Genomic DNA, 56,872 nt, shown 5'->3' on the forward strand with positions numbered 1-56,872 from the left:
CGGTCAAGGACTGGTCGGCATACGAGATCGCCGAACAGGTCGGACGCGGGGTCGCCGAGTTGTGGCCCAGCGCAGACCGACAGCGATACAACGCCCCCAAAATTCTGCTTGAACGCGGTCTGGTCACGGCGAGCACGGTAACGAAAGGCACTCAGCGCTCGCGCACGGTCTACTCCATCACCGACGAAGGTCGCACAGCGCTGAGTGACTGGCTCGCCACCCAGGCCACACCCCCCGCCTTGCAGTTCGAAGGCATGATCCGCGTGATCTTCGCCAACCAAGGCACGATCGCCGACCTGCGGACCAACCTGACCACCATGCGCGAACAGGCAACTCGGTCTCGAAGTCTGTTCGTCTCACACGCACAACGGATTTCGGCCCCCGAAGCCGGCACACTCCCCCAGCAGAATCATCTGATGGCACTGGCCAACCGGTTCATGATCGGCCACTTCAACCACATCGCAGAATGGGCCGACTGGGCGCTGGAAGAAACTGCTGACTGGCCCGACACAGTGCAACCGGCAACAACCCACCGAAAGCGCACCGTCTCCACCCTCGCTCACTCGATAGACGATGGAAGTAGCTAGATTCCCCTCGAAAGCCATCGGACGCCGGTCCGACACCTTCTCGAAACCAGTTCGATCAGCGATCTGGAAGAGAACAGTCCGACGGACGCGGACCGCGGACGAACGATCAGAGAAGCGGGACCCGCAAAGTCCGGTGACGAACGAGGATTCCAAGTGCACGGCCGGGAAAGATGTCGACAGCCGGCGGAGGCAGCACTGAACGACATTGAATCTGGAGTAATTTCTCCTCGGAGTGGTTGGTTCACGGGTAGACGGCGATCTCGATGAGGCTTCCGTCGGGTTCGCGACAATAGTGCGAGACCATCTCGCCGAGGGCACCCAGTTTGGTCACGGGCCCGTCGAGCACCTCGACCCCACAGTTCTCCAGGTGCTCACGGACAGTTCCGGGTGACGCAAGAGTGATGAAGCACAAATCCTCGGAACCTGCCGTCTCGACGACGCCGGTGGTCCAGGCCGGGTCTTGCTCCGCCGATCCGAGAGGCCTCGGATTGATCTTCTGATCTCCGAACTTCAGTGCAGTGGGTGCCGTGGGGCCGAATATCTCGATCGTCATTCCGAGTACCTTCGCGTACCACTGGGCGGTGGCGTCGACGTCACCCCGCCACCGATTGAAACGCGAAACGGCACCGAATCGCCGGTCAAGCGACTAGCGTCGAATCGTATGACTGCACTCAACGCTTTTGCACGTACCGGTGCCGCGGTCTTTGCGGCCCTTGCGATCTCCGGCGTGATGATGCCGGGTACCGCGGCAGCGGCGCCGAGCACGGTTCCGTTCCAGGTCGACCCTTACGTCCCGCTCGTCGACTTGCCCACTCCCCACCTTGCAGCGATCGTCGGCGAAGAACCGGGCGTCGCCGTGCTGCACGTGCAACGCGCACCCGGAGACGGAAACCCCCACTCCGCGGTCGTCCACTGGCTCAGTCTCGGCACCGGAGCGTACGGATCCGCATCATTTCCGACACTGGATGCACAACCCGTCACCATTCGTCCGGGCTCGGGTCAGGTCGTCGCATACGTCGATCCCCAGGCGATCGGAACACCGGGCCTCGGAACCTTCTTCGTGCCCTGACACCTGCGTATCCTCCAGACAGTGGTCCCTGCTCTGACAGGGCCTGTCACGTCGACAGCATCCGGGTCGCGATCCGCAATGCCGAGTCTTCCGCGGCATCCAATGCCCGTGATTGCTCTGACGTGATGTTGTCACACAGCCAATCCCAGTGCATCGTCACCAAGGCGCCCTGGACGGGCGTCGGTGCGAGTGAGCGGCCGTCAACGCTCCATCGCACTCGCTGCGTCACCGGCGTGCCGCGTACGAGTTGCTCACCGTCGAACTCGAGCGGGGACGAAACCACCAACGCGTGCTCCTCACTCACGTCCTCGACCACTCCCCATCTGATCCGGCAGTTCTGGAGGACGGACAGTGGGACCGCACCGCGCTTCCGAAGAAGCTTGACCCACGGATACACCAGAAATACGTGAAAACTGTGGTGCGCGAGCGCGCGGTCCCGATCCCCGAGGGCAGGGAGAAACCCGGTGTTCTCGCGTTCACCGAATGCTGCCCTCAAGTGCTGCAACAACGCCCCCGAATCAAGCGAGTCGAGGAGATCACCTCCTACCCAATAGGCTTCGATCACTCGTGGATCGAGAGGATCGTCGATGCCCGCACTTGCGGCCAATGCCTCGAGGTACGGCCACGCACCGTCGAATTGACGAGCGCGATCACGGTCGCCGCTGCCCGAGTTGCCGCTGGCCAGACGAAGCAGCACTGAAGGATCGTCGGGTCCGCAGTAACCCAACTCGTTCGGCGGATACGCGTAGCGGGCAAACAATGCCGGCCCGTTCATACCGACGGCAGTCATCAGCAGATCCGCGGAAGTTGTTCACCTGCCGGCAAATCCACTACCCGATTGCCTCCCAATGCTGTACGCGCCACCACCATTCCGCGATGTTCGGCCACGCACTCCCCGATCACGGCAGCTCCCGCACTCAGCGGATTACCGCGCATCGCTTCCAGAATTCGGTCGGAGTCTTCTCGCGGAACGAAGGCGATCAGTTTACCCTCGTTGGCGACGTACAAAGGATCCAAACCGAGTAGCCCACAGGCGTCGCGCACGTCAGCGGGAATCGGCAGATCTCGTTCCACCAGCGCAACACCGATGTTCGACGCTTGAGCGATCTCGTTGAGGGTGGCGGCAACTCCGCCCCGGGTAGGGTCGCGCAAGACATGGATGTCGACGCCGGTGGCAATCATGTCGGCGACCACGCCGTTGAGCGACGCGCAATCACTGCGCACCTCGGTCCCGAATTCGAGACCTTCGCGACAACTCATCACGGCCACCCCGTGAACACCGATGTCGCCGCTGACGATCACGACGTCACCCACTTGTGCGCGAGTGGGGTTGATGTCCACCCCGTCGGCGACAATCCCGATTCCCGCGGTGTTGATGAAGACTCCGTCGCCGTGACCGGCATCGACAACTTTGGTGTCACCCGTCACCAGTCGAACGCCGGCAACGTGCGCAGCCCGCCCGAGCGCCTTCGCGATCCCCGCGATGTCGGTCAACGCGGTCCCTTCTTCGAGGATGAATGCCGTCGACATCACCAAGGGTTGTGCTCCCGCCATCGCCAGGTCGTTCACCGTTCCGTTGACCGCAAGATCGCCGATCGTTCCACCGGGAAACACCATGGGTTTCACGACGTACGAGTCCGTTGAGAAGGCGAGCCGCACCCCGCCGATGTCGAATACAGCCGAGTCGCCGAGCTCGGCATCGGCAGCGCTTCCGAACGAGGGCAGGAACAGATGCTCGATGAGCTCGGCGGACATCGCTCCCCCACCGCCGTGTCCCATGACGATGTTCGGCGAATCACGCAGCGGCAGTGGGCACACCCATGCCGACAGGTCCACGACAGCGGTCTCCTCAGCCGGCATGACCCGCCTCCTGCAGTTCCAGGCGTCGGTACAGGTAGTACGCAGCGCACGCCCCCTCGGACGACACCATCGTGGCACCGAGTGGATTCCGCGGAGTACATTCCTTCCCGAAGGCACTGCACTCGTGTGGCTTGATCAAGCCTTGCAATACTTCACCGGACCGGCAGACACTCGACTCGTCGGTGTGGATATCGGTCACCGAAAAACGTTCTTCCGCATCAAAATACGCATACTTCGGCGCCAGCTGCCACCCACTGTCCGGGATCGATCCGATGCCGCGCCACGTCCGGTCCGACACCGCGAACACATCCTCGAGCATCGCTTTCGCTGCGGTGTTGCCCTCCGCCGTGACAGCACGGGCGTAGGCATTTTCGACCTCGTGTCGACCCGATTCCAACTGCAGCACAGTCTTTCTGATGCCCTCCAGGAGATCCAGCGGCTCGAATCCGGTGACGACGATCGGGACCCTGTACTTCTCGGCGAGGGCCGGGTACTCCGACGTTCCCATCACACTGCACACATGCCCGGCCGCCAGAAATGCCTGCACGCGGCACTCTGGCGAGTCCATTATCGCGGCCATTGCCGGCGGGACCAGAACGTGCGAGACGAGCAGCGAGAAGTTCTTGATACCCAGGCGATTGGCCTGGTAAACGGTCATGGCGTTGGCTGGCGCTGTGGTCTCGAATCCGATCCCGAAGAACACCACTTGCCGGTCCGGATTCTCCTTGGCAATAGTCAGTGCATCCAACGGTGAGTACACCACGCGAACGTCGCCGCCGGCGCTCTTGATCCGGAACAGATCCGACGAACTCCCCGGAACTCGCAACATGTCCCCGAATGAACAGAAAATGACATCGGGCTTTGCCGCGATTTCGAGAGCTTTGTCGATGATCTCGAGCGGCGTGACGCAGACCGGGCAACCAGGTCCGTGAATCATCTCGATCTGCTCTGGGAGTAGTTGATCGATGCCGTGCCTGATGATCGAATGTGTCTGACCACCACACACTTCCATGATCGCCCATCGGCGCGTGGCCAGCGCGCGGATCTGATCCAGCAGTTTGCCGGCCAGTTCCGGATCGGAGAACTCGTCCAGATACTTCATGATTCCGTCTCCTTCGGTTCGATCCCGGCGGCCCGGGCAGCCCTGGCGAACCCGTCACCGAATTCCTCTTCGAGTACGCCGAGGTGTTCGAATTCCGCCAGCGTGCTGCGTGCGGATTCCTCGTCGAGTCGTTGGATCGCGAATCCGACGTGCACCACGACGTACTCGCCGACTCGGGCGCCTGGAATGTATTCGAGGCACACTTCTTTTCGGACGCCTCCGAAGTTCACCACCGACATCGTCGTTCCGTCGCGTTCCTCCAAGGACTCGATACGTCCTGGTACGGCTAGGCACATGGCACAACTCCTGACCTCATGACGAACTCCCGACCAGCACTTGGCCGTAGGCGAGACCACCGTCGTTCGGTGGTAACTGCAGTCCTGTCAACGGCGTGAATCCGGCTTCTCCGAGCAGGGCACACGCCCGGACGAGCAGGAGAGGGTTCTGAAACACACCTCCGGTGAGAACTACCTCGTCCACTCCCGCCAGTTCCCGGCCACGGATTGCCCACTCGAGTACGAGGTGCGCGACGGATTCGTGGAAGCGCGCGCCGATCACGTCGGCGGGCACCTTCGCTCGGAGATCACGGACAACGGCCCGAATGACCGACCGCGGATCAGCTGTCCAGGAATCGTCGTCCGACTGCACCCAGTCGAAGGTGTACCGCGACGGGGCGCAGTCGACTCCCCTCGAAATGCCCTCCAGTTCGATGGCGGCCTGCGCTTCGTAGTCGACGCTCTGACGAACCCCGGTCAGCGAGGAGACTGCGTCGAACAACCGCCCCATGCTGGAGGTGTCCACACACCCGAAACCGGTTTCCAACTGGTGAAGTAGGACCGACTGCTCTCGTGGCGGACAGGCTGCCACCGGCGCGAGGTCGGTTTCCCAGTCCAACCCGGCATGCCAGAGGTGGGCGAGCGCCATTCGGTACGGTCGTTCCACTCCGGCATCGCCCCCGGGCAGCGGTACGTATCCCAGATGCGCGAGACGGCGATAACCCTTGTACGTCGCCAGCAGCAATTCCCCTCCCCACACTGCGCCGTCCGCCCCGTAGCCGGTGCCGTCGAACGCTATTCCGAGAACCGGTTCGCTCCCGTCCCGGCCGTTCTCCCCCATCACGGAAGCCACATGTGCGTGGTGATGCCCGACGACGCGCACCGGTCGGTCGCCACTACGACTGCGAGCCCACGAGGACGAGCGATACCGAGGATGCTCGTCACAGGCAATCTGGTGCGGCGCTACTCCGGTGATCGACTCGAAGTGACTCTCCGAGGCAGCAAAACTGTCGATGACAGCGAGGCCGCCCATGTCTCCGATGTGCTGACTCGGCCAGACATACGCACCCTCGGCAAGACAGAAGGTGTTCTTCAGATCGGCCCCGACCGCCAAGGTGGGCGGTAGATCGAACGGCGCCGCAACGGGCAGCGGTGCATATCCGCGCGAGCGACGAAGCAACTGTCGTCCGCTGCCGACTATTCGCATCACCGAGTCGTCACACGGCATCAAGATCGGACGGTTGTGGGTCAACACCCCGTCGGCCAGGTCACCCACCCGTTCGAGATCGTCGTCGGAGTACAGAATTGGCTCGCCACCGATGTTCGCCGACGTCATCACCAACGCCGCGGGGCCCGCAGCGTCTCCCGCCAACCCGAGAAGAAGATGCTGAATCGGGTTGTAGGCCAGCATGATTCCGATGTCCGGAATGCCTGGGGCAATCGAAGGAGACAGCGTGTATCCAGACGCTTTGGCAACCAGCACTATGGGACGCTCGCGCGAGGACATGGCATCGGCCTCGGCATCCCCGACCACACCCAGCGCTCTGGCTTCTCTCACATCGCGCACCATCACCGCCAACGGCTTGCTCGGTCGATGCTTGCGTTCACGCAAATCGTGAACCACGCGATCATCACGCGCATCGCAGGCCAAGTTGAATCCTCCAATTCCCTTGACAGCAAGAATCTTCCCGCCTCGTAGCAGCGATCGGGCTCGTAGCAGTGCACCCTCGCCGGTCACCGCGGGCGCGTCGCCTTCCACGAACGAAAGCGTTGGACCGCACTCCGGGCAGGCAATCGGTTGCGCGTGAAACCGGCGGTCGGAGGGATCCACGTACTCCGCCGCACAGTTCGCGCACAACGGGAACCGCTTCATCGTCGTAGCGGCCCGGTCGTAGGGCATCGACTCGATGATCGTGAATCGTGGACCACAATTGGTGCAGGTGATGAAGGGATGACGATATCGCCGATCGCTCGGATCAGTCAGCTCCCGCAGGCAGTCGTCGCAGATCCCGACATCGGCCGGCGCCGAGGTTCGCCCGACCGCCCCCGCATCCGTCTCGATGATGCAAAACCCCTGACGACCTAGCGGCGGCGAGTCCTCGCGCTCTATCGAATCCACTCGTGCCAGCGGTGGGGGGCGGTTTCGCACCCGAGCGACAAACGCATCGATTGACTCTCCGTCGCCTTCGATGTCGATCACGACCCCGAGAGCAGAATTTCCCACCGAACCCGACAGTCCCAGTTCGGTCGCAGTCGCGTGAACGAACGGCCGGAATCCCACCCCCTGGACTACGCCACGAACGATGACACGGCTGGCGATCATCATGTCCCGACCTCGCCGGTACGAGTATCGGACTCGTCGATCTCACCGTCTTGACCACGGCCCATCAGTTCGAGGCCGGCCCGGGCGCGCTGTGCTCCCTGTTCGTCGACCTTCTCGACTGCAAAGCCCATGTGGATCACCACCCAGTCACCTGCCGTGACGGTGCCTTCGTCGAGCATCCCGATGTTGACCTTGCGCGGTGCACCTTCCACGTCGACGAGGGCGAGTTGACCGCCGTATCCGTCCAGTAGTTCGCGTACCCGTCCCGGAATCCCCAGACACATGACTCACACCTCCGGCCCCAAAGTGGTGGCATCACAATCCACGTCGATCGACCGGACGAGTGCCATCACCGCAGAGGCGGCTTGCCCTACCGAATCACGCATCTCTGCACTCAATCCGATTCCGTCGCCGACCGATTTAGCGTGTGCCCCCACCACGAACGTCCGCGGGAGTGCTCCGCCGAGGGCCTGCAGGCTGGCAAACACCGAACTCGGATGCATCGAGTGTGCGTCGAAACCTCCTTGCGAGCCTTCACTTTCGGGATCCACTTCGATGATCGCAAGCTTCCCCGGAACTCCGGTCACCGGTAATGCGTCGATCAGCACCAGCGCGTCCCACGACTCCAACAAGTCGTATGCGAGATGCACACCACGAATCCCGTAGTCGACCAGGCGAACCCCCGTCGGGAGATTCTCATGCTGCAACGCTCGAACAACTTCGGGGCCGAATCCGTCGTCTTCGAGAAATATGTTTCCGACGCCTGCAATCAGCACGCGCACAGTGCTTTACATCTTTCGCATTCGCAGATAGCGCTGGATGTCCGGCATCGACACCACCAGAACGATCGCGGCTGCGATCGCGGTGGCGCCGAGAAGTGCCGTCGACAGCAATCCCATGCTCCTCATGGCGGGTTCTCCTCTCGATAGCAGTGAAGTCCGAAAGCTGTGAAGTCCGATAGCTGTGAAGTCCGACAGCGTGAAGTACGTCAACTCGCGCCGTCTCGCGGCACCGGCTCTATCTCGTCCGGCGCGAAGTACAGGTAGCGGCCGTACCAGTTGTGCAGATCGGCGGCCGGGTCGTCCAAGAGCGTCACCCCAACATGAATGTCGCCGTCCACGTCTTCATGAATGGTGGCGACGTGGGCGATCCGGCCGTCGAAGAACAGGTCCTGAGCATCAGCGCGACGTGAGGGGTGAAGCCGAACCGTACTTCCACCACAGACGCGGACGCCGTTGATCAATACTGCGTCGGTGCGTGGTTGAACACTGGTGTCGGCTTCCGGCGTCCACCAGTCCACGCCGTCAGGCACCTCGGGTATCAGATCAGAACCGGCAATCGAATCTCGCAGCACGCCGTGCAGGCCGGCTAGATCGTCGGCCGTCAAGCTCTCACATCGATCGATGATGTCGGCAGCTTTCGAGTCGGTAGCCCGCGCCCGCGCCTTTTCCTCTTCGGTCATGGCGAGAATTCTCAGGGTGAGAATTTCGTCGATCTCCGTCGAGTCGAACAGGGATCCTTCGCTCTGCGGCGCAATCTCGGGAAAGTCGTACAAGATGATCGGTGACACCAGAACGGTGGGCGATGTACCGGGGTGAGTCGGATCCTCGGTCCCCGCAAGCACTGGATAACAGCGATTTTGGCGCAGCGGCTCCGAGTGATCTGGTTCGTCGAACAACGACACGAACTTCGAGCCTGCGCAGGTCAAAATGACGTGAGTGCCGAGCATCGACTGCGCCGTGGCCGTGCCCTTGTCCCTCATGTCGACGCTCGTGTCGTTCATGATGCTCACGGAGATCACCCTGCGTCTGTCCCCTGCGGAGGCGTTCAATTCCAAGCGGCCAGTCACCGGAAGCCGTGTCCGAACGACCCGTCCGACTACCCGGCCCCGAGAATCCGCCAGAGTCTCTCCGTCGACAACTCCCGCCGCACAGAAGGATTCTTCGACGCCGGCCTCGAGTTCGTCCAGACCCCACGGACCCAAGACGATCTCGGATTCGGTGGCTTCGTCCCACGAGATCGCCTCGTGCCCGTCGACGACCAACCGATCCACCGGAATCCACGCGCCGCCGGCGCCGAGTCGTTCAACCGTCCGCGACTGGTGGTGCAGAAATCTCACCGTCGCCGTTACTTCGGCGCCGTTCCGCTCGAGTTCGCCGAGCAGACATTGGGCGGACATCGACGGTTCCTCGCCGACTCCGTCACCGGCGGCGCCGGGCGGTCCGAGAACCCCGAACTGCCAACGGGATTGATTCTTCGCCGAACCGGCCCGGTAAGGATAGAGAAGATATCCCTCGTACAGGACAGCGTCGGCCACGGCCCGAACGTCGTGATCCATCTCAGTTCGGGTCATCGGGGCACCTCGCTCGCCGTGAGCAACTGCCGCACGGCTGAATCGAGGTCCGTGAAGCCGTGCGCTGCCTTGAATCGCACGAGATCGGCAATCGTCTCATGGTCGAGGCGTACCCAACCAGAGGCCGGATAATGCGTGGCCATCAGCTGTTTCCACACGTCGACCGGCAATTCGTAGGCAGCAGATCTGTCCCACGGGATCTGCTGTACCGAGAAACCGCGCTGCCCGTCGGTGAATACGGTTCCGCTCAGTAGAACCACGATCGGAATCGTTCCGTCACGGAGTGCGTGCATGTACTTCGACGCCGTCACCGAGAAGTCGTACGTACACGCCATGGGTAAGGCCGCGACCGTTGTTTCCGTGAATCCCTGAACGACCGCGGAACACTCCATCCACAAGAAGGTTCGCAGCGTACTCGACCAACGCTCCCGCGGACCGAACAAATCGCGCAGGGCGTCGCCTTCCTCGTCGGAGTACGGCCGGCGGTGCGGTTCGATTCGAACCTGTGCGCGTAGAGCGACTGCTCGGACGGTCGCGCCGGTAGTCTCCGACATCCTCAATCTCACCGTCAGATTTGGTGTAACCGCATACGGTTCCACCTCCACGTTGTCGACCGAGAAGTCGAGGACGGTCATGCCGACCTGCTTCGCGCCTCGACGCGCCCGAAGAACTCGTCCACCGCGCGCGCTGCATCCTGGCCACCGTCGAATCCGCGCCACACGGTGCGCAGCCTGCCCACCAGCTCGTAGCAGGCGTCGATGGGAACAACGAAGCATCTCGGCGATTGTCCTGACGTGGGCACCGAGACAATCAACGCCTCGACGTCGGCCCGCATCTGCGAGAGCCCCGGATTCTCCGCGAGCACAGTCTCGAACGAGTCGATGGGCAGCTCGGATTCGGTAGCTCCGGCAGGTCCCGGATAGAAGACTATGTACTTGTCGAGGAGTGAGTTCCGAAAGAAGAATGCCAGTCCGACGGGGATTTCCAGGGACTCCCACCGGCCAGGGCCGAGGTCGAAGTCCGGAAATTCGAGATACCGATCGGGAACCGCCTTGTATCGAAGATCCGCGTCGACCGGCGCAAAGAGCAGATAGCAGGGACGGCACACGCACATCAGGCTCCGGACCTGTACGTCCACGACGTGTTGGTGTTCGTCACCTATGCCCGCCGCGCACATCTCACACAGCGGCCCGGTCGGAACGGCGCGCGTCGAGGCGATTCGCGTGAGCACCTCTCCCACAGTGGTTTTCATGACCAGGCTTCGTCCACGGCTAGGTCACCGGCAACACGGAATCGTCGGCAAGCGCGACCGAGAGCACACCGTCGCGAATAAGCACCGGCAGAGGCGCCAGGTGCTCGGAGCCGGTGCCGACCCGCGCACCCGCTCCGTACACGCTGAAGTGGGCAGAGCAAGTCGGACAGGTAAGGACAGCGGCGTCTCGGACAGGAAGGCCCATCATGCGTTCGAGCACAGCCCCCGCCATCGAATGGTCACATACGGGGCAATGGTCGCGATACGCGTACAGATCGTCACCGGAGCGGCAGACCAACAGATCGGTATCCGATACCCGGAAGCCCGCGACCTCACCCGCGTCGACTTCGGCAAATTCGGGGACCTCCACCCAGTGCGCGCCTCCCCCGTCGGCGTGTACGTGCGAGAACAGGGACTCGACCGAGATCACACCCGACTTCAGCTCGTGCGAATCCGGTGTCTCGACGTCGATTCCGGTGGTCTCGGGTGCCGCCGCCCGCACCGCGTCCTGGACCGCGGTTTCGAGGGTCACCGACGACGAAGGGCAACTGTTACAGCTTCCGAGAAGCCGTAGCCGCACCACGCCGTCCGCCACCTCGATCAGTTCGACGTCCCCGCCGTGCGAGCCGAGGTACGGACGCACGCTGTCGAGCGCAGTGCGTACGCGGGTCTCGACGTCGTGCGGGTGAAGTCCGTGCACCAGTAGGAGGCTCGACACCAGATCGTCGCGAACCATCGCATCCATCATGGCCGGATCCGCCAGCGCGACGGTGCGTTCGAGTGCGGCGCCGTACAACTGCACGACCTCGCGCACCAGTTGCTCGGCGCGATTCCTGGCCACCGGGCCTGCACCGGCATTGGCCTGCAACAACGTCTCGATGCGTTCACCTGCTCCGCGCCAGTAGTCGGCCGATTGCTCCATCGATCACTCCCCGGTCACGGACTGCGTCGGAGAGTGCAACTTCTCCAGGGTCTTACCGCCGCCGAGATACATGTGAACACCACACGGCAGACAGGGATCGAAACTACGCACGGTCCGCATGATGTCGATGCCCTTGAAGTGGTCTCGATCGTTCTCCTCGAAGATCGGCTGACCCTGCACGGCATCCTCGTACGGACCGGGGGTTCCGTAGCTGTCGCGCGGGCTCGCATTCCACGGGGTCGGTGGGTACGGGTGATAGTTCGCGATCTTGCCGTCACGAATCACCATGTGATGTGAGAGAACTCCGCGGACGGCTTCGGTGAATCCGCAACCGATTCCCTCGTCCGGAACCTCGAACGACTCCCACGTCTTGGTGCGGCCTGCCCGGATCTCGACAAGCGCCTTCTCTGCGAAGTGAAGGGCAGCCGCTGCTGCGTATGCCTGGAAATACGTTCGCGCACGGTTTCTTTCGAGAGTATTGCTGCCATGTTCTGGAATCTTCCACTCGAGCGAGACGGGACCTTTCAGTGCTGTTTTCGGAAGATTGATCTTCACACTGTGTCCGGTCGACTCGAGGTATCCGATGTCGACCAGGCCGGCAAGAGCGGTGCTCCACAGACGAGCCAATGCTCCCCCGCCGGTATCCAGAGCGAGGTTGTCTTTTCCGTCGAACCATCGCGGTGACATGACCCAGCTGTACTTGTCCTCGAGATTACGCTTCTGCGGATGTGGGTTGGTGTGTTGATTCCACGGGTGCCGGCGATCGACCGGGTTACCCAGCGGATCGGTTTTGACGAACATCTCCTGATCACTCCAGTCCTCGTAATACGAGGACCCCAGCATGATTCGGATACCGAGGTTGATGTCCACCAGATCCGTGGTGACCAACTTTCCGTCGACAACCACACCGGGAGTGACAAACATCTTCCGGCCCCAGTCGGTCATGTCCTTGTACGAGAAATTGCAGTACTCGGGGTCTTGGAACGATCCCCAACAACCCAGCAGGGTCCGCCGCAGGCCAACCTTTTCGTAACCGGGCAGCGCCTGGTAGAAGAAGTCGAACAGGTCGTCGTGCATCGGCACGACCTTCTTCATGAATTCGACGTACCGCATCAGCCGCGACATGTAGTCCGTCATCAGTTCGATCGTCGCGACGGTTCCGACGCCGCCGGGATAGAGCGTCGACGGGTGGACGTGCCTACCCTCCATCAAGCAGAACATTTCGCGAGTCGAACGCGAGACTTGCAACGCTTCGCGATAGAACTCACCCGTGAACGGATTGAGAGTCCGCATGATGTCCGCGATCGTGCGATAACCGTGCTGCTCCTCGTGCGGGCAGCGCGTGTTCTCTGCCTGCGCCAGCACACCGGGATTCGTCTCGGAGACCATCTTCTCGCAGTAGTCGACTGCGACCAGATTCTCTTGAAAAATGTTGTGGTCGAACATGTACTCGGCGGCCTCGCCGAGATTGACGATCCACTCGCCTAGATGCGGCGGCTTGACGCCGTACGCCATGTTTTGTGCGTAGCACGAGCACGTGGCGTGATTGTCACCGCAGATGCCGCAGATACGACTGGTGATGAAATGCGCGTCGCGCGGGTCCTTCCCCTTCATGAACAGGGAATACCCACGAAAGATCGACGACGTGCTGTGGCACTCCACCACTTCGCGATTGGCGAAGTCGATCTTGGTGTAGATACCCAGACTGCCGACGATTCGGGTGATGGGGTCCCACGCCATCTCGACAAGACCGTCGCGGTCCGCAGTCGAGGTGGGTTCGGGAACGATGGCCGTCATTGCAGTGCCTCCCAGAGACGTTGCTCACAAACTGATTTGAAGGTATCCGGTCGGTCACCACGTACGCGTCGCACCGGTGAGCAACTTCGACCCGCGCTCGCGCCAGTGCGGTTCCTTGTCCAACGTGTGACCGGTGATCCGGCGCAGACTGTGGATCACGGACCCGTACATTCCCACCGCATTGGTGGAGAGTTTGCCGCCAGGTGGTTCATCCATGAACGGCATGAATTTGTCCGGGAATCCCGGCATCGTGCAGCCGATGCAGATCCCGCCGACATTAGGGCACCCGCCGACTCCGTTTATCCAACCGCGTTTGGGGACATTGCATTTCACGACCGGTCCCCAACACCCCAGCTTGACGATGCACTTCGGCGACCCGTACTCCGTCGCGAACTCGCCCTGCTCGTAGTACCCGCCACGGTCACAGCCCTCGTGAACGGTGGCACCGAAAAGCCACTGCGGGCGGAGGGATTCGTCCAAGGGAATCATCGGCGCCTGATCAGTGGCCATGTACAGAAGATAGGTCAGGGTCTCGGAGAGGTTGTCCGGCTGAATGGGACACCCGGGAACGCAAACGATCGGGATGCCCGCCTTCGATTTCCAGGTCCACCCGAGATAGTCCGGCACGCCCATCGCACCGGTCGGATTGCCGGCCATCGCATGTATGCCGCCGTAGGTTGCGCACGTGCCGACCGCAACTACCACAGTCGCTTTCGGCGCCAGTTTGTCGAGCCATTCGCTCGTGGTGACCGGTTGGCCGGTTTCACGATTGTTCCCGAAACCACACCAGTACCCTTCGTCGTGAAGTTTCTCGTTCGGTATAGATCCTTCGACAACAAGAACAAAGGGTTCCAATTCTCCCCGGTCGGCTTTCCAGAACCATTCCAGGAAATCGTCAGCGCCGCCCTGCGGTCCACATTCGAAGTCGATGAGCGGCCAATGAACCGCCACCTGAGGCAGGCCGGGCAACGCACCGAGCGCGATCTCCTCGATACTGGGTTGCGTGGCCGCGGTGAGCGCCACCGAATCACCGTCGCAACTGAGACCGGCATTGATCCACAGCACGTGGATCAGAGTTTCTTCCGCTTTGGCCGCTGCGCTTTCGGGGGTAGCTGCGCTTTCGGAGGCAGGTTCCGCCGTGGTGCCAGCAGTCGATTTTTGTGTGTCCATGTCAGCCGCTTTCACGGGTGCACTTGCGCCTGATTCTCGGCACCGCTACTGCCTGACACGCTATGGCCTCAAATTGCTGCGGCACCGAAACGCTGACGCCACCGGAGTCGAACCTCGGCCCACTTGCGTGGCACCCACTCATTTCATTAACTACCCGAGCAGATCAGTTGTCAACGGCCACCGGAGAAATCGCCGACCGACTACCGATCCACTCGTACCACTCGTCCATGCCCTCACCTGTCGTGGCCGATAGAACAACAACGCGCACAGCAGGATTGAGTATTTTCGCTTGCGCGACACAGGCATCAACGTCGAACTCGACGTACGGGAGCAAGTCGATCTTGTTGATCACCACGAGGTCCGCGACGGAAAAGATGTGCGGGTACTTTTTCGGCTTGTCGCCCCCCTCCGGCGTCGAAATTAGGACAACCTTGCCTTCCTCGCCCAGGTCGAAGAGCGCGGGGCACACCAGGTTTCCTACGTTTTCGATCAGAAGCAGCGACTCGTCCGCGGGGTCCAAGGCGCGCAGCGCGCGATCGATCATCTCGGCATCGAGGTGACAGCCCGCCCCCGTGTTGACCTGGACCACTGACGCGCCGGCCTCACGAATCCGCTCGGCGTCGAGCCGGGTTTCCTGGTCACCTTCGATCACGGCAATCGGTCGTTCTCGTCCTAGTTCCCGGATCGTTCGCGCCAGCAATGTCGTCTTACCCGCGCCGGGCGAACTCATGATGTTGAGCGCCGTGACTCCGCGGCCCCGCATCCACTCACGATTGTGAACCGCAATGCCGTCGTTCTTGGCAAGCACCTGCTGCTCGAGAATTACCGTGTGGTCGGAGTGACCGTGCCCATGGTCGTGGTCGTGGTCGTGGTCGTGGTCGTGGTGGTGACCGTGCCCATGGCTGTCGTCCTGCTCGTGTTCTCCGCCGGCGACGACCGACACCCGAGGTCCCGTAGTGTCCCCGCACCCACACGTCGCGCACATGCTCAGCTCACTTCCATCGACAGGATCCGCAACTCGCGGCCGGCAAGCACCTCGACATCAGCACTGCCGCACCCACACAACAAGAACATGTCGGGCGGCGAGAAAGTCACGCCACAGCTATTGCATCGCGCGCTGGTTGCAATCTGATCGATGTGCAAGCTGGCACCCTCGGCGTGAGTACCCGCCGTGACAACGTCGAAGCAGAACAGCAGAGAGTGTGGAACCACCGCGCAGAGTTGCCCTACTTCCAGCCGCACACTCGATACTCGTCGCTCGCCGGCACGCTCGCACACGGCTTCGACCACACTCTGCGCAATAGACAGCTCGTGCACGGTGAAACCCACGATTCGTGATCCGGAAACCTCCCTTCCACGATAAGCACCAACCGCCGCTGTACGTAACCCGTACATACAAAACAGGCTGCGATCCGCAACTACTTGCGGATCGCAGCCTGTGACAGCGTTTTTGACGAACGGAAACGTCTCGGCTAGCCGGCCGCAGCCTGTGTCGTTGTTGTTGTTGATGTTGTCGTTGTCGTGGTCGCGGCGGGCGGTTCACTCGACTCGACTGAAGTCGACGGCGCCACGGTTGAAGTCACACTCGGCGTCGCGGCCGGCGCAACGGATGTCGTCGTCGGAGCCGCGGGTGCCGGTGCTGCAGATTCCGAACCTGCGGGTGCGGGTTGTACCGCTTCGTCCGTGGTTGTGGTGGGCTTGGCCGAGTCGGTAACCGAAGGCGAAGCAGCCAAGGCGTCGATGGCATCCGCCATCTCTTCGACGGTCGGCTTCGCCGACGAATCGACCGGCTTGCCGTCCTGCGCCTGCTTGGCCAGATAGGTCAGCCACGCCGCTGCGTACTCCGCTGATGTCAGGGGCTTGCCGTTTGCAGCATCCGAATCGCGCCAGTAGTCGAAGTGGTGACCGACATCCGGGCCCAAGGTCAGGCCGTACGGATCGTTCATGACTACGGGAATGGTGTTCTGGTTCGTGGCGATGAGGCCGACGATTTCCTTGAACAGCTTCTGCGGCAGGTACGCCAACGGCGACACTTCCTCAGTGGAAACCGAGTCCTTTGCGACCGGCGTCGTGGTGGCCTCGCTCGGCTTGTACGCCGGATCGGACACCTTCAGCAAGACATCGAGGAAGGTTTCGTCGCTCTGCATCCAGGTGGGATTGCTCGAGATGTCGTTGAAGGCATCGAACATCACTCGTCCCATCACGACCGCTATGTCCATGCCGGTGGCGGGCGTCAGATTCTGCGCTTGCAACTGGTCGACGTTGAGCTGCCGACCGACGTTTGCCGCCAGAATCAGGAGTGAAATGTTCTCGGGAGCTGCGCAGGTGAGGTCGCCGTCAGAGCAGAACGACGCAATCTTGCCGTTCAGGGCCCCGAAATCTCCGCTGGTTCCCGGCAGTGCCCCGGATCCGGAAGCGGTGTTCTTTCCGTTCTGATATTGCTCGTTGAAACCGTCAGGGTTCGCGTACGGGTTCTCGGCGCCGGGGAACGGGCCCTCGCCCGCGAGTCGACCAGCGTCGGCGAAGATCACCACACCGACGACGTTGTCCGGATTGATGCCGGAGGTGCTCGACTCCGACCCGATGTCCATCGCGACGCGGCGCACTACGTCAGCGCCTTCGCTGTATCCGACAATCGAGAACTTCGTGTTCGGGCAGGCGGCGCTGATCGCCTTCATGACAGCTCGCGTGTTGTCCGCGCCCGTCGTCACGGCCTCTTCGTAACTATCCATGTTTGCGGGATACGCGATGTAGACGGAGGCGTACGAGCCGTCCTTGACCGAACCGGCTGGTGCCTTGAGTACCGGGTCGACCCAGTGGCTGCTGTAGTCGTCTGTGAGCGCCGCGGGGAGGAGTGTCGTTCCATCCGCACCGACGAGCATCTTCGTTGTGCCCTCGACAGGCGTGTCTCCGCGACCGGCAACACCGATCCCGACCGTGTCGTGGCACTCGGTGACAGACGCGGTCAACTCGGTCTCGATCGTCTGCGATTGCGGAGAATCCACGGCAACTGCGACCGCCACCAACGCGGCCACGCCGAGCGCTGCGGGCGCTACTGCACCCGCCAGTATTCGATGTCGCGAAAAGAACCCACGAACCGGCATATCTTCTCCCCAATCAACTTTTGGAAAACGTACGACCGACCCCCGGGGCGTCACGCAACGTCATTCGAGTAGTCGTCCAGTATGAGAGAAGCGTTACAGGAGGTAACAATTTCAGTCGAAAATAATGACCTGTCGGATTGCTTTTCCGTCCGCAAGTTCGTCCATGCCGGAATTGATGTCGTCCAACTCGATTCGCGAGGAGATGAGCTTCTCGACCGGTAGCTTCCCGTCCCGCCACAATTGCGCGTAGATCGGGATGTCGCGGGCGGGGACCGCGGATCCGAGGTAACTGCCGATGATGGTCCGCGCTTCGGCCACCAGCCCGAGCGGCGAGATCGACGAGCGCGCATCAGGCGCAGGCAACCCGACCGTGACGGTCGTGCCACCCGCTGCCGTCGCGGCCACGGCTGTCTCGAACGCCCGAGCATTTCCCGCAGCTTCGACGACGATGTCTGCGCGAACGCCACTCTCGGACAGGCCGGACGGTGTGAAGACCTCGGTCGCGCCCAGTTCCAGCGCCTGAGCCAGCTTGGACTCCAGTGCGTCGACGCCGATGACGTTCTCGACCCCGAGTGCCCGCGCCGTCAGGATTGCGGCCATCCCGACGCCGCCCAAGCCGACCACCATCACAGTGTCCGCCGGGCGAGGATTAGCCGCGTTGAGTAGCGCTCCCCCGCCGGTCAACACCGCGCAACCGAGTACGGCTGCAATCTCGGCCGGAATATCGTCTTCTACGGCAACTACGGACTTGGCGTTGACCACCGCATGCGTCGCGAAACCCGAAACGCCGAGATGATGTTTGACGCTCTCGCCGGAGCGCCGCAGTCGTTGCGCGCCACCGAGCAAACTGCCGTCGTTGTTGGCGGCGCTACCCACCGTGCACGGCATCCGGCCGTCAGTGGCGCATCCCGCGCACTCGCCACACCGCGGAAGAAAAGTCATCACGACGCGGGTGCCCACCGACAACGAATCAACGCCGTCGCCGAGTTCGACGATTCGACCAGCTGCCTCGTGGCCCAGCAACATCGGCACGGGGCGAACGCGATTCCCGTCGACCACGGAGAGGTCGGAGTGACAAAGCCCGGCAGCTTCGATCTTGACGAGGATCTCACCCGGGCCCGGCGATTCGAGGTCGAGTTCCGAAATCGAAATCGGAGTCGACTCCGCAAAGGGACGCTCCCGGCCGATCTCTTCGAGCACTGCACCACGGATCTTCAACTGCACACCCCGATTTCGATAGTTCGAACTACTTGCCCACGATCCCGCGTACCGAGGCGGGAAGGTCACGAACCCGCTTGTACGGGCCGACGACGGCGGCTGCAAAAGGCCTGGTCAAGAGCACCTGCGCCACCTCGAGCACCTCTTCGGAGGTAACCGCGTCGATGGTCGCGAGCGTCTGCGCAACACTGCGATGGTTGCCGTAATTCAGTTCACTGCGACCGATACGGTTCATGCGTGAACCTGAATCTTCCAGTGCCAGAACCAATCCGCCGCGCAGCGATCCCTTGGCGCGGGCGATCTCGGCATCGGTGATTCCGTCCGTCGCCACGTTCGCAAGTACCTCGCGGATCACTGTGGCAACCTCCCCGAGGTTCTCCGGCTGGCAACCCGCGTACACGGAGAACGCTCCGGTGTCCGCGAAGGTGTCTACGCCGGAATAGACGGAGTACGCAAGCCCACGCTTCTCGCGAATCTCTTGGAACAGACGAGAACTCAGCCCGCCGCCCACTGCGGCGTTGAGAACAGACAGGGCCCAGCGATGACCCTCGTGCCGACCGAACGCGCGTACTCCGAGCGCAAGGTGGACCTGCTCGCTGTCGCGGTGGGTCAAGCTCAGTTCAGGCATCGTTCGCAAACGCAGAGTGCCTTCGCGCCGCGGCGCCGGCTTGACTCCACGCTCGAGATGCCCGGCGAAGGCGCGGCGAGCGAGCGTCACAACCTGCTTGTGGTCGACGTTCCCCGCTACTGCCAGCACCATCCGCTGCGGCGTGTAACGCCGAACATGGAAGGAATGCAGCTGATTGCGCGACATCGACTCGATCGATTCGACGCTACCGATGATGGGACGACCGACAGGATGATCTCCGAACAACGCGGTCAGGAAGGCGTCGCCGAGCAGGTCTTCCGGATCGTCGTCTCGCATCGCGATCTCTTCGAGCACTACTTGCCGCTCGACGTCGACATCCGCAGTTCTGCAGCGCCCACGCAGTACGACGTCGGCAACAAGGTCCACCGCCATCGGGAGGTCCTCGTCGATCACGTGCGCGTAGAAACAGGTGTGTTCCTTCGACGTGAATGCATTGAGTTCGCCGCCCACACCATCCATGACCTGCGCGATGTCCAACGCGGTCCGTGACGGCGTCGACTTGAACAACAGATGCTCGAGAAAATGCGCGGCACCGGCCACACTCGGCTGCTCGTCGCGGGAACCGACTCCGACCCACACGCCGACGGAGGCGGAACGCACACCGGGGATGAATTCGGTGACGACGCGCAGGCCGCCGGGAAGGACCGTGCGCTGCACTCCCGATTCAGGAGTCGCATCGATCGGCGATTTCAGCACAGCGCTGCGGCTGCGCGTGGTGTTGGGAGTGGTCTTTGCCATGAAAAGGTTCAGCAGTCCTCGGTGCAAGTGTTGAATCAGGTATCTACAGGCTCGTGTCTACAGACAGTACAGATGCGGCCCCGCACGGAAATCCGCGCGGGGCCGCATCAGAGTACGAAGTGAGATCTACTCGGAAGCAGCCTCGTCGGCGGCCGGAGCGGCAGCCTCGTCGTTGCCCTCTTCGACCGGGATCAGCGAGATCTTGCCACGTGCATCGATGTCGGCGATCTCGACGCGGATCTTGGATCCGACGTTGACCACGTCTTCGACCTTGGCAATGCGCTTACCGCTGCCCAGCTTCGAGATGTGCACCAGTCCGTCGCGTCCCGGCAGGAGCGAAACGAAGGCACCGAAGGCGGTGGTCTTGACGACCGTGCCCAGGAACCGCTCGCCGACCTTGGGGAGCTGCGGGTTGGCAATGGCGTTGATCATGTCGATCGCGGCCTGTGCAGACGGTCCATCGGTGGCGCCGACGAACACGGTGCCGTCGTCTTCGATGGAGATGTTGGCACCGGTCTGCTCGGTGATGGAGTTGATCATCTTGCCCTTGGGGCCGATGACCTCACCGATCTTGTCGACGGGGACCTTGATGGCCGTCACGCGGGGAGCGAACGGGCTCATCTCGTCCGGGGTGTCGATGGCTTCCGCCATGACCTCGAGGATCGTGGTCCGCGCATCCTTCGCCTGCGAGAGTGCACCGGCAAGAACCTGCGACGGGATGCCGTCGAGCTTCGTGTCCAGCTGCAGGGCCGTGACGAAGTCCTTGGTGCCTGCGACCTTGAAGTCCATGTCGCCGAAGGCGTCTTCGGCGCCGAGGATGTCGGTCAGAGCGACGTAGCGGGTTTCACCGTCGACCTGGTCGGAGACCAGACCCATGGCGATACCGGCAACCGGAGCGCGAAGCGGCACACCGGCGTTGAGCAGTGCGAGCGTGGACGCACACACCGAGCCCATCGAGGTGGAACCGTTGGAGCTCAGAGCCTCGGAGACCTGGCGAATCGCGTAAGGGAACTCTTCGACGCTGGGCAGAACCGGCATGAGAGCGCGCTCGGCGAGTGCACCGTGACCGATTTCGCGACGCTTCGGCGAACCGACGCGACCCGTCTCACCGGTGGAGTACGGCGGGAAGTTGTAATGATGCATGTAGCGCTTGGTGGTCTCGGGACCGAGCGAGTCGACCTGCTGAGCCATCTTGACCATGTCGAGAGTGGTAACACCCAGGATCTGGGTCTCGCCGCGCTCGAACAGTGCGGAGCCGTGTGCGCGCGGGATGATCGCGACCTCGGCGGACAGCGAACGGATGTCCGTGACGCCGCGGCCGTCGATGCGGAACTGATCGCGCAGGATGCGCTGGCGAACCAGCTTCTTGGTGAGCGAGCGGAACGCTGCTCCCAGTTCCTTCTCGCGGCCTTCGAAGTTGGGTGCAACCTGCTCGAGAACCTCGACCTTGACCTCGTCGGTCTTGTCGTCGCGTTCCTGCTTGCCGGCGATTGTCAGTGCGGCATTGAGCTTTTCGGACGCAGCAGCCTCGACGGCAGCAAAAACGTCGTCCTGGTACGCCGGGAAGACGGGGTAGTCACCCGTGGGCTTTGCAGCCTTGGATGCCAGTGCTGCCTGAGCAGCGCACAGGCGTGCGATGAACGGCTTGGCGGCCTCGAGGCCTTCGGCAACGATGGCCTCGGTCGGTGCCTGAGCGCCGTCGGCGATCTTCGCGATGACGTTGTCGGTGGCCTCGGCCTCGACCATCATGATCGCTACGTCGGCGTTGTCACCGCTGCCGGACACGACGCGGCCGGCTACGACCATGTCGAAGACGGCGTTCTCGAGCTGATCGACCGTCGGGAATGCAACCCACTGGCCGGCCTTGTTGTCCTCGGAGACGATGAGTGCAACACGCACGCCACCGACGGGTCCGGAGAACGGCAGGCCCGCGATCTGCGTCGACGCGGAAGCGGCGTTGATGGCCACGACGTCGTACAGATCCTGCGGGTTGAGGCTCATGACCGTGACGACGACCTGGATCTCGTTACGGAGACCGTCGACGAAGGACGGGCGCAGCGGCCGGTCGATGAGGCGGCAGGTCAGGATCGCGTCGGTGGAGGGGCGTCCCTCACGACGGAAGAACGAACCGGGGATGCGGCCCGCTGCGTACATACGCTCTTCGACGTCCACCGTCAGGGGGAAGAAGTCGAAGTGCTCCTTGGGGTGCTTGCTGGCGCTCGTGGCGGACAGCAGCATGGTCTCGTCGTCCAGGTAAGCAACGACGGCGCCGGCGGCCTGCTGAGCAAGGCGTCCGGTCTCGAAACGGATGGTGCGGGTACCGAAGGACCCGTTGTCGATCACGGCGGTGGATTCGAACACGCCTTCGTCGACCTCTACTACGGAATTCTCTGTCATTCTTTTCTCTTCACTTCCCTCTCGTCTTCGCCGTACCCGCGCGGGCGTTTCCACCCTCCTGGTGGAAACTGCGCACCGAGGGACGTCCCCCTCTTGAATTGCAGACGCTCCTTGCGATGCGAGCGATTTCTGCTTCGGGACGTCACGACGTTCGGGCGGCCGTCGATCGAAGTCCGCCGGAGCTTTCGGGCACTTGCCCGGTCCGGAGAACCACTACCGACAACCGACACCACGTTCTCTGGTGCATACGGTGTGCTGGCTGCGCACTGCACAACTGTGCGTAGACAACTGTGCATAGCGCCGACAGCGGAAACTGCCTTGCGGCAGCTAACGCCGAAAGCCAGCGAAGCCCAGTATATGCGTGGCTTCGCCGGCTAACGGAGTGTTCGGCAAACCGAAGCGTGCCGTGTTGCTTTCGATCAGCGTCGTGAGAAAAATCTAGCGACGCAGGCCGAGACGCTCGATGAGCGTGCGGTAGCGAGCGACGTCAGTCTTTGCCACGTACTTCAGCAGACGACGACGGCGACCGACCATCAAGAGCAGTCCACGACGCGAGTGGTGGTCATGCTTGTGGGTCTTGAGGTGCTCGGTGAGATCGGTGATGCGCTTGGTGAGCATTGCCACCTGAGCTTCAGGCGATCCCGTGTCGGTCTCGTGCAAGCCGTACTCGCCGAGAACGACCTTCTTTTCTTCCGTGGTCAATGCCACTTGATTCACTCCTGTGATGACGTTTGCGTGAAAGGAACTAGATCGGTGCGGCCACCGCAAACCGCAGCACGCACCGAGAGAAGATCCTACCAGCAGCAATGAGGCGCTTTCGCCCACCTGGAGCGAATGTGGCCGCCGCCACTAGTGCAGGACGAGCTCAACCTACGCTGCGCTCTGCATCCTCACTCAGGATTTGGCGTGCGCGTTCGACGTCTCGGTTCATCGCCGTGATGAGCGACTCGATCGAGTCGAACTTCTCCATGCCCCGAATCCGCGAAACCAGGTCGACAGCGACGTGTTGTCCGTACAGGTCGGCTTCGGTGTCGAGAACGTACGCCTCGACGGTTCGGGTCCGGCCGGAGAAGGTCGGGTTGGTCCCCACAGACACTGCGGCTTGGTATCGACGACCGGGAACGACAGTTCCGAGTTCCTCGCCGGCGCCGAGCACCGTGAACCACGCTGCGTAGACGCCGTCGGCCGGAATCGCCGAAAACATCGGCGGTGCAACATTGGCCGTCGGGAATCCCAACTCGCGTCCACGCTTGTCACCGTGGACGACTACACCTTCGACACGATGTGGACGGCCGAGAGCTTCGGTGGCGGCTTCCATGTCGCCTGCGTCGACGCACGAGCGGATGTAGGTCGACGAGAACGTCACCGCGTGCTCGGCGAGCAGCTGGGCGCCGTCGACGGCAAAGCCGAAGCGAGCGCCCATCTCACGAAGAAGATCGACGTTGCCGAGCGCCTTCTTGCCGAAGGTGAAATTGTCCCCCACCACCACCTCGGCGACATGCAGACGTTCGACGAGAATTTCGTGGACGTAGCGCTCCGGCGTCAGCTTCATGAAATCAGCGGTGAACGGCATCACGCAGAACACGTCGATGCCCAGATCCTGAGCCAATTCCGCACGCCGTTGCAGCGTCGTCAACTGGGCTGGATGACTACCCGGCCGCACAACCTCCATGGGATGCGGGTCGAACGTCATCAACACGCTCGGAACACCACGTTTGCGCGCAGCGGTAACTGCTCTCGCTATCAATTGGGCATGCCCACGATGCACACCGTCGAACACACCGATAGTGAGCACACAACGACCCCAATCGGCCGGAACTTCGTCGAGACCACGCCATCTCAGCACGATTGGCAGCCTACGGGTCCACCGGCGGCGGGTCACGTTCGGACCCGCCCAGCGAATCACCGCTGTGCTGCCGCTCACGTACGGAAGTTCCGGATTTCGTAGCCTAAGCTAAGCGTTGTGGCAGCTCACAAGACCGGAACCTCGGAAGCATCATCGACGTCGGATGGCGACAGCACTTCGGCGCACGGCGCGGCAATCGACACGCTCGCACTCTCGTCGGTGGCTCAGGACTACCTCAAGGTCATCTGGACGATCCAAGAGTGGTCCCACGAGCGGGTGTCCACCAAGCTCCTGTCCGAGAAGATGAACGTCTCGGCTTCGACGGTGTCCGAGGCGATCCGCAAACTCTCGGACCAGGGCCTCGTCGATCACGCCCGCTACGGTTCCATCGCTCTGACGGACAGTGGCCGCGCGGCTGCTGTGTCCATGGTCCGGCGCCACCGGTTGATCGAGACCTATCTGGTTCAGGAACTCGGCTACGGCTGGGACGAAGTCCACGACGAAGCCGAAGTCCTCGAACACGCCGTTTCCGATCTGATGATCTCGCGGATGGACGCCAAACTGGGCTTCCCCGAACGTGACCCGCACGGCGATCCCATTCCCGCCACCGATGGTTCGGTGCCGACTCCCCCGGCCCGTCAGCTCAGCGACTTCGCCAACGGCGAGCGGGGCCGCGTTGCCCGGATCTCCGATTCCGATCCCGAAATGCTTCGGTACTTCGATTCCGTCGGCGTCAGTCTCGATGTCGACATCACTGTCGAAGAACGCCGTGATTTCGCCGGAACAGTGTCCGTTCGACTCGGCGACAGCCCCGACACCATCGACCTGGGAAGCCCAGTCGCTCAAGCAATTTGGCTCGTGTAGTCGAGGCCGCTCAGAGCGGCAGACGATATCGCCGTTCTACAGGCCGGACGCCGTCGGTCCGGGTCCAGTCGGCGAGCCTCTCGTCGACGTACACCCAACCTCGACGCTCGTACAGCGCGATCGCCGGCAAAGCGTCCTCGACGACGTCGAGCACCAGTTCCAACTGACTTTCTGCTGCGAAATCCGTGACAGCGTCGAGTAGCGCACCGCTGAGGCCGTTTCCGCGGGCATGGGGATGAACGAACAATCGCGACACGGCAATCGATCCCGCGGTGGTGGGCGCGCCTCCGACCTCGCGGTCGACGGCCACATGACCGACAACACGGCCGTCGCTCTCACCGACCCACGCCTTCACCACCGTGGGCGAACTGAGCCAGCGGTGCGGGTTCTGTGGCCACGTGTTCGGATATCCGTCGCACTCGTGGACCTGTGCCAGCGCATCGACGCAACCGTCGAGGTCGCCGTCGACACGCTCGCGGACGATCACCCGCGAAGCGTCGCCGGTCGCACGACCATCACCGAACTGGCGCGTCGACCCTTCTCCTGCAGAAGCGCAATCGTGTGACCGGTGGGATCGATCGCCGCACAGATCCCCTTCATCCCGATCGGCTCGAGCCAGCGCCCCTGGCTGATCGCCTCGGCTTCCTCCGCCGTGATCTGCCGATGCGGAAAAGCCGTCTGCGCAGCCTGATCGATGTCGAGGCTCACACCCGGCCGATCCGCGAGATCTTCGAGCGTGCGCGCATGTTCGAGAGTGAACGGCCCGACGCGGGTGCGGCGTAATGCCGTCAGATGACCACCGACGCCCAATTCACGACCGAGGTCGCGTGCAAGCGAGCGGATGTATGTTCCGGAAGAGCACTCAACGTCTACATCCAGATCGACGAAGCCACCAGGGACATCTCGCCGAGCCAGAACTTCGAAAGTCGACACCGTTACCGGGCGCGGCGCCAGCTCGACGGTTTCTCCCGCACGCACCAGGGCATGTGCGCGTTGACCGTCGACCTTGATAGCGCTCACGCTTGCCGGGATCTGCTTGATGTCTCCGGTCAGCGTTGCCACGATCGCCGCGATCTCCGCGTCCGTCACCTGCGAAGCGTCTGCGGAAGTCAGGACCTCCCCTTCGGCATCGTCCGTGTCCGTAGCTGCACCGAGGCGAATGGTCGCCGAGTACGCCTTGGTTGTCAGTGCCAGGAGTCCGAGCAACTTGGTCGCACGCTCGACGCCGAGAACGAGGACGCCGGTCGCCATGGGATCAAGAGTCCCGGCATGTCCCACCTTGCGGGTGTTCAACAATTTGCGGCATCGCGCGACCACGTCGTGGCTGGTGATGCCCGCCTCTTTGTCGACAATCAGGATTCCGGCGCCGACAAGACCGGAGGAAGGCTTTTCACGAGCTGACACGTGTGCCGATTCTGCCAGTCGCGCTCACTGCACCGAAATTGCCGTCAGAATGAGCCCGTCCGACACCAACCACCTACCGTCGAAAGAGGTGAGCGGCGGACCAGACGTCGCCTCACCGGGGACCAGCAGACGCGAGTTGAAAGTTCCGGAAGTTTCCGTCTCCGCCTCGAATGTGATGTGTGCGTCCTCGAAACCCAACCAGCGCCCGGTGAGCGGAAACCACGCCTTGTACGTGGCTTCCTTCGCGCAGAAGAGCACTCGATCCCAGTGCACCGGACCGCCGGTTTCCTGAGTGTCCAGCCACGTTCGTTCCGCTTCGATGCTGACCGCGGGCAATACCCCGTCCGGCAGCGGGCCGTGCGGCTCGGCGTCGATACCGAGTGAGCGGACCTGCATGGAGTACGCCAGGACAGCGCCGCGGTAGCCGTCGCAATGGGCGAGGCTTCCGACTACTCCCTGCGGCCAGAGTGGGGCACCACGCTCGCCGCGCATGACAGCGGCAGACGGAACACCGAGCTTGCCCATCGCCTGACGCGCGAGGTGCCGGGTAGTCACGAACTCGCGACGGCGCTTCTCGACCGCGCGGCCGATCAACGCCTCCTCACTGGGGTGCGGAACCAGACCGGGCGGATCCACGAAGGCCTCGGCCGTCGCAACTCCACCGGGAAGAATCTGTTCGATCACGTAGCGATACCTCTCAGCGTCCGGCGCGCATGCGCTCGACTTCGGCTTCCTGCTCCGGCGTGACCTTGAAGTGGCCACCCCACTTGTTGAGCGTTCCCGGCGGGTACTCCGGAACGGGAAGAATCTGACGCAACAACTTCTCCGGCAGTCCACGCCGACGCCATTCGCGCGGGTATCCGAGTGAGACTTCCTCGAAGCGGACGCCGTCGTAGTACGTGGTTCGAGGAATGTGCAGGTGCCCGTACACCGAGCACACCGCGTTGTACTTCACATGCCAGTCGGCGGTCGCGGTGGTTCCGCACCACAACGCGAACTCCGGATACATGAGCACGTCCGTCGGCTGCCGGACCATCGGGAAATGGTTCACCAGAACGGTTTTTGTGCCTTCGGGGAGCGCGTCCAACCGTGCCTGGGTGTATTCGATTCTCGCCCGGCACCACGCGTCGCGCGTTGCATACGGCTGCGGCGAGAGCAGGAACTCGTCGGTGGCGACGACGTTCTTGTCCCGCGCGATCTCGAGCCCGTGTTCCTTGTCTCGCGCGCCTTCCGGCAGGAAGGAGTAGTCGTAGAGAAGGAACATCGGGACGACCGTGACCGGACCATCGTCTCCCTCCCACACCGGGAACGGGTCCTCGGGTGTGATGACGTCGAGTTCGCGGCACATGTTGACCAGGTACTCGTACCGCGGCGCTCCGTGAATCTGAACCGGATCCTTGGCGGTCGTCCACAGTTCGTGGTTGCCCGGAATCCAGATGACCTTTGCGAATCGGCTGCGAAGGAGCTTCAACGCCCACCGAATGTCGTCAGTTTTCTCGGAAACATCTCCGGCGAGAATGAGCCAGTCGTCAGGCGAATCCGGGAACAGTTCCTCCGTCATCGGCTTGTTGCCGTTGTGACCGACATGAATGTCGCTCACCGCCATCAGCTTTGCTGCCACGATCCCTCTGCTTCCTCAGTTGAACTTCCGCGCTTCGCCGTCGCCGGACCTGTTACGGCCCACTTGCCGGAAAACGCTCGCCACGACACCGCGACCATCCGAAGTACTACGAACACGGTAAGCCCTGCCCAAATTCCGGCCAGCCCCCAGTCGTAGGCGAGGGAGAGCCAGATCGCGGGCAGAAATCCGAGAACTGCGCAGAGCATGGTCGCGTTGCGCAGAAACACCACGTCCCCGGCGCCGAGCAGAACACCATCGAGGGCGAAGACGATTCCCGCTACCGGCATGATCGCGACGAAGAACCACCAGGCGATCGACATTTGACCGAGCACCTCGGCGTCGGACGTGAAAAGTCCGGCGATCACGGAGTGGCCCGCGGCGAAGAAGATCGCGAGTACCACGGCAAATACCGTCGACCAGGCAGTGATCCGCCAGGTCATCCTCTTCGCGGCGGCCGCGAATCCACCGCCGAGGGCAGCTCCGATGAGCGTTTGGGCGGCGATCGCCAAGGAATCGAGAAGGAGCGAAACCAGGTTCCACAGTTGGAGGACAACTTGGTGTGCACCGACTACGGCTGCACCGAACCTCGACGCCACCGCGGCCGCCGAGACGAAACACGCTTGGAATGCGAGGCTGCGCAGAATCAGGTCACGGCCCATCAGCATCTGCGCCCGCATGATTGCAAAATGCGGTCGAGCCGAGACCGGTTCACGAAAGAGTGCCCAAGCGAACAGGACACCCGAAACGCTCTGGCCGACCAGATTCGCGACAGCTGATCCTTCGAGTTCCATCCGGGGAGCACCGAGCAAACCGTGCACGAGAATCGGGCACAACACCGCCGAAATACCCAGGCCGACAAGGACGAACCGAAGCGGTCGCACCGTGTTCTGAACCCCGCGCATCCAGCCGTTGCCGGCCAGGGTCACCAGGATGAGTGGAACACCCAATACCGCTATCCGAAGCCAACTTTCCGCAGCCGCCGCAATGTCGGGAGTCCCGGCCACCGCCGAAGTCAGCGGGCCCGCGATCACCTGCACGATCACTACCAAGGCCAAGCCGATCGCGGCCGCCAGCCAGGTCGCCTGAACGCCCTCGCCCACCGCGTCGCGCTCGCGGCCCGCCCCGTGCAGCCGTGCGGCGCGCGCCGTCGTGCCGTACGACAAGAAGGTCAGCTGCGTACTCACCAACGACAGGATCAGACCACCGACTGCCAATCCGGCCAGCGGAAGCGCCCCGAGTCGGCCGACCACGGCGATGTCGAACAACAGATAGAGGGGTTCGGCCGCCAGTACCCCGAGTGCCGGAAACGCCAGGGAAAAGATTCGACGCCCAGTGACGTCGAAATCAGCTGCCGAAGATCCTGCCGAGGTGGCGTCAGATTCGCTCAATGCCGCGGATTCAGCCGAGTGCCGCGACGAGCGCGGCAACAATCTCGTCGCTGGAAGTGGTCGACGTATATCCGGCCGACAGCCGGTGCCCGCCGCCACCAAGACTTTCAGCGACCGCCGACACGTCGATCGCCGACTTTGCACGCAACGAGATCGACCAGCTTCCGGAAACCGACTCTTTGAGTACTGCGGCAACTTCGGCTTCCGAAGTAGTTCGCACGATATCGACGACGCTCTCGATCTCCTCGGAGCGAAGATCGCCGATGTCACTGCGTCGGATCACCGCGTACACCAGCCCACGGCCGTCCGCGGCTTCCGGGACCAGCACCGCGGACCCGAGTACCGAAGCCAGCATCGGCAACCACCCGAACGGATGGGTGTCGAGCAGCTTTCGCGCAATCGCGTCGCCGTCGATGCCGGTCGCCAGCAAACGCGCCGCGAGCACGTGCGGAAGCGGACCTCCCCACCGGAAGGAGCCGGTGTCGGTGACCAGTCCGGCATAGAGACAGTGCGCGATATCGCGATCGATCGCGACTCCCCACGCATCGAAGAATCGTGCGATGAGCGCCGTCGTCGAAGCCGCGGTTTCGTCGACGACGTTGATGGTTCCGAATTCGGAATTGGAGCGATGGTGATCAAGGACGATTGTGCGATGCGCGCCGGCGAGTCGACTCGCCAACTCACCGAGGCGGCCCTCGCTGCCGACATCCACGGTCACCAGAACATCGACGCTTTCCCGAACATCGGCGGGCGCCGTGAGCAAGTGAACACCAGGGAAATCACACATCGACTCGGGCAGCGCCGACGGCCGACTGAACGCGACCTGCACCGAAACACCCCGACGCTCGAGAACGAGACCGAGCGCAAGTCCGCTGCCGATCGTGTCCGCATCCGGCTGCACATGGCAGAGAATTGTCACCGTGTGCGCCGATTCGAGAACCTCGGCCACCTGAGCGAACTTCGCCTCGCAGGGGTCGACGTCCGAAAGTGCGGTGATCGTCATTCTCGGTGCGCGTCAGTCGGCTTCACGAACATCTGGCGACGCCTCGTCTTCGTCCGAAGCCACTCGCGGCTCCTTGTACGGATCTGCATCTCCGGCCGGCTGTGCATTCTCACGCGCCTTGGCGACCTCGTCGTCGGCGGCCTTGGCACGGGCCAGCAGTTCTTCCATATGACGCGCGGTATCGGGAACGGTATCGGCGACAAACGTCAGAGTCGGTGTGAAGCGAACGCCAGTTCCGGCACCGACCTTCGAGCGGAGAACACCCTTGGCCTTCTCGAGTCCTGCGGCGGCGGCTTCCACATCGGGTGCGGAATCGACCTTCTCGCCCATGACTGTGTAGTACACCGTCGCGTCGTGCAGATCGTTGGTGACCTTGGTGTCCGTGATGGTCACAAATGCGAGTCGCGGATCCTTGATCTCGTGATCGATCGCGGTCGCGACGATGGTTCCGATACGCTTTGCCAACTTGCGTGCCCGGGCTGGATCTACCATGACTGTCAGTCTCCTCTACCTGGCCACTCGAATCGAGGTGACTCGATCGATCAAAGTTCTGGTTAACAAGAATTATTACCGACAACAGTCTCGTCCATCGGCTACCCGGCAACCAAATCACCATCGGTAGAGGTCTTCGGCCACAAGCCACCGTGCACATCGAGCGTGAGTACAGACACCGTCACACTTGGTCCCCTGGACGCCGAATCCCTTGCCAACCAACTCGATTCGGTACGCCGTCCGGAAGAGTGGCTCACCGACACACACCAGTGACACTCAGTCTTCCGGGCCGAAGATTCGCCTTCGCACAGCCAGCAACTGAATCTCCGGACGCTCGGCGACCGCTCGCTCACAATGATCGAGAACATCGTGCAGATGATCGACGGACGAACTGACCACACCGACGCCCACGAGCGCACGACGCAGGCGTCCCTGCTCCCCCGCCTCCGCTGCACTGACACCGAATCGACGGAGTTCCGTCAGGATCGGCGACAGCATCGAACGCTTTTCCTTGAGTGAGTGGACATCGCCGAAAAGAATGTCGAACTCCAGTGCCCCTACAAACATTTTCCCCCTAGACAGAGCCGAATGGACTCTTCCGGACTTGTATGTTCAAGTCCGGAAGAGTCCATGTCAGCTAGTACTCACGTGCGTCCGCCCCAACGCCCGTGTCGACATAATCAGTCGCGCGGCTTCTCGCGAAGCTCGTAGCACTCGAGAACGTCACCGATCTTGATATCGGAATAGGTGACGGTCAAACCACATTCATAGCCTTCGCGAACCTCGGTAGCGTCTTCCTTCTCCCGCTTGAGCGAGGAGATGGTGACCGTCTCGGCGATGACCTTGCTGTCGCGGATGAGACGTGCCTTGGCGTTGCGACGGATGCTGCCCGACGTGACCAAGCAACCGGCAATGTTGCCAATCTTGGACGAACGGAACATGGCGCGGATCTCTGCCTTGCCCAGCTCGACCTCTTCGTACACCGGCTTGAGCAGACCCTTGAGTGCCTTTTCGACCTCGTCGATGGCCTGGTAGATCACCGAGTAGTAGCGAATGTCGACGCCCTCGCGGTTCGCCAGCTCCGTTGCCTTGCCTTCGGCGCGGACGTTGAAGCCGATGATGATCGCGTTGGACGCAGCAGCCAGGTTGACGTTGGTCTCCGTGATGCCACCGACACCGCGGTCGATGACGCGCAACTGCACCTCGTCGTCGATCGGAATTCCGAGGAGAGCCTCTTCGAGGGCCTCCACGGTTCCCGAGTTGTCACCCTTGAGGATCAAGTTCAGCTGTGAATGTTCCTTCAGAGCTGCATCGAGATCGTCGAGGCTGATGCGCTTACGACTCTTCGCTGCAAGCGCGTTGCGCTTACGTGCGTTGCGACGGTCCGCGATCTGACGAGCGATACGGTCCTCGTCGACCACGAGCAGGTTGTCGCCTGCACCGGGGACCGACGTGAAGCCGATGACCTGGACCGGACGTGAAGGCAGTGCCTCGTGGACGTCCTGACCGTGCTCGTCCACCATGCGGCGGACGCGGCCGTAAGCATCGCCGGCAACGATCGAGTCGCCGACCCGCAGCGTTCCGCGCTGGATGAGCACGGTAGCGACGGGGCCGCGGCCACGGTCGAGGTGCGCCTCGATGGCAACACCCTGAGCGTCCATGTCCGGGTTGGCGCGCAGATCCAGGGAAGCGTCCGCCGTCAACAGCACTGCTTCGAGCAGTGCGTCGATGTTGAGACCCTGCTTCGCCGAGATGTCGACGAACATGGTGTCTCCGCCGTATTCCTCGGCCACCAGTCCGTACTCGGTGAGCTGCTGCCGGATCTTGTCCGGGTTCGCGCCTTCCTTGTCGATCTTGTTCACCGCGACCACGATCGGCACGTCGGCCGCCTGGGCGTGGTTGATCGCTTCCACCGTCTGCGGCATGACGCCGTCGTCGGCTGCGACCACAAGGATCGCGAGGTCGGTGGCCTTGGCACCACGAGCACGCATGGCCGTGAAGGCCTCGTGACCCGGGGTGTCGATGAACGTCACGAGACGCTCGTTGCCCTCGAGCTCGGTCAGCACCTGGTAGGCACCGATGTGCTGCGTGATGCCGCCGGCTTCGCCCTCACGGACATTCGCCTTACGGATCACGTCGAGCAGACGGGTCTTACCGTGGTCGACGTGGCCCATGACGGTGACCACAGGCGGACGGGACTCGAGGTCCTCTTCTCCGCCGGCGTCCTCGCCGTAGGTGAGGTCGAAGCTGTCGAGCAGCTCGCGGTCCTCGTCCTCCGGGCTGACGACCTGCACGACGTAGTTCATTTCGCCGCCGAGCAGCTCCAGCGTCTCGTCGTTGACCGACTGAGTTGCCGTGACCATCTCACCGAGGTTGAACAACGCCTGCACGAGTGCTGCGGGGTTCGCATCGATCTTGTCCGCGAAGTCCGACAGCGATGCGCCGCGAGCGAGACGGATGGTCTCACCGTTGCCGCGTGGCAGCCTGACGCCGCCGACTGCGGGAGCCTGCATGCTTTCGTACTCGGCGCGCTTCGCCCGCTTCGACTTACGTCCACGGCGAACTGCTCCGCCGGGACGACCGAATGCACCTGCCGCTGCGCCGCGCTGACCGGGACGGCCACCGCCGCCGGGACGACCGCGGAATCCACCGGCCGGAGCTGCTCCACCGGGAGCACCTGCACCAGCACCGGCGCCGGGAGCGCCGCCGCCGCGGTATCCACCGCCGCCGCCGCCCGGACGACCACCGGGAGCGCCACCGGGACGACCCGGACGTCCGCCGCCACCGGGCGCGGGACGAGCGGAACGAGCAGGCATTGCACCCGGGTTCGGGCGAGGAGGCATGGAGCCGGGGCTGGGACGGGGTCCGCCCTGACCTGCAGGCGGACGAGGTCCACCCTGGCCGGGAGCCGGACGGGGACCGCCCTGACCCGGAGCCGGACGAGGTCCCCCCTGGCCGGGAGCCGGACGGGGACCGCCCTGACCCGGAGCCGGACGAGAACCGCCCTGGCCTGCACCCGGACGCGGTGCGCCGGGAGCCGGACGAGGTGCCGGACGCTCGGCGGGTGCCGAGGAGTACGGGTTGTTACCGACGCGAGGTGCCTTCGGTCCCGGACGCGGTCCGCCGGGCTTTGCGCCGGTAGACGGTGCCGCCGGAGCCGCGGGGGCTGCCGGTGCCGATGCTGCGGGAGCAGCCGGAGCCGGGCGTGCCGGCTGTGCCGGCTTCGGAGCGTTGAACGTCGGGGTGGGGACCGGCGCCGACGGTGCTGCCGGAGCAGCGGCTGCGGGAGCCGCGGGGGCTGCCGGTGCCGGAGCTGCGGGAGCAGCCGGTGCGGGTGCGGCCGGCTTGGGGCCGGGACGCGGGCCACCGGGCTTTGCAGCTGACGGCGACGGTGCGCCGGGCTTTGCCGCGGGGCGAGCCGCCGGAGCGGCTGCGCCGGTCTCGGACTTGGTTTCTGCTCCGCCTGCCGACGGGAATGACTCCCGCAGACGACGGGCGACGGGCGCCTCCACTGTGGATGACGCAGACTTCACGAACTCGCCTTGCTCCTTGAGCGTTGCGAGTAGTTCCTTGCTGGTGACACCGAGTTCTTTAGCCAACTCGTGCACGCGGGCCTTGCCTGCCACTGCTCTCCTCACTGATGAGGTCGAGCAGGAGGCATCCCACAGATGTGGGTCCCGCACGACCTCGGGTTATCGCCGATGGACGTTCATCGTTGGTGCTTCACGGTGTGCTCATGAGTGCTTGTGCCTGTTCTTCTCGAGAGGTACTGCTTTTGTGTGAACTGCGTCGACCAGCTGGTCGACAGCGGACGTGTCCAGATTTCCGGACACTCGCAGTGCTCTGCTGAATGCTCGGCGCCGCTCTGCCAGGCTCAGACAACTCGGATCCAGGTGCAGCCATGCACCTCGACCGGGGAGTCTTCGCGATACGTCGGGGACGAGCGGGGAACCCTCCGGCCCCTGCTCACCAACCACGACCCTCAACAGATCGACAGCCGACCCTTGTTCCCTGCACCCCACACACGTTCTGACCGGCGAACCGGGTTTCACGCGCGCAGAATCCGAGGACTCACGTCGAACCATTGTCCACTCTACCGCCGAACCGTCTCGATCACTGCATTCCACCGTTATCCGTTGGACGTGGCGGGCCGGTCGGACGCGTCGCCAACGGGTGCCGCATCGCTCCGAATGTCGATACGCCAACCCGTCAACCGTGCAGCCAGGCGGGCATTTTGACCCTCTTTTCCGATGGCCAACGAAAGCTGGAAATCGGGCACGATGACACGGGCCGCACGAGCCTCGGGATCGACGACAGTGACGGAGACCACTTTCGACGGGGAAAGTGCGTTGCCCACAAACGTCGCGGGATCTTCGTCGAAGTCGATGATGTCGATCTTCTCCCCCGCAAGTTCGCTCATGACGTTTCGGACGCGCTGACCCATCGGGCCGATGCATGCACCCTTTGCGTTCAGCCCCTGCACGCGTGAGGCAACGGCGATCTTGGAACGGTGTCCCGCTTCGCGCGCGACGTTGATGATCTCGACGCTGCCGTCCGCGATCTCCGGAACCTCGAGTGCGAACAACTTGCGAACCAGGTTCGGATGGGTCCGCGAGAGGGTGATCTGGGGGCCACGGGCGCCGCGAGCAACCCCGACGACGTAGCACTTGATGCGCTCGCCGTGTTCGTAGTTCTCGCCGGGAACCTGTTCTGCGGGCGGCAACAATCCTTCGGCGCCATTGGATTCGCTGCCGATTCGAACGACGACCATCCCGCGAGAGTTTGCACGCGTGTCGCGCTGAATGACACCGCCGACGATTTCACCCTCATGGGTGGAGAACTCACCGAAACTGCGCTCGTGCTCGGCGTCGCGCAAACGCTGCAGGATGACCTGGCGTGCGGTGGTCGCCGCGATTCGACCGAATCCTTCGGGAGTGTCGTCCCACTCCTCGCCGATCATGTTGCCGTCGGCATCGGTGTCGTGTGCCATCACTCGCACCGAACCGGTCTTGATGTTGACATCGATCCGAGCGTTCTGCTTGTGCCCCTCGGTGTGGCGGTACGCCGTCAGCAGCGCGGTCTGGATCGTGGCGATCACAGTTTCGATCGAAACGCCCTTTTCGGCTTCGATCGCTCGCAACGCTGCAATGTCGATATTCACTTGTCGAACCCTTCTTCGTTTTCTACGTCTTCTAATTCTGCTTCGTCGTCTTCGACACTGTCCACGCCCGAGTCATCGGTGAGGTCAACCGCATCCGAGGGAACTGCGCGCCCCTCCGGGATGCCGCCCGCGAGTTCCAACTCCGCCTCACTGGGCTTCGAGAACTCCACCTGAACTACGGCCTTCTGAACGTCGCCCAGTGCAATCTCTCGCACGGTCAGTCCGCCACGGCCACCGATGACAACCGCCACGGAATCGTCGTTCAACCTTCCGATACGGCCGACCACGGTCTCGCCGGCCAGATCGATACGCGCTTTGCGTCCACGAGCTCGACGCCAGTGACGCTCGAGCGTCAGTGGACGATCGATTCCCGGGGAGGTCACCTCGAGGGTGTACGGCGTTTCACCGATTTCCTCGAGGCTGTCGAAAAGTTCCGAAACGAGTCTGCTGATCTCTGCGGCGGCATCGAGTTCGATCCCGGCATCGCTGTCGACCATGATGCGCACCGCGCTGTGCTTGCCCGCACTGGTCACGACAACGTCTTCGACGTCGTAACCCTGGGCGTGCACGAGTTCGGAGATCAGCTCGATCACCCTCTCCCTGGATGGCACCGGCATCTCGCGAACTCCTCATTTCAGTTGTCGTCGATTGTCCGACTTGTGTCGACTGTCGACGTGGGCGGCTGCGAGCATGAAAAGACACCAGGTGCCTCATGCTGCAAGCATCCAAGAGTACCGCTCATTACGCGTCTCCGTGACCAGAGTGCCCGACGCACGTCACACTTGAACACGTGCCGCGGATTCGAACGATCGGCCGACCACCTGGCACGATGGACTGGTGCTGACGCCCATGACTACTACCCCACTCTCCCGGCGGAGTGCGCTCAAGATGACGGGAACCGCAGCAGCGTTGGGCGCTGCAGCCTTCTCGTTGTCCGCCTGCACCGACAACGGCACAGCGGAGGCGGCTGCAGAAGTCGACCAGTTGACGGCCCAGGCCGAGCGAGCTCGCTCCGACGCGGCAGCCGCAACCGCCGCCATCGCTCTTGCGCCGGACAAGTCGGCATCACTGACCACGATCAGCGCCGAACGCACAGCGCATGCACTCGAACTCGACGCCGAGATTGCGCGAGCAGCGGGCGGCGGCGCTACGACCACTGCGCCCCCGTCGACCTCGGTCGCAAACGCTCCGACGGGCGTTGACACCTTGAGGACCTCGCTGACCGATTCGGCGCGCAGTGCCGCGGATCTCGCTCGCACGATGTCCGGCTATCGCGCGGGCTTGCTCGGTTCGATCAGCGCGTCGTGCTCGACCCAGGTTGCGGTGTTGCTTCCATGATCACTTCGCACACCCGTCGAACCGAGAGTTCTGCCTTGCTGACCGCAATCGAATCAGAGAATGCCGCGATCTTCGCTTACGGAGTGGTTGCCGCGTTTTCGAATCCTGCCCGTGTCAACGAAGTTGCCACACATACAGCCGCGCACCGCGCGCGACGTGATGCGCTGGTTGCCCTGTCGACCGACGCGGGCGAGACCCCGCCGACAGCCGCGGCAGCCTACGAGATCCCGTTCCCGGTGACGGACGCCGTTACCGCGGCACAACTGGCAGCACAGATCGAATCCGACACCGCCGTGACCTACCGGGCATTCGTCGAACAGGTCGATACCGACCAACTCCGCACGTTCGGAATCGACGGCCTGACCGATGCGGCAATCCGCGGCGCCGGATGGCGGTCCGCGCTGGGAACCGCTCCGTCTACCTCAGCGTTCCCAGGGGACCCGGCTTCGTAAACTGCTGTGCGCCTTTATTAACCGCCGGCGGATACGAAGCAACCGCCGACGCGCAGTGCAGGTGTCAGCGCATCTCCGTAACCGAGTGGCGTGAGCGCACCCCCGGCCGCAAGGAAGACTGCGGTAAGAACCGCGATTCCCAGCGCAACACCGATCTCGCGAAGCGTCGAGTTGGTCGAACTGGCCGTTCCGTGATCAGGCTCATCCATGTCGACGAGGACAGCGGTGGAACTCGGCGCGAAGGTCAGGCCCATGCCGATGCCCGCCATCAGTAGCGCCGGAACCAGCGAACCGTACGTCACGTCGGGACCGATCAACGCGGCCAACCAGAACAATGCTCCGGCCTGGAGCAGCAGACCGGTCAGCAGAAGTGAACGGAGCCCGACCTTCGGCGCCAGAAAACCGGCGAGAGGAGCGAAGATCATCGGCGCCGCCGTCCACGGAAGCGTCCGCAGGCCTGCTTGGAACGGGCTGTAGCCCATCACGATCTGGAGGTACTGCGACAGCAGGAACACCGCTCCGAAGATCCCGATCGAGAAGGTCAAGCCGATGACGTTCGCCATCGAGAAGCTGCGTGAACGGAACAGACGTAGGGGCATGACCGGATGTGACGTCTTCATCTCGCGAAGAACGAACAGCGCCAACGCGACTGCGGAACCGACCAACGACGCAACCACTCCAAGCGATCCCCAGCCGTCGTCGTTGCCGTGAACGATCCCCCACACCGCCAGAAACACACCGAGTCCGGCGAGTGCGACACCGGGAAGGTCGAGAGGTTGTGTGCGACCGGTCGATTCACGCAACGCATACAACGCGAGAGGAACGGCAACGATCGCAACCGGCACGTTGATCCAGAAGATTCCCTGCCACGAGAACCCGTCGACTACCGCTCCACCGACCACGGGACCCATCGCGATTCCCAGTCCGGAGACGCCACCCCAGACACCGATTGCCATGGCGCGCTTGGCTTCCGGTACCGCTGCGACGAGGAGGGTCAGCGAGAGCGGCATGATCGCGGCTGCGCCCGCGCCTTGAAATGCCCGGGCCGCAATCAGCAGGCCGGGAGTTGTCGACAGCGCCGAAGCGATCGATGCAGCCGTGAACAGCCCGATTCCGAACACGAACATCCGGCGGCGTCCCCACCGATCGCCGAGCGTCGTCGCCGAAAGCATCAGCGTCGCAAAGCAGAGCGTGTACGCATTCATGAACCATTGGAGCTGCCCGACGGACGCGTTCAGTTCCTTCTCGATCACCGGCAGCGCGCTCGTCATCACGAGGTTGTCGAGGGTAGCCATGAACATGGGCAGAGAAGCAGCACCCATCGCTATCGCGATCGGAACCTTACGTCCTCCACTGTTTTCCGACCCGGATGCGGCGTCCGATCCGGACTTCGTCAAAACGGTCATCGTGATTCCTCGATGTGAAGGTGCCTTAAGGCATCGATTGATTACTTAAGTCGAAACTAAGCTATCCGGTGATAACGTGTCAATATGTCGATCGGTGCAGCTGAACCACGTACCCGCAGGATGAGCGCACCGGAACGTCGCGCACTGGTCCTTGCCGCGGCAACGCGGGCATTTGCAAAGGGCGGATACTCCGGCACCAGCACGGACGCCGTCGCCAAGGAAGCCGGCGTCTCGCAGCCCTACGTCGTGCGCATGTTCGGAACCAAGGCAGATTTGTTCCACGCGGTGTTCACGCGTGCGCTCGACGAAATCGTCCGCACCTTCAACGACAAATTGGACACCGTCACAATCGATCCGAGCAATCCGCAGTTCTGGGCCGAACTCGGATCCGCCTACGGCGAGCTGGTCCTCGATCGAGATCTGCTGCTCGTCATGTTGCACGGCTTCGCAACCAGCACCGACGACGTCGCCGCCGTGTCCCGGACCGCCATGTCCGGCATCTACACCTTGCTGCGCGAGCGCACCGGTTGCACGCCCGAGCAAGCACGCTTGTTCATCGCGAACGGCATGCTGATCAACAATCTGCTCGCAATGATGGCACCCGAACACGCCGAAGAAGATCCGGCCCTCGGCGAACTCTGGGGCAGCGTCTTCAGCGACTCGACTGCAATCACTCTCACCGGCGACGAATCCTCGAGCGAAACCGACACCGTTTCCTGACCGGTCACTGGGAAAAACTACACACATGTGACTGAGGACACCCTACAGTCGATCCGACATGTCTCCGGGAAACCCAGACGAAAAGGACCGACGGTGGATCTCGCACAACGCCTCGACGCGCTCGAACAGGTCGAGGAAATCAAGAAGCTCAAACATGGCTACTGGCGAGCATGTGACGCCAAGGATCCGGTTCGGTTCCGCAACAGCTTCATCCGTTCAGGAGCGTCGATCGACTACGGCCGTCTCGGCGCGTTCGACGACGCCGGGCCGATGGCGGACATCTTCGAGAAGATCGCTCTTCGCAAGGTCGACGGCCGGTACGCGGTACTCGACATGCATCACGGATTGCATCCCGACATCACACTGACCTCGGAGACGTCGGCGGTGGGGCGATGGACTCTGAAGTTCCGCCGGGTCGACACTGTCGGACGCACCGAGAAGTTGATGACCGGCGAATACGACGACAAATACGTGATCGAGGACGGTGTGTGGAAAATGAGTCAATGCCACTTCACGGAGACGTGGTCGATCACCACTCCCCTGTCCCCCGACACTGATATCGCCGAGGGTTCGTTGGGAGGTCCCCGATGACCACGTCGACAAACGGCAAAGTAGCGCTCGTGACCGGCGCGAGTAGGAGCGTCGGAAAAGGCATTGCCCTCGCACTGGGAAGCGACGGATGGACGGTGTACGTGACGGCGCGAGGAACCGTCGGCGCCGACGGCCCACTCGATCGCACCGCGGCGGAGATCACCGAGCGCGGCGGTCACGGCATTGCCGTGCAGTGCGATCACGCCGACGATCAACAGATCGTCGACCTGTTTGCACGCATCGCCGAGGAACAGTCAGGCCGCCTCGATCTTCTGGTCAACAACGTCTGGGCCAACCCGGCGGGATATGCCGGCTTCGCCGATCCGTTCTGGAAGAGGCCGATCGACGATTGGGATTCGCTGATCGGAATCGGACTGCGCGCCCACTACGTTGCTTCGGTAGAAGCGGCGAAGTTGATGGTCCCCCGGGCCAGTGGAGTGATCGGCAATATCTCGTCATTCGGCACCCGCGGGTACCTGCACTCTGTCCTGTACGGGATGTCGAAGGCAGGTTTGGACAAGATGGCCGCCGACATGGCTGTCGAATTGAAGGGAACCGGCGTCACCGCACTTTCCTTCTGGCTCGGGTTGATCCGCAACGAGCGGATGGAGGCCAGTGGGATCGAGAGCTTCGAAGGCTTCTCACTGGCCGAGGCCGAAACCCCGGAATTCGTCGGCCAGGTCATCACTGCATTGGCCAACGATCCAGAAGTGAACGCGCGCAGCGGTCACACACTGATCACCGCCGAGACGGCCGTCGAGTACGGAATCACCGACGCCAACGGGAAACAACCTGCGTCACACCGCAGTGCCTTCGGTGGCGGCCCGCTCTTCTGAATCATCGGTGGCGGTGGTCGCGTCGCGTGCCGGCACAGCACGCGGCGCTGCCACTCGCGCCTTCAGGGCAAGCCAGGCACACCCGATGACGACGACGCCGCCGGCCACGATCGAGGGTGACAACGCCTCACCGAGTATCAGCGCCGACCAGGCAATGCTGAGCACCGGTTGAACCAACTGTGTTTGGCTCACAGTGGAAATGGGACCGATCGCCAGACCCCGGTACCAGGGAAAGAACCCGAGAAACATACTCACGCATCCCAGGTAGGCAAACGAAAGCCACGAATTCACATCGGCAGAGACCGGAGCCTGGGCCATGGACGCCACCGTCAACGCAATCGTGACCGGCAGTCCGAGAATCAATGCCCAGGCAATCGTCTGCCACGACCCGATCTCGCGGGCCAGCAACGCACCTTCCGAATATGCCAGCGCTGCACACACAACCGCGGCGAACAGAAGAAGATCAGCGAGATGAAACGAGCCGAGTCCGCCGTTTGCGACGGCCACGAACCCTACGACCGATACCGCGCCGGCGGCGCTTGCCCACCAGAATCCCTCACTGGGACGCTCTTTTCCTCGGACGACGGCAAATACCGCGGTCGCAGCGGGAAGTAGTCCGATCACGACTGCCGCGTGACTCGCCGGCGATGTCTGCAACGCAAACGTGGTGAACAGTGAAAACCCCAGTACCGCGCCAACGGTCACGAGTGCGATGCGAAACCACTGCCGAAGCGTCGGAAGCGTCGCGCGAGTAACCGACAGCATCACAATCGCAAGGGCCCCGGCAACGACGGCGCGGCCCGCGCCGACGAACAGGGGGTCGAGATCCGCGACGGCGACCCTCGTGAGCGGAACGGTGAACGAGAACGCCAGAACACCGAGCAAGCCCCACCACAAACCGGATCGAGACGATGGCATCGGTAGCGGTGCCCGTGACGTGACGATAGCGCTACTCTTCATACTCATATTCAACGATAGCAGTAGCGCACCAACCTGCGAAACTGGTATTTCAGGTGCGAACCCGTGTGCAGGAGATCGAAATTGCACCGAGCAGTCCGACGAGCGCGAAAGCGTAGAAGCCCCACGGCACGGCGTAACCCGCACCCAGGAGAACTCCGCCCAGAATCGGGCCACAGATCGCACCGACCCGGCCGACACCCGCCGACCATCCGAGCGCTGTCGCGCGAATCTGCGGTGGGTGATTGGCGCTCGTGAAGGCGTAGACCAGTACCTGTGCACTGAAAACGAAGCATCCGGCGAGGAAGACCATCACGTAGATTCCGAACGACACCTTCACACTCAGAAGCGCCAGGAACAACGCCGCTCCCGTGAACCACACGATGGCTGCGGTACGCGGGCCGATCTTGTTCGCGACACCCCCGGCGATCAACAGTCCGACGACTGCTCCGGCATTGAGGATCAGAAGGAACGTCAACGACGCTCCGAGGTTGTATCCGGCCTCGCGCATGATCGTCGGAAGCCACGTGTTCAATCCGTAGACGAGCAGCAAGCCCATGAAACTGGTGATCCAGATGGCGATGCTGTTACGCAGGAACTTCGAAGAGAACAGTGCGCGAACGGGATTGGCGGCTTCGGCGCGCCCAGCTTCGGACGTAGGCGCAGCCTCGAGCTCGACACCGTAGCGGGCAGCGATTTCCTCGGCCTCGGCACGCTTTCCGTGAGCGAGAAGGTACGACGGGGATTCCGGCAGATACCGCAACATGAGTGGAATCAGGACGACGGCAGGAAGTGCGCCGACAACGAACATCGCTCGCCAACCGAAAGGTTCGATCACGACGAGCGCCAGCGCGGCGGTGGCAACGGCGCCGACGTGATAGCCGGTCATCAGCATGGTCGACGCAGATCCACCGCCTTGTTTCTTCGAGAATTCGTTGACCAGAGCCAATGCCGTCGGAAGGGCGCCACCCAGTCCCACCCCGGCGAGGAAGCGCAGCAGACCGAAGATGAACGGATTGGGCGCAATTGCGCACAACAGAGTCAGAATCGAGAATGCGGCAACGGCGTACAGCAGCGCGCGGCGTCGACCGATGACGTCAGTGAGAGTGCCGATGACGAGGGCGCCGATGGTCATGCCGATGAGCCCGAAGGTCGAGATCATCGTGATCGTGCCGGTACTCAATCCCCACGCGTCGTAGTCGAGAAGTGAAGGAATGACCGCGCCGAGTACGACCAGATCGAATCCGTCCAGAAGCACAGCTATCCAACACAACGGTGCTACCCACATTGCGGCACGCGCCCCAGGCGAACCGGTGATCGAACTCGATTGCGTATGCGGTGCGGTCATCGGATCCTCGACATTCACTGCTTGTGGGCGTTCGCTACCGGTTCAGATCCAGTAGTCCAGATCGAGATCTGTTCGCATTGCGAACGCATGTTCATAATGAGCACATCGATTGTGTACGGAGTCACAACGCCATGTCAAACGTCGCGGTAATCTCGAGGAATGGCACTCTCCGAAAATGAGCGTGAACAGTTCCTGGCCGAACCCCACATCGGGGCGCTGTCCGTAGCGGACGGCACCGAACGCGGTCCGTTGACCGTCCCGATCTGGTACCTGTACTCGCCCGGTGGCAAACCATGGATCCTCACCGGCAAGGATTCACGAAAGGCTCGACTCATCGAGTCGGCCGGGCATTTCTCGTTGATGGCCGAAAGGCTCGATCCGACAATCCGTTACGTCAGCGTCAGCGGATCCGTCGACAAGATCGTTCCGGGCACCGACGAGATGCTGGTCGAAGTCTCGCGGCGATACCTGACCCCGGACAAGGTCGACGGATATCTCGAATTCGCGCGATCGCAGTTGGGCGAGCAGGTAGCGATCTACATGAATCCGCAGCACTGGCTGTCTGCGGATCTCGGGGCGATCTGACACTTCACCGAAAAGCGAAGGCTCGGCGCGCCGGAGTGGCGCCGATTGAGGCGATGACCGCTCGCCTCGAAGCCGAACAGGGCGATGGCCGGTTCCCCGCACACGATTACGCTCGCCGTCACAGTTCGACCGGCAACCAGCATCTTGCTCTTCGTCACGCCGGTGAGCAGAGCGTTGACGTCAGCATTGGACAACTGCGTCCCCGCCGGAAGCTCGACGGGTACCGGCGGCGTTCGACCGACAGCGGCCGCATCGAGGAACCGCGAAGCCGCCTTCTTGCCTTTGTCTCCGACTCCGAAGATGCCGCGCGAGAATCCGAGCGCTCCGCCGATCCCCTGGTTCGAGAGCAGCTGCGGGGTCAATTTCGCGGCAGCCTTCACCCCAGCAACGCCGGCGGTAGCGAGCTGGCTCAGCATCGTTGCCAATTCCCAATGCGCATAGAGGGTTCCGATCCGCAAGGAATCGGGCTCCCCCACCAAGTCGTAGCGCAAATGCATCGGCACGTCGAGGACGACTCCGGTCGACATCTCGGTAGCGAGGCTCAGATCGCGCCACACTGTGCGGCCGCACACGATATCGCGCTCGACGTGGAAGGTGATCGAATTGGGGGCGATGAACGTGTCGTAAAAACTCTCGATCGCCGCCTGCCCGTTATGCGGACGTGAACCTACAGGGTCGTTGATCTGGCCGTCTTCGGCAAACAGCGCAACCCAGGTCGAGCGATCATGCGCGCCGACGGCTTTCGGGGATCCCTCCACGACGGCCATCAACTGCTCACGTACCACCGGCGCGGTCATGCGCGCATCTCGTATGCACCGTCGTACGCCTTGACCTGCTGCCACACCCGGTCGAAGCGTTCACTGTCCACAACAGGCTTCCGCACTGCGGCCAAGGCCCACTTCTGCTGCTCGGGCGTCGACGACGGCTTTCCGTGCAGTGCGATCGCGTATCCCGAGAAGTCGCGAATCTGGAAGTCGAAGATCTGATCGACAACGTCGGCGTCGAGTCCGCTGATCTCGGCCTGCTCGAGAATCAGATGACCGTAGACGACGAGGGAGAACAGGTGCCCGACATTGAGCATGAAATCGAGATCCTTCTGCTGCTGCGCGTCCGGCGCTGCGGCAGTGAGCAATTCGGTGAGTGCGATCGCCTGCTCGTAGAAACGAGCGACGTTCGGGATCGAAGAGTGCTTCTCGTAGACGGGCTTCCACTCGTGGAACTGGATCTTCGCAGCGCCGCGGGTCGGTCCCTGATTCCAGAAGAACTCGTCGTCGGCTGCGTCGTCGCGCGTGACGATCTCCGGGAACTCCGCGGGGTTGAACAGGTAGTTCGGCAAGAACTTGAGGATCAGTCCGACGTTGACGTGGACGGTGCCCTCGAGCTTGGGCAGCGTGCCGATCATCTGCGCTGCTTCACGGAAGTACGTGGACTTCTCGTACCCCTTTGCCGCGATCACGTCGTGCAGCAACCCGACGACCTTTTCACCTTCCGAGGTGACCTTGGCCTTGGTCATGGGATTGAACAGCAGGTAGCGACGGTCTTCGAGGCTGGCGCTGCGGAAGTAGTCGACTGCTCGCGCGCTGAACTGTTTCATCGCGATCAGACGTGAGTACGCGTCGACGAAGGCGGCGCGTACATGGGCGAAGTCGGTGACCGGATTACCGTAGAGAATTCGATTCTGCGCGTGGGTGATTGCTTCGAAGAACGCATGTTCGGTGATCCCGATGGAGCCGGTGCACAGGTTGAACTTTCCGACGTTGACCGTGTTGAGCGCGGCCTCGAATGCGGCGACGCCGGTGTGCAGAATGTCTTCCTCGCGCACCGGGTAGTCGTCGAGGCGGAAATTGCTGACGTACATTTGCCCGCGCAGGACATTGTCCACAAGCTGATAGTTCGGATGTGCACTGTCGGCGACGAAGAACACGTAGCCTTCGGGACCCTCGACGTCGGTACGACGCCCGAACACAGACACCATTCCGGCTACGTTGCCGTTTCCGATGTAGTACTTCTCGCCGCTCGCGCGGAAGGCGACGTCGCCGTCGGTGGGAGTGAGAAGCATGTCGGTGGAGTACACGTCGGCGCCGTGATCACGCTCGGAGAGGCCGAACGCCATGACGCCGCCGTCGGCAAGTTCCTGCGCTGCACGCTTCTTCGCTGCGTCGTTGTCACTCATCCAGATCGGTCCGAGTCCGAGGATCGTGACCTGCCAGGCGTACCAGTAAGCGAGTCCGTAGAAACCGAAGATCTCACTCAAGGCCGCGTTGCGGGCACCGTCCCAACGACGGTTCTCGTCACCGTCGGCGAATGCCGCCGGAGTCTGGAACGTCGCGAACAACTTCTCCTTTCCGACGAACTCGAGAAAGTCGGAGACCCACACTGCGTCGAGGTCGTCCTGAAGCAGTTGCTTCTTGCCGCGCCTCTCGAACCATTCGATGGTGGCTCGCAGCAAACGGCGGGTCTCCGGATCGAACTGAGCGGGGTCGTAAGTATGGGGGTTGAAGAGCAATCCATCGGTGCCAGACACGTCATTACCTTTCGTCGATGACGCTAAACTACCAGCGGGTAACTTTCCGCGGTGCGATTCATGGAAGACCTGCGATTCTTCGCGAATGCCACAGGTCCATCGGATTCCACGTGCCCGCCCGAGCACGCGTGATCGGATAGCACGCCAATCCCAGCAACAACGCAGACATGTGGCCGATGGCGGTGAAATTGGTGGCGAAAATCAGAGGTACACCGTAGAAGAGCAACAGCCCCGCGAGATAGACGTATCGCCACGGATCGACGATGCGGTACACCAGAATCCCCATGATGCCGGCCAGACCGTAGCTCACTCCCACGTCGAGAGTATTGACCGCCGACTCCGCCACGTATCCGTGCCGAATACCTTCGTACAGAACACCTTCGCTGATGTACGTGGCTCCGACGTGGGCGATGACGACAACACACAGCCACCGCCACGTCCCGAGCCAACGCTCAGCCGTTGCATGAAAGATGGTGAAGAGAACCAGGTATCCCAACCAACCGCCACCTTCGAGCCAGAAGGCACTCGAGAACAGGACTCGTAGCGGGTCTTCGGCCAGGTGATGCAGATTGGTCGAGCGCTTGCCGAGAAAACGCTCCTCGACATTGTCAGGCAGATGCCGCAGGAACAGTGTGGTGAACAGCAGGGCAAGCAACCAGACATAGGTACCGGGAGCACTGCGCACCCATCGCCATGCCGCCTTTGCTGCCCCCAGCATCCTCACCGCTTCGAGTCTGCGCTCACTCGTTCACTACTGCAACGGCAAACCCGTCCCACCCCTTCGAACCCACGGTTTGAATGGCGGTGCCGTCGAGTTTCGGCTCGGCCGCGATCATCTCCAACACCGCTCGACTCGCTTTGACGCGCTCGTCGTCGATATCCGGGTTGGACACATGTCCCCCACGCACCACGTTGTCCACGATGATGACGGTTCCGGGATGCGAAAGGGCCAACGCCCACCGCACGTACTCGGTGTTGTTCTCCTTGTCGGCGTCGATGAAGACCAAGTCGAAAGGTCCCAACTCTTCCTTCGCGATCGACGGGAGGCTGTCGAGCGCGGCCCCGACGCGGACGTCGACACGGTCAGCCAAGCCGGCGCGCTCGATATTCGCCCGAGCGACATCCGCATGAGTGGGATCGAATTCCAGCGTGATGACCTGGCCCGAGGGGCCGACCGCGCGAGCGAGCCAGATCGTGCTGTATCCGCCGAGCGTTCCGATCTCGAGGACATTGCGCGCCAAGCACATTCGCGCCAGAAGGTTGAGGAGCTTGCCCTGGTTCGGCGCCACGTCGATGGGCGGGAGACCGGCCTCGGAGTTGGCGGCGAGTGCCGCGTCGAGAACCGGATCTTCACCTACCAACGTGGAAACGAGATAGCCGTCGACTTCTGCCCAATCCGGTTCGCGTTCCATAGCCACGATTGTGGCAGAAAAGAAGGGCCGCCGCAGACACCTCGGAAGGTGGCTGCACCGATCAGCTCGGAGTCCTTGAACTTCACGCCAGGCGACGCCTTACGGTCGTCGAGAATCACTTCGAGTCCGGCACGGTCGAGTTGCGCGGCGAGGCCTTCGGCGCCTTCGCGCGCGGTCTCGTCCTTGTTCGCGATGACGAGGTAGACGTCGGCCGGTGAAACCTCGGCAGGCCAGCGCAGGCCCTTTTCGTCGTGATGCTGCTCGGCAATGACGGCCACCAGACGCGAGACGCCGACGCCGTACGAACCCATGGTCGGGCGGACGGGCTTGCCGTTCTCGGCGAGGACGTCGACGGTGAAGACGTCGGTGTACTTGCGGCCGAGCTGGAAGACGTGCCCGATCTCGATACCGCGAGCCGAGACCAGCGTGCCGGCTCCGTCGGGAGAGGCGTCGCCGTCACGAACCTCGGCGGCTTCGACGGTTCCGTCAGGGGTGAAGTCGCGACCGGCAACGAGGCCGACCACGTGCTTGCCGTCTTCGTCGGCGCCGGTGATCCAGCTGGTGCCGTCGACGACGCGCGGATCGACAAGGTAGCGAACGCCGTTGGCCTGCAGAGCCTTCGGGCCGATGTAACCCTTTGCCAGGAACGGGTTGTTCTTGAAGTCGGTCTCGGTGATCATCACGAACTCGGCCGGCTCCAGCGAAGCTTCGAGGCGTTTTTCGTCGACCTCACGGTCGCCGGGGATGCCGATACCGAGCAGTTCCCACTCGCCGCCGGGCAGGCGGGTCTTGACCATGATGTTCTTGAGGGTGTCGGCGGCGGTGATGGTGCGGCCGAGGTCGGCACCGTTCGCCCAGTCCACGAGGGTGTCGATGGTGGGTGTGTTCGCGGTGTCGTACACCTTCGCTTCGGGCAGCCCGTCGAACGGAATCGAGTCGGGAACAACAGTCTTGACGGCCTCGACGTTGGCGGCGTACCCGGATTCGAGGCAGCGCACGTACGTGTCTTCGCCGATCTCGCTCTCGGCAAGGAACTCCTCGGACGCGCTGCCGCCCATCGCACCGGAGGTCGCCGAGACGATGACGTATTTGACGCCCAGACGCGTGAAGATCTTCTCGTAGGCACCGCGGTGCGCCTGGTACGACTCCGTCAGGCCTTCGTCGCTGAGGTCGAAGGAGTACGAATCCTTCATGAGGAACTCGCGACCACGCAGAATGCCCGCACGCGGACGCTCTTCGTCGCGGTACTTGGTCTGCACCTGGTACAGGGTGACCGGGAAGTCCTTGTACGAGTTGTACTCACCCTTGACCGTCAGAGCAAAGAGCTCCTCGTGGGTCGGGCCGAGCATGTAGTCGTTGCCCTTGCGGTCCTTGAGGCGGAACAGGTTGGGGCCGTACTCGGTCCAGCGGTTCGACGCCTCGTACGGATCGCGCGGGAGCAGAGCAGGCAGCAGAATTTCCTGCCCACCAATGGCATTCATTTCTTCGCGGACAACACGCTCAACCTCGCGCAGCACCCGCAATCCCAGCGGCAACCACGAGTAGACGCCTGGAGCGATACGACGCACGTAGCCGGCACGAACCAGCAATTTGTGGCTGGCAACTTCGGCGTCCGAGGGATCGTCACGCAGGGTACGCAGGAACAGGTGGGACAGACGGGTAATCACGAGGTGTAAGGATAGTCGCCGCAGTCGGCCGAGCGGGCCTCGGTACGGTTACAGCGTGCTTGTACTGCTGCCTCCCTCAGAAACCAAGTCCGACGGCGGCAAGGATGCGCCCCTCGATCTGGCCGAACTGTCGATGCCACAGTTGACCGAAACGCGCGAATTGCTGGTTCAGACGCTGGTCGATCTGGCCGCTGACGTCGAGGCGTCGTGCGAAGCGCTCGGGCTCGGTCCGACGCAAGCAGACGAAGTGGAACGCAACGCCAAGCTGTGGGTGTCCGCGACGCGGCCCGCACTGCAGCGCTACACCGGGGTGCTCTTCGACGCCCTCGACGCCAAGTCGTTCACCCGTGCCCAGAAGGCCAAGGCTCTCGATCGGATCGCGATCGGCTCCGCTCTGTTCGGTGCAGTCCGTGCGGGAGATCTGATCCCCGCCTACCGCCTTTCCGGCGGGTCCAAGCTGCCCGGGATGGACACGCTCCGCTCACTGTGGAAGCCGGAGTTGCCGAAGGCCTTGGCGGCCGAAGCCGACGGCCTTGTCATCGATCTACGGTCCGGCACCTACCAAGACCTCGGACCGGTTCCGGACGCACTGATCGCAACGGTCCTCACCGAGAAGCCGGACGGCACCCGCACTGTCGTCAGTCACTTCAACAAGCACCACAAAGGTCTGCTCGCCCGTGCGCTGGTGGTCTCGCGTGCCGAACCGACCGACATCAAGGGGGTTGCGCGGGTGGCGTCGAAGGCGGGCTTGCGCGTCGAAATCGCGTCGGAGCGTGAATTGATCATCCTGACGGATTGATGGCTTCGTCTGTCAAGTGCCACAGAAGGTTTGGAATGTTTCGCTGAAAGACTGCGGAGCCGCCTCGGTGTAGTCAGCCCACTCGTCGCGTCGGTCGAAGGGATGCGTGACCACCTCCAGCAGCTTCTCGAAGGGAGCGAGGTCGCCGTCGGTCGCGGCGCGCAGGGCAGCGTCGAGCCGATGATTACGCGGAATGTACAGCGGGTTGACGCGATCCATCGCGCTCGCGGTCTCCGCGGCCGCGTGTCCGTTTTCGGTCAGGGCTCCCTGCCACCGCTGCAACCAGGGCGCGATGTGCTCCCGTGGCACGAGGTTGTCGAGAGGCACCGAATTTCCGCGCAATTCGTCGGCGAGAGCGCGGAAACTGCCCGTCCAATCAGCACCGTGTTCCGCCAACAACGTCAGCAGATCGTCGACGAGCGCCCGATCGACAAACGGCTGGGCCAGACCGAGCTTTGCCGCGAGACCGGCCGCGTAGTGACCCTCGTAGCGCTCGTCGAAGGTCTCGAGAACTGCTGACGCCGCGGAAATTGCTTCGTCGGGTGTGGAATCGATCAGTGGCAACAGCGTTTCTGCCAAGCGCGCCAGGTTCCACTTCAGTACAGCGGGCTGATTGCCGAATGCATAGCGGCCCCCGTGGTCGATCGAGCTGAACACTGCCGCCGGATCGAACGCGTCGAGGAAGGCGCACGGACCGTAATCGATGGTCTCCCCCGAAATTGTCGTGTTGTCGGTGTTCATGACCCCGTGCACGAAACCGATGAGCATCCACCTCGCCACCAGTGATGCCTGCGCCTCAACCACCGCCTCGAGGAACTTCAGGTAGCGATTGTGTGTACCCGTTGCCGGAAGTTCGGTCAGCTCCGGGTAGTGCCGGGCAATCGCGTAATCGGTGAGCGGCTGCAATACCTCGCCCTGCCGGGCCGCGAACTCGAAGGTCCCAACGCGTAGGTGACTCGACGCGATCCGTGCAAGCACGGCACCGGGTTCTGCGCCGTTGCGGCGAACGTCTCGGCCCGTCGCCACCACCGACAGCGCGCGCGTAGTGGGGACACCGAGGGCATTCATCGCCTCGCTGACGAGATATTCGCGCAGCATCGGCCCTACGACCGCATACCCGTCGCCGCCCCGAGAGAACGGGGTGCGCCCAGAGCCCTTCAGATGCAAGTCCACACGCTGCCCGTCACTGCTGACGAGTTCGCCGAGTAACAACGCCCGACCGTCCCCGAGAATTGGCGCGTACCCACCGAACTGATGACCCGCATATGCCATCGCCACCGGTGTGGCCCCGACCGGCACCGTCGAACCGGACAGGACGCCGATCCCGTCCACACTTCGCAGCGCTTCTACGTCCAATCTCAACGACGCAGCCAGCTGCTCGTTCAGCACGAGCAACTGCGGGTCGGGCGCGGCAGCACCTTGCCACGGCACCGTCAGAGCGCCGAGTTCGTCGGCGAAGGTGCTCTCGAGGCCGGCCACGATGGTGACCGTCTCTGCTGTGGATTCCTGGAATGCGGCCATCACACGAGAGTAGTCACCGTGCGACAACCTATCGATCAGCCCTGATCGATGTACGACTCGAGCTGATCGCGTTCGCTCTTGAGCTCGTCGATGCGGCTCTTCACCACGTCACCGATACTGACGATGCCGAGGAGGTTGCCGTCCTCGATCACCGGCAGATGCCGGATTCGACGCTCGGTCATGATCGCGGCAATGCTGTCCACTGCGTCTGCCGGAACGCACGTGTACATCAGAGCGGTCATGACCTCGGAAACCTGGATCCCGAGAAGGTCCGGGCCACGCTCGTGCAGGCGTCGAACGACATCGCGTTCGGAGATGATGCCGACCACCGCGTCGTCGTCGACCACCACCATGGCTCCGATGTTGTGGCGGGCAAGATCGCACAGCAACCCGTTGACCGTCGTGTGGGCGTCGATCGTGACGATGCTGTTGCCCTTGTTTCGCAATATGTCCGCGATCCGCATCACGGCACCCCGATTCGTCGAGACTCTCGGCACGTCCTGCAACGATCGTATCGGCTAGCGAAGCGGAAAAACAGGACTGATCAGGCGATTCCCTGAGCTGCCTTCTCCGCAGCCTGAGCCTGGGCTACCTGAGAAGGTGTGAACCTGATGCACAGCGCCGCGATACCGGCGAACACCGCGCAGACCGCGCAGCCCACAAGTGCGAAGGTGTATCCCTCTCCGAGTGCGATCAATTCCGCCGGATTCATGTCCGCGGCCTTGCCCGAAGTGCCCCCGAGCGAGAGCGTCTTCGACGTCGCCATCGCACCGATCACCGACAGCGCCAGTGGTCCACCGAGCGTCTGGGCAACCTGAGCGATGGCCGTCAGCGGGCCGATCTCGGTCTCCGGCACACCGGCGATCGCGCACAGTGGCAAGGGCACCATCGCGAGGCCGATACCGAATCCGATCCCGATCACGGGCACGAACAAGTTGGCCAGGTAGGTGGAATCCGAATCCAGAGTAGACCCGTAGAGGAGTCCGACGATCATGATCACGACGCCGGTGAGGACCAGCCAACGGGGTTGAACCTTTACGGCGAGCTTGGAAGCAACCGACGCGGCGGCGCCCAATCCGAACGCGAACGGAATGAACGCGATACCGGCACGCAACGGCGAATACTGCATGATGTCCTGCACGAACAGTGCGACGAAGGCCGTCATGCTGAACATCGCGCCACCGACGAAGAAGATGGCGAGGAACGTCGCGACACGGTTGCGATCGGCGAACAACGAGAAGGGCAAGAGCGGGTTGTCTGCAGTTCGCTCGACGAAGAGGAAGGCGGCGAGGGCGACCAATCCGGCCGCCAATGCACCGATGACGGCGATACTCCCCCATCCCATTTCCGGGCCTTCGGTGAGAGCAAAAACAACACCGGTACAACCGAGGGTCGCGAGGATCGCGCCGGGGACATCCAAAGCCAGACGCGTCTGATTCGTCTCGCGAAGGGCGCGGAACGCCATGCCGACGAGCGCGATGCCGATCGGGACGTTGATGAGGAAGATCAGACGCCACGACACCTCGGTCAATGCGCCGCCGATGATCAGACCGGCGATCGATCCGACGCCCGTCATGGCGGCAAAAATCGCGATGGCCTGATTACGAGCCGGACCCGCGGCGAAAGTCGTGGCAACAAGGGCGAAGGCGGTGGGCGACGCTACGGCTGCGCCGACACCTTGAAGCGCCCGCGCTGCGATCAACATGCCCTCGTTCAGGGCGAGACCACAGAGCAACGACGCCACCGTGAACAGCGAGACTCCCGCGATGAACATCTTCTTGCGCCCGTACGCGTCACCGAGGCGACCGCCGAGGAGCATGAGCCCACCGAACGCAAGCGCGTACGAGGTCAACACCCAATTACGACCACTGTCGCTCAGCCCGAGGTCTGCCTGCAGTGGCGCCAGCGCGAGGTTCGCGACGGTGCCGTCGAGCACCACCATCATCTGCAAACCACTCAGGACGATGATGGCGAGCCCGATGACTCGAGTGGCTACCGGGGCATTCGCCGAAGCGGTTTCAGATGTTGGGGAATCAGACACAAGACTTCACGTTACCCAGCGTCGACGGAAAAGCCCGCGACCGGCCCGATCACGATGATCGCCGGAGGCTTGATCTCCTCGTCTTTGACGCGCTGAGCAACGGTCGCCAGATCGGCCCGAAGTTCACGCTGAGTGCGCAGCGTGCCCTCTTGGATGACGGTGACCGGCGTGGTTGCCGGGCGTCCACCGTCGACGAGTACCTTGGCGAACTGATCGATGCGCTCGACCGCCATGAGCAGCACGATCGTGCCGCGCAACTTGGCCAGTGCCGACCAGTCGACCAGCGAATCCGGATGATCCGGAGCCACGTGCCCACTGACGACGACGAACTCGTGGGTGACACCGCGGTGGGTCACCGGGATGCCCGCGGCCGACGGGACCGAGATCGCGCTCGTGATTCCGGGCACTACGGTCACGGGAACGCCGGCAGCGGCACACGCTTCGAGTTCTTCGTATCCCCGCCCGAAGACGTACGGGTCCCCGCCCTTGAGGCGGACCACGAACTTGCCTGCCTTCGCGTTGTCGATCAGCGCGGCGTTGATGGCCTCCTGAGCCATGGCACGGCCGTACGGGATCTTCGCGGCGTCGATCACCTCGACGTCGGGACCCAGTTCGGCGAGCAACTCCGGCGGAGCCAATCTGTCGGCCACGACGACGTCAGCGCGTGCGAGCAAACGGCGTCCGCGCACGGTGATCAGGTCGGGGTCACCGGGGCCACCACCGACGAGAGCAACGCCCGCAGCGGCCGGCTCGGCCGTATCGGCGAGCACGCCCGACTGAAGACCTTCGACGACCGCGGTGCGGACTGCTGCCGAACGACGGTGATCGCCGCCGGCAAGAATTCCGATACTCATACCGTCGTACTCGGCGCTGGCGGGAGTTACCGCGGTGCCGTGCTTCGCGTTGTCGGCGCGCACGCAGAAGATGTGGCGACGCTCCGCTTCGGCGACGATCGCTGCATTGGTTTCCGGCTCGTCGGTCGAGGCGATGGCATACCACGCACCTTCGAGGTCGCCGTCGGCGTACGGGCGCTCTTCGACCGTGATCTGCCCGGCCGTGGCCATACCTTCGACGGCTGGAGTGAACGCGCGACTGATGACGTGAACACGGGCACCAGAGGCGACCAGCAGTCCGAGTCGGCGCTGAGCCACAGTGCCGCCACCGAACACGACCACGCGTCGATCGGTCAGGTTGAGGCCGACCAAGTAGTTGGTCTCGTCTGCGGTGGACTCGCTCACTCGCACTCCGTTTCGTCGTCAGAATTGTTCAAGCTGGAGGGAACTTTACGGGCCGCCGCCACGGTCACTCCATCCCTGGCAGTCTTGGCCACTAGGAGCGGCCCGCCCCCGGAGGCGAGGATCGCCGCCGCTTCCGCGACGCTTGCCGTCCCGATCGCGTGCTCGACGCGAGTCGACGGTGACGGAACCTGAACTCGCCCAAGTACGTCCGGGTCGAAACTCACAATCGGGACGTTCAGTTCATCGGCGGCAGCGAGCAGAGCTGCAGACGCCGCCTTGCCGGTCGCAGTGGCGAGGACCACGATCCTCGCTCGCTCCTGCAGCACCGCGTTCACCGCAGCGACGATGTCCTTCGCGGTGGCGCTCGTCGTGAATCCAACGCCTATACAGAGGTCATCCCCGTGCGGCATCGACGAACTTCGCGATCGATTGGGGCTGCCCCACCGGATGAGTGTGGAGATACGACGCGTGGACGCCGCCGCGAACAAATCCTTCGCGGACACTGCCGCCGTCCCAGGGCCGCCATCCCCACGCACTTCCGCAACCGTCCGCGTCTGCCGAGACGAGAGACGTTCGGTGGAACTCGTGACCGGTGACGCGGGAGCCTGCGTCGAAGAGGGTGGAGTCGCTGATCGCCACTGCTTCGCGGTACCCGAGGGTCAGGCGTTTCCCGAATGTGGCATCCACCCCGACAACACCGGCCATGCTGTGACCGTCCAAGCTGCGAGCGAGGTAGAGCAGACCGGCACACTCGGCGTGGATCGGTGCGCCGCCGTCCGCCAGGTCACGAACCTGCTGCAGCAGAACGGTATTGGCCGCGAGGTCCACCGCATGCTCTTCCG

At 62.8% G+C, this 56,872-nt stretch carries 58 protein-coding genes and 1 pseudogene (1 of these 59 cut by a window edge); 10 read left to right on the forward strand and 49 right to left on the reverse strand.

Annotation, left to right across the window (positions count from 1 at the left end; genetic code table 11):
* Nucleotides 1–587: PadR family transcriptional regulator (locus AC1DVN_RS22000; RefSeq protein ID WP_477994220.1), on the forward strand; the 587-nt coding region annotated here is incomplete at its 5' end.
* Nucleotides 588–828: 241 nt separating this feature from the next.
* Here AC1DVN_RS22000 and AC1DVN_RS22005 read toward each other — a convergent pair.
* Nucleotides 829–1,188, reverse strand: a pseudogene (locus AC1DVN_RS22005) (VOC family protein); the annotation flags it as partial.
* A 60-nt stretch (nt 1,189–1,248) separates the two neighbouring features.
* Here AC1DVN_RS22005 and AC1DVN_RS22010 point away from each other — a divergent pair.
* On the forward strand, nt 1,249–1,656 hold the full coding sequence (locus AC1DVN_RS22010) for a hypothetical protein (protein WP_019748092.1): 408 nt from the start codon (nt 1,249–1,251) through the stop codon (nt 1,654–1,656).
* Nucleotides 1,657–1,702: 46 nt separating this feature from the next.
* Here AC1DVN_RS22010 and AC1DVN_RS22015 read toward each other — a convergent pair whose 3' ends face one another.
* The 22 genes from AC1DVN_RS22015 to AC1DVN_RS22120 form a co-directional block, all read right to left on the reverse strand.
* Entirely contained in the window at nt 1,703–2,446 is a 744-nt protein-coding gene (locus tag AC1DVN_RS22015; RefSeq protein WP_020969421.1) for a DUF6390 family protein, read from the reverse strand.
* Nucleotides 2,446–3,516: a hydrogenase expression/formation protein HypE gene (gene hypE, locus AC1DVN_RS22020; RefSeq protein ID WP_020969420.1), complete on the reverse strand. Its 1,071-nt coding sequence runs from the start codon at nt 3,514–3,516 to the stop codon at nt 2,446–2,448. The genes AC1DVN_RS22015 and hypE overlap by 1 nt, the downstream gene beginning before the upstream one ends.
* Nucleotides 3,506–4,618 carry a hydrogenase formation protein HypD gene (hypD, locus tag AC1DVN_RS22025; RefSeq protein ID WP_021333540.1) on the reverse strand — a complete coding sequence of 371 codons (1,113 nt, stop codon included), beginning with the start codon at nt 4,616–4,618 and terminating at the stop codon, nt 3,506–3,508. The genes hypE and hypD overlap by 11 nt, the downstream gene beginning before the upstream one ends.
* Nucleotides 4,615–4,914, reverse strand: a complete 300-nt coding sequence (locus tag AC1DVN_RS22030) for a HypC/HybG/HupF family hydrogenase formation chaperone (RefSeq protein WP_020907459.1) — start codon at nt 4,912–4,914, stop codon at nt 4,615–4,617. The genes hypD and AC1DVN_RS22030 overlap by 4 nt, the downstream gene beginning before the upstream one ends.
* Nucleotides 4,915–4,930: 16 nt before the next feature.
* Nucleotides 4,931–7,219, reverse strand: coding sequence for a carbamoyltransferase HypF (hypF, locus tag AC1DVN_RS22035; protein ID WP_477994221.1), 2,289 nt, complete (start codon nt 7,217–7,219; stop codon nt 4,931–4,933).
* The gene (locus tag AC1DVN_RS22040) at nt 7,216–7,500 is read right to left on the reverse strand and encodes a HypC/HybG/HupF family hydrogenase formation chaperone (protein WP_021333538.1); all 285 of its coding nucleotides are present in this window, start codon (nt 7,498–7,500) and stop codon (nt 7,216–7,218) included. Before AC1DVN_RS22040 ends, hypF begins: the two co-directional genes overlap by 4 nt.
* Before the next feature lie 3 nt (nt 7,501–7,503).
* Complete coding sequence (locus AC1DVN_RS22045; protein WP_060939619.1) at nt 7,504–7,998, reverse strand: hydrogenase maturation protease; 495 nt, start codon at nt 7,996–7,998, stop codon at nt 7,504–7,506.
* Nucleotides 7,999–8,004: 6 nt separating this feature from the next.
* Complete coding sequence (locus tag AC1DVN_RS22050) at nt 8,005–8,124, reverse strand: DUF6893 family small protein (protein ID WP_003942178.1); 120 nt, start codon at nt 8,122–8,124, stop codon at nt 8,005–8,007.
* 80 nt (nt 8,125–8,204) lie between these two features.
* Complete coding sequence (locus AC1DVN_RS22055; RefSeq protein ID WP_019748084.1) at nt 8,205–9,569, reverse strand: hypothetical protein; 1,365 nt, start codon at nt 9,567–9,569, stop codon at nt 8,205–8,207.
* Nucleotides 9,566–10,204: a DUF6084 family protein gene (locus tag AC1DVN_RS22060; protein WP_020969415.1), complete on the reverse strand. Its 639-nt coding sequence runs from the start codon at nt 10,202–10,204 to the stop codon at nt 9,566–9,568. Before AC1DVN_RS22060 ends, AC1DVN_RS22055 begins: the two co-directional genes overlap by 4 nt.
* Nucleotides 10,201–10,821, reverse strand: coding sequence for a DUF5947 family protein (locus AC1DVN_RS22065; RefSeq protein WP_021333534.1), 621 nt, complete (start codon nt 10,819–10,821; stop codon nt 10,201–10,203). The genes AC1DVN_RS22060 and AC1DVN_RS22065 overlap by 4 nt, the downstream gene beginning before the upstream one ends.
* Before the next feature lie 19 nt (nt 10,822–10,840).
* A complete protein-coding gene (locus AC1DVN_RS22070) occupies nt 10,841–11,743 on the reverse strand; it encodes a NifU family protein (protein ID WP_134999495.1) in 903 nt (300 codons plus the stop codon).
* Between the two features lie 3 nt (nt 11,744–11,746).
* On the reverse strand, nt 11,747–13,540 hold the full coding sequence (locus AC1DVN_RS22075) for a nickel-dependent hydrogenase large subunit (protein ID WP_019748080.1): 1,794 nt from the start codon (nt 13,538–13,540) through the stop codon (nt 11,747–11,749).
* A 54-nt stretch (nt 13,541–13,594) separates the two neighbouring features.
* Entirely contained in the window at nt 13,595–14,710 is a 1,116-nt protein-coding gene (locus tag AC1DVN_RS22080; RefSeq protein ID WP_308372438.1) for an NADH-quinone oxidoreductase subunit B family protein, read from the reverse strand.
* Between the two features lie 163 nt (nt 14,711–14,873).
* On the reverse strand, nt 14,874–15,695 hold the full coding sequence (gene hypB / locus AC1DVN_RS22085; protein WP_477994222.1) for a hydrogenase nickel incorporation protein HypB: 822 nt from the start codon (nt 15,693–15,695) through the stop codon (nt 14,874–14,876).
* Nucleotides 15,696–15,697: 2 nt separating this feature from the next.
* Nucleotides 15,698–16,027 (reverse strand): hydrogenase maturation nickel metallochaperone HypA/HybF, encoded by a 330-nt coding sequence (locus tag AC1DVN_RS22090; protein ID WP_020907448.1) that lies wholly within the window; start codon nt 16,025–16,027, stop codon nt 15,698–15,700.
* A gap of 155 nt (nt 16,028–16,182) precedes the next feature.
* Entirely contained in the window at nt 16,183–17,814 is a 1,632-nt protein-coding gene (locus tag AC1DVN_RS22095) for a cutinase family protein (protein WP_477994223.1), read from the reverse strand.
* A 111-nt stretch (nt 17,815–17,925) separates the two neighbouring features.
* Nucleotides 17,926–19,032: an alcohol dehydrogenase catalytic domain-containing protein gene (locus AC1DVN_RS22100; RefSeq protein WP_283309313.1), complete on the reverse strand. Its 1,107-nt coding sequence runs from the start codon at nt 19,030–19,032 to the stop codon at nt 17,926–17,928.
* A gap of 28 nt (nt 19,033–19,060) precedes the next feature.
* Nucleotides 19,061–20,419 (reverse strand): M16 family metallopeptidase, encoded by a 1,359-nt coding sequence (locus tag AC1DVN_RS22105; RefSeq protein WP_019748074.1) that lies wholly within the window; start codon nt 20,417–20,419, stop codon nt 19,061–19,063.
* A 126-nt stretch (nt 20,420–20,545) separates the two neighbouring features.
* Entirely contained in the window at nt 20,546–22,816 is a 2,271-nt protein-coding gene (locus AC1DVN_RS22110) for a polyribonucleotide nucleotidyltransferase (RefSeq protein ID WP_020907444.1), read from the reverse strand.
* Between the two features lie 438 nt (nt 22,817–23,254).
* Nucleotides 23,255–23,524, reverse strand: coding sequence for a 30S ribosomal protein S15 (gene rpsO, locus AC1DVN_RS22115; protein ID WP_003942254.1), 270 nt, complete (start codon nt 23,522–23,524; stop codon nt 23,255–23,257).
* Between the two features lie 157 nt (nt 23,525–23,681).
* Nucleotides 23,682–24,662, reverse strand: coding sequence for a bifunctional riboflavin kinase/FAD synthetase (locus tag AC1DVN_RS22120; protein ID WP_477994224.1), 981 nt, complete (start codon nt 24,660–24,662; stop codon nt 23,682–23,684).
* A 117-nt stretch (nt 24,663–24,779) separates the two neighbouring features.
* Here AC1DVN_RS22120 and AC1DVN_RS22125 point away from each other — a divergent pair, with 117 nt between their 5' ends.
* Nucleotides 24,780–25,526: a metal-dependent transcriptional regulator gene (locus AC1DVN_RS22125; RefSeq protein ID WP_019748070.1), complete on the forward strand. Its 747-nt coding sequence runs from the start codon at nt 24,780–24,782 to the stop codon at nt 25,524–25,526.
* A gap of 10 nt (nt 25,527–25,536) precedes the next feature.
* Here the strand turns inward: AC1DVN_RS22125 and AC1DVN_RS22130 are convergent, their stop codons facing one another.
* The 12 genes from AC1DVN_RS22130 to rimP form a co-directional block, all read right to left on the reverse strand.
* Nucleotides 25,537–26,013, reverse strand: a complete 477-nt coding sequence (locus tag AC1DVN_RS22130) for a GNAT family N-acetyltransferase (protein WP_151531340.1) — start codon at nt 26,011–26,013, stop codon at nt 25,537–25,539.
* A complete protein-coding gene (gene truB / locus AC1DVN_RS22135; protein ID WP_477994225.1) occupies nt 26,010–26,930 on the reverse strand; it encodes a tRNA pseudouridine(55) synthase TruB in 921 nt (306 codons plus the stop codon). Before truB ends, AC1DVN_RS22130 begins: the two co-directional genes overlap by 4 nt.
* Before the next feature lie 24 nt (nt 26,931–26,954).
* Nucleotides 26,955–27,614: a 4'-phosphopantetheinyl transferase family protein gene (locus tag AC1DVN_RS22140; protein ID WP_092764504.1), complete on the reverse strand. Its 660-nt coding sequence runs from the start codon at nt 27,612–27,614 to the stop codon at nt 26,955–26,957.
* Between the two features lie 13 nt (nt 27,615–27,627).
* The gene (locus AC1DVN_RS22145) at nt 27,628–28,551 is read right to left on the reverse strand and encodes a metallophosphoesterase family protein (RefSeq protein ID WP_477994226.1); all 924 of its coding nucleotides are present in this window, start codon (nt 28,549–28,551) and stop codon (nt 27,628–27,630) included.
* Entirely contained in the window at nt 28,536–29,939 is a 1,404-nt protein-coding gene (locus AC1DVN_RS22150; RefSeq protein ID WP_477994227.1) for an MATE family efflux transporter, read from the reverse strand. Before AC1DVN_RS22150 ends, AC1DVN_RS22145 begins: the two co-directional genes overlap by 16 nt.
* A gap of 10 nt (nt 29,940–29,949) precedes the next feature.
* The gene (locus tag AC1DVN_RS22155; RefSeq protein WP_020907440.1) at nt 29,950–30,942 is read right to left on the reverse strand and encodes a DHH family phosphoesterase; all 993 of its coding nucleotides are present in this window, start codon (nt 30,940–30,942) and stop codon (nt 29,950–29,952) included.
* A 12-nt stretch (nt 30,943–30,954) separates the two neighbouring features.
* Entirely contained in the window at nt 30,955–31,434 is a 480-nt protein-coding gene (gene rbfA / locus AC1DVN_RS22160; protein WP_003942248.1) for a 30S ribosome-binding factor RbfA, read from the reverse strand.
* A gap of 276 nt (nt 31,435–31,710) precedes the next feature.
* Nucleotides 31,711–32,001: a DUF503 domain-containing protein gene (locus AC1DVN_RS22165; protein ID WP_003942205.1), complete on the reverse strand. Its 291-nt coding sequence runs from the start codon at nt 31,999–32,001 to the stop codon at nt 31,711–31,713.
* Between the two features lie 113 nt (nt 32,002–32,114).
* On the reverse strand, nt 32,115–35,060 hold the full coding sequence (gene infB, locus AC1DVN_RS22170) for a translation initiation factor IF-2 (protein WP_020907439.1): 2,946 nt from the start codon (nt 35,058–35,060) through the stop codon (nt 32,115–32,117).
* 108 nt (nt 35,061–35,168) lie between these two features.
* Nucleotides 35,169–35,519 carry a YlxR family protein gene (locus tag AC1DVN_RS22175; protein WP_019748063.1) on the reverse strand — a complete coding sequence of 117 codons (351 nt, stop codon included), beginning with the start codon at nt 35,517–35,519 and terminating at the stop codon, nt 35,169–35,171.
* 44 nt (nt 35,520–35,563) lie between these two features.
* Nucleotides 35,564–36,595, reverse strand: coding sequence for a transcription termination factor NusA (gene nusA / locus AC1DVN_RS22180; RefSeq protein ID WP_003942738.1), 1,032 nt, complete (start codon nt 36,593–36,595; stop codon nt 35,564–35,566).
* Complete coding sequence (rimP, locus tag AC1DVN_RS22185; protein ID WP_477994228.1) at nt 36,592–37,212, reverse strand: ribosome maturation factor RimP; 621 nt, start codon at nt 37,210–37,212, stop codon at nt 36,592–36,594. Before rimP ends, nusA begins: the two co-directional genes overlap by 4 nt.
* A 271-nt stretch (nt 37,213–37,483) precedes the next feature.
* On the opposite strand from rimP, the gene AC1DVN_RS22190 reads away from it, so the two are divergent.
* Both AC1DVN_RS22190 and AC1DVN_RS22195 read left to right on the forward strand, forming a co-directional pair.
* Nucleotides 37,484–37,933, forward strand: coding sequence for a hypothetical protein (locus tag AC1DVN_RS22190; RefSeq protein ID WP_195791245.1), 450 nt, complete (start codon nt 37,484–37,486; stop codon nt 37,931–37,933).
* Complete coding sequence (locus AC1DVN_RS22195) at nt 37,930–38,385, forward strand: ferritin-like domain-containing protein (RefSeq protein WP_080945658.1); 456 nt, start codon at nt 37,930–37,932, stop codon at nt 38,383–38,385. Before AC1DVN_RS22190 ends, AC1DVN_RS22195 begins: the two co-directional genes overlap by 4 nt.
* A 17-nt stretch (nt 38,386–38,402) precedes the next feature.
* On the opposite strand, the gene AC1DVN_RS22200 is transcribed toward AC1DVN_RS22195, so the two are convergent.
* Nucleotides 38,403–39,791 (reverse strand): MFS transporter, encoded by a 1,389-nt coding sequence (locus tag AC1DVN_RS22200; RefSeq protein ID WP_477994229.1) that lies wholly within the window; start codon nt 39,789–39,791, stop codon nt 38,403–38,405.
* Nucleotides 39,792–39,875: 84 nt separating this feature from the next.
* Between AC1DVN_RS22200 and AC1DVN_RS22205 the strand changes: the two genes are divergently transcribed.
* From AC1DVN_RS22205 to AC1DVN_RS22215, 3 genes are all read left to right on the forward strand, one after another.
* Nucleotides 39,876–40,511, forward strand: a complete 636-nt coding sequence (locus AC1DVN_RS22205; RefSeq protein ID WP_020969397.1) for a TetR/AcrR family transcriptional regulator — start codon at nt 39,876–39,878, stop codon at nt 40,509–40,511.
* A gap of 93 nt (nt 40,512–40,604) precedes the next feature.
* The gene (locus AC1DVN_RS22210; protein WP_477994230.1) at nt 40,605–41,102 is read left to right on the forward strand and encodes a nuclear transport factor 2 family protein; all 498 of its coding nucleotides are present in this window, start codon (nt 40,605–40,607) and stop codon (nt 41,100–41,102) included.
* Complete coding sequence (locus AC1DVN_RS22215; RefSeq protein WP_477845917.1) at nt 41,099–41,938, forward strand: SDR family NAD(P)-dependent oxidoreductase; 840 nt, start codon at nt 41,099–41,101, stop codon at nt 41,936–41,938. The genes AC1DVN_RS22210 and AC1DVN_RS22215 overlap by 4 nt, the downstream gene beginning before the upstream one ends.
* Here the strand turns inward: AC1DVN_RS22215 and AC1DVN_RS22220 are convergent.
* Together AC1DVN_RS22220 and AC1DVN_RS22225 are read right to left on the reverse strand one after the other, a co-directional pair.
* Nucleotides 41,900–42,856 carry a DMT family transporter gene (locus AC1DVN_RS22220; protein WP_477994245.1) on the reverse strand — a complete coding sequence of 319 codons (957 nt, stop codon included), beginning with the start codon at nt 42,854–42,856 and terminating at the stop codon, nt 41,900–41,902. The genes AC1DVN_RS22215 and AC1DVN_RS22220 overlap by 39 nt on opposite strands.
* A gap of 91 nt (nt 42,857–42,947) precedes the next feature.
* Nucleotides 42,948–44,243 carry an MFS transporter gene (locus AC1DVN_RS22225; protein WP_020907429.1) on the reverse strand — a complete coding sequence of 432 codons (1,296 nt, stop codon included), beginning with the start codon at nt 44,241–44,243 and terminating at the stop codon, nt 42,948–42,950.
* 159 nt (nt 44,244–44,402) lie between these two features.
* On the opposite strand from AC1DVN_RS22225, the gene AC1DVN_RS22230 reads away from it, so the two are divergent.
* On the forward strand, nt 44,403–44,828 hold the full coding sequence (locus tag AC1DVN_RS22230) for a pyridoxamine 5'-phosphate oxidase family protein (protein WP_020907428.1): 426 nt from the start codon (nt 44,403–44,405) through the stop codon (nt 44,826–44,828).
* On the opposite strand, the gene AC1DVN_RS22235 is transcribed toward AC1DVN_RS22230, so the two are convergent.
* Genes AC1DVN_RS22235 through AC1DVN_RS22255 form a run of 5 tightly spaced genes read right to left on the reverse strand, consistent with a single transcriptional unit; the run spans nt 44,780 to nt 50,431 of the window.
* Nucleotides 44,780–45,625, reverse strand: a complete 846-nt coding sequence (locus AC1DVN_RS22235) for a nuclear transport factor 2 family protein (RefSeq protein WP_477994231.1) — start codon at nt 45,623–45,625, stop codon at nt 44,780–44,782. The genes AC1DVN_RS22230 and AC1DVN_RS22235 overlap by 49 nt on opposite strands.
* On the reverse strand, nt 45,622–47,352 hold the full coding sequence (locus AC1DVN_RS22240) for an acyl-CoA dehydrogenase (protein ID WP_338480933.1): 1,731 nt from the start codon (nt 47,350–47,352) through the stop codon (nt 45,622–45,624). The genes AC1DVN_RS22235 and AC1DVN_RS22240 overlap by 4 nt, the downstream gene beginning before the upstream one ends.
* 58 nt (nt 47,353–47,410) lie before the next feature.
* Nucleotides 47,411–48,070 carry a rhomboid-like protein gene (locus AC1DVN_RS22245; RefSeq protein ID WP_021343988.1) on the reverse strand — a complete coding sequence of 220 codons (660 nt, stop codon included), beginning with the start codon at nt 48,068–48,070 and terminating at the stop codon, nt 47,411–47,413.
* A 22-nt stretch (nt 48,071–48,092) separates the two neighbouring features.
* Nucleotides 48,093–48,764, reverse strand: coding sequence for an O-methyltransferase (locus AC1DVN_RS22250; RefSeq protein WP_020969392.1), 672 nt, complete (start codon nt 48,762–48,764; stop codon nt 48,093–48,095).
* Entirely contained in the window at nt 48,707–50,431 is a 1,725-nt protein-coding gene (locus AC1DVN_RS22255) for a proline--tRNA ligase (RefSeq protein ID WP_477994232.1), read from the reverse strand. The genes AC1DVN_RS22250 and AC1DVN_RS22255 overlap by 58 nt, the downstream gene beginning before the upstream one ends.
* A gap of 55 nt (nt 50,432–50,486) precedes the next feature.
* Here AC1DVN_RS22255 and yaaA point away from each other — a divergent pair, with 55 nt between their 5' ends.
* A complete protein-coding gene (gene yaaA, locus AC1DVN_RS22260) occupies nt 50,487–51,230 on the forward strand; it encodes a peroxide stress protein YaaA (protein ID WP_477845916.1) in 744 nt (247 codons plus the stop codon).
* Between the two features lie 12 nt (nt 51,231–51,242).
* Here the strand turns inward: yaaA and AC1DVN_RS22265 are convergent, their stop codons facing one another.
* The 6 genes from AC1DVN_RS22265 to AC1DVN_RS22290 all read right to left on the reverse strand — a co-directional run.
* Complete coding sequence (locus AC1DVN_RS22265; protein WP_283384482.1) at nt 51,243–52,751, reverse strand: protein adenylyltransferase SelO; 1,509 nt, start codon at nt 52,749–52,751, stop codon at nt 51,243–51,245.
* A 35-nt stretch (nt 52,752–52,786) separates the two neighbouring features.
* On the reverse strand, nt 52,787–53,215 hold the full coding sequence (locus tag AC1DVN_RS22270) for a CBS domain-containing protein (protein ID WP_007735005.1): 429 nt from the start codon (nt 53,213–53,215) through the stop codon (nt 52,787–52,789).
* An 80-nt stretch (nt 53,216–53,295) separates the two neighbouring features.
* Nucleotides 53,296–54,792, reverse strand: a complete 1,497-nt coding sequence (locus AC1DVN_RS22275; RefSeq protein ID WP_019748047.1) for an MFS transporter — start codon at nt 54,790–54,792, stop codon at nt 53,296–53,298.
* A gap of 11 nt (nt 54,793–54,803) precedes the next feature.
* A complete protein-coding gene (cobA, locus tag AC1DVN_RS22280) occupies nt 54,804–56,030 on the reverse strand; it encodes a uroporphyrinogen-III C-methyltransferase (protein ID WP_029255169.1) in 1,227 nt (408 codons plus the stop codon).
* Nucleotides 56,027–56,440, reverse strand: a complete 414-nt coding sequence (locus AC1DVN_RS22285; RefSeq protein ID WP_041814958.1) for a cobalamin biosynthesis protein — start codon at nt 56,438–56,440, stop codon at nt 56,027–56,029. Before AC1DVN_RS22285 ends, cobA begins: the two co-directional genes overlap by 4 nt.
* Nucleotides 56,424–56,872 carry the 3' portion of a cobyrinic acid a,c-diamide synthase CobB gene (locus tag AC1DVN_RS22290; protein ID WP_047888845.1) on the reverse strand. 928 nt of this gene lie beyond the right edge of the window, so the window shows 449 of its 1,377 coding nt (coding positions 929–1,377); the start codon falls outside the window, past its right edge — the gene reads right to left on this strand; it ends in the stop codon at nt 56,424–56,426. Before AC1DVN_RS22290 ends, AC1DVN_RS22285 begins: the two co-directional genes overlap by 17 nt.

The sequence above is a fragment of the Rhodococcus sp. P4_E4 genome (assembly GCF_056401575.1).

What these genes read in the sequence shown, in the direction of transcription:
- AC1DVN_RS22220 (WP_477994245.1), bottom strand. Translation starts at nt 42,856, where the DNA reads ATGCCATCGTCTCGATCCGGTTTGTGGTGGGGCTTGCTCGGTGTTCTG.
- AC1DVN_RS22230 (WP_020907428.1), top strand. Translation starts at nt 44,403, where the DNA reads ATGGCACTCTCCGAAAATGAGCGTGAACAGTTCCTGGCCGAACCCCAC.
- AC1DVN_RS22175 (WP_019748063.1), bottom strand. Translation starts at nt 35,519, where the DNA reads ATGGTTCGACGTGAGTCCTCGGATTCTGCGCGCGTGAAACCCGGTTCG.
- AC1DVN_RS22065 (WP_021333534.1), bottom strand. Translation starts at nt 10,821, where the DNA reads ATGAAAACCACTGTGGGAGAGGTGCTCACGCGAATCGCCTCGACGCGC.
- AC1DVN_RS22270 (WP_007735005.1), bottom strand. Translation starts at nt 53,215, where the DNA reads ATGCGGATCGCGGACATATTGCGAAACAAGGGCAACAGCATCGTCACG.
- AC1DVN_RS22060 (WP_020969415.1), bottom strand. Translation starts at nt 10,204, where the DNA reads ATGACCGTCCTCGACTTCTCGGTCGACAACGTGGAGGTGGAACCGTAT.
- rbfA (WP_003942248.1), bottom strand. Translation starts at nt 31,434, where the DNA reads ATGGTAGATCCAGCCCGGGCACGCAAGTTGGCAAAGCGTATCGGAACC.
- AC1DVN_RS22030 (WP_020907459.1), bottom strand. Translation starts at nt 4,914, where the DNA reads ATGTGCCTAGCCGTACCAGGACGTATCGAGTCCTTGGAGGAACGCGAC.
- AC1DVN_RS22040 (WP_021333538.1), bottom strand. Translation starts at nt 7,500, where the DNA reads ATGTGTCTGGGGATTCCGGGACGGGTACGCGAACTACTGGACGGATAC.
- AC1DVN_RS22105 (WP_019748074.1), bottom strand. Translation starts at nt 20,419, where the DNA reads ATGGCAAAGACCACTCCCAACACCACGCGCAGCCGCAGCGCTGTGCTG.
- AC1DVN_RS22195 (WP_080945658.1), top strand. Translation starts at nt 37,930, where the DNA reads ATGATCACTTCGCACACCCGTCGAACCGAGAGTTCTGCCTTGCTGACC.
- AC1DVN_RS22215 (WP_477845917.1), top strand. Translation starts at nt 41,099, where the DNA reads ATGACCACGTCGACAAACGGCAAAGTAGCGCTCGTGACCGGCGCGAGT.
- AC1DVN_RS22015 (WP_020969421.1), bottom strand. Translation starts at nt 2,446, where the DNA reads ATGACTGCCGTCGGTATGAACGGGCCGGCATTGTTTGCCCGCTACGCG.
- AC1DVN_RS22010 (WP_019748092.1), top strand. Translation starts at nt 1,249, where the DNA reads ATGACTGCACTCAACGCTTTTGCACGTACCGGTGCCGCGGTCTTTGCG.
- AC1DVN_RS22235 (WP_477994231.1), bottom strand. Translation starts at nt 45,625, where the DNA reads ATGACCGCGCCGGTGGTACGTGAGCAGTTGATGGCCGTCGTGGAGGGA.
- AC1DVN_RS22265 (WP_283384482.1), bottom strand. Translation starts at nt 52,751, where the DNA reads ATGGCCGCATTCCAGGAATCCACAGCAGAGACGGTCACCATCGTGGCC.
- AC1DVN_RS22245 (WP_021343988.1), bottom strand. Translation starts at nt 48,070, where the DNA reads ATGCTGGGGGCAGCAAAGGCGGCATGGCGATGGGTGCGCAGTGCTCCC.
- AC1DVN_RS22070 (WP_134999495.1), bottom strand. Translation starts at nt 11,743, where the DNA reads ATGGAGCAATCGGCCGACTACTGGCGCGGAGCAGGTGAACGCATCGAG.
- hypB (WP_477994222.1), bottom strand. Translation starts at nt 15,695, where the DNA reads ATGTGCGCGACGTGTGGGTGCGGGGACACTACGGGACCTCGGGTGTCG.
- AC1DVN_RS22050 (WP_003942178.1), bottom strand. Translation starts at nt 8,124, where the DNA reads ATGAGGAGCATGGGATTGCTGTCGACGGCACTTCTCGGCGCCACCGCG.
- AC1DVN_RS22285 (WP_041814958.1), bottom strand. Translation starts at nt 56,440, where the DNA reads ATGCCGCACGGGGATGACCTCTGTATAGGCGTTGGATTCACGACGAGC.
- hypF (WP_477994221.1), bottom strand. Translation starts at nt 7,219, where the DNA reads ATGATGATCGCCAGCCGTGTCATCGTTCGTGGCGTAGTCCAGGGGGTG.
- AC1DVN_RS22075 (WP_019748080.1), bottom strand. Translation starts at nt 13,540, where the DNA reads ATGACGGCCATCGTTCCCGAACCCACCTCGACTGCGGACCGCGACGGT.
- AC1DVN_RS22225 (WP_020907429.1), bottom strand. Translation starts at nt 44,243, where the DNA reads ATGACCGCACCGCATACGCAATCGAGTTCGATCACCGGTTCGCCTGGG.
- AC1DVN_RS22250 (WP_020969392.1), bottom strand. Translation starts at nt 48,764, where the DNA reads ATGGAACGCGAACCGGATTGGGCAGAAGTCGACGGCTATCTCGTTTCC.
- rimP (WP_477994228.1), bottom strand. Translation starts at nt 37,212, where the DNA reads ATGCCGGTGCCATCCAGGGAGAGGGTGATCGAGCTGATCTCCGAACTC.
- AC1DVN_RS22200 (WP_477994229.1), bottom strand. Translation starts at nt 39,791, where the DNA reads ATGACCGTTTTGACGAAGTCCGGATCGGACGCCGCATCCGGGTCGGAA.
- AC1DVN_RS22080 (WP_308372438.1), bottom strand. Translation starts at nt 14,710, where the DNA reads ATGGACACACAAAAATCGACTGCTGGCACCACGGCGGAACCTGCCTCC.
- hypE (WP_020969420.1), bottom strand. Translation starts at nt 3,516, where the DNA reads ATGCCGGCTGAGGAGACCGCTGTCGTGGACCTGTCGGCATGGGTGTGC.
- AC1DVN_RS22190 (WP_195791245.1), top strand. Translation starts at nt 37,484, where the DNA reads ATGACGGGAACCGCAGCAGCGTTGGGCGCTGCAGCCTTCTCGTTGTCC.
- hypD (WP_021333540.1), bottom strand. Translation starts at nt 4,618, where the DNA reads ATGAAGTATCTGGACGAGTTCTCCGATCCGGAACTGGCCGGCAAACTG.
- AC1DVN_RS22055 (WP_019748084.1), bottom strand. Translation starts at nt 9,569, where the DNA reads ATGACCCGAACTGAGATGGATCACGACGTTCGGGCCGTGGCCGACGCT.
- AC1DVN_RS22110 (WP_020907444.1), bottom strand. Translation starts at nt 22,816, where the DNA reads ATGACAGAGAATTCCGTAGTAGAGGTCGACGAAGGCGTGTTCGAATCC.
- AC1DVN_RS22095 (WP_477994223.1), bottom strand. Translation starts at nt 17,814, where the DNA reads ATGCCGGTTCGTGGGTTCTTTTCGCGACATCGAATACTGGCGGGTGCA.
- AC1DVN_RS22155 (WP_020907440.1), bottom strand. Translation starts at nt 30,942, where the DNA reads ATGACGATCACCGCACTTTCGGACGTCGACCCCTGCGAGGCGAAGTTC.
- AC1DVN_RS22205 (WP_020969397.1), top strand. Translation starts at nt 39,876, where the DNA reads ATGTCGATCGGTGCAGCTGAACCACGTACCCGCAGGATGAGCGCACCG.
- AC1DVN_RS22165 (WP_003942205.1), bottom strand. Translation starts at nt 32,001, where the DNA reads ATGTTTGTAGGGGCACTGGAGTTCGACATTCTTTTCGGCGATGTCCAC.